This window comes from Synechococcus sp. PH41509 (assembly GCF_020514285.1).
Taxonomy (GTDB): Bacteria; Cyanobacteriota; Cyanobacteriia; order PCC-6307; family Cyanobiaceae; genus Parasynechococcus.
In genome coordinates, this window is sequence record NZ_VTLD01000005.1 from 1 (window position 1) to 54,736 (window position 54,736).

Annotated in this window: 61 protein-coding genes and 3 tRNA genes (1 of these 64 cut by a window edge); 34 read left to right on the top strand and 30 right to left on the bottom strand. The window is 60.3% G+C overall.

Going from position 1 to position 54,736, the window contains the following annotated elements; genetic code table 11:
- Positions 1–183: 183 nt before the first annotated feature.
- From FZZ88_RS02200 to aroC, 4 genes are read left to right on the top strand one after another with little or no spacing between them, the layout of a single operon-like run.
- Entirely contained in the window at positions 184–1,167 is a 984-nt protein-coding gene (locus FZZ88_RS02200) for a hypothetical protein (RefSeq protein ID WP_166015586.1), read from the top strand.
- Between the two features lie 43 nt (positions 1,168–1,210).
- Positions 1,211–1,969 (top strand): aspartyl/asparaginyl beta-hydroxylase domain-containing protein, encoded by a 759-nt coding sequence (locus FZZ88_RS02205; RefSeq protein ID WP_166015587.1) that lies wholly within the window; start codon positions 1,211–1,213, stop codon positions 1,967–1,969.
- The gene (locus FZZ88_RS02210) at positions 1,966–2,424 is read left to right on the top strand and encodes a cupin domain-containing protein (RefSeq protein WP_166015588.1); all 459 of its coding nucleotides are present in this window, start codon (positions 1,966–1,968) and stop codon (positions 2,422–2,424) included. The genes FZZ88_RS02205 and FZZ88_RS02210 overlap by 4 nt, the downstream gene beginning before the upstream one ends.
- Before the next feature lie 39 nt (positions 2,425–2,463).
- Positions 2,464–3,558 (top strand): chorismate synthase, encoded by a 1,095-nt coding sequence (aroC, locus tag FZZ88_RS02215; RefSeq protein ID WP_166015589.1) that lies wholly within the window; start codon positions 2,464–2,466, stop codon positions 3,556–3,558.
- A gap of 25 nt (positions 3,559–3,583) precedes the next feature.
- Here aroC and FZZ88_RS02220 read toward each other — a convergent pair whose 3' ends face one another.
- From FZZ88_RS02220 to FZZ88_RS02240, 5 genes are all read right to left on the bottom strand, one after another.
- Positions 3,584–4,051 (bottom strand): hypothetical protein, encoded by a 468-nt coding sequence (locus tag FZZ88_RS02220; protein WP_166015590.1) that lies wholly within the window; start codon positions 4,049–4,051, stop codon positions 3,584–3,586.
- A 62-nt stretch (positions 4,052–4,113) separates the two neighbouring features.
- Complete coding sequence (locus FZZ88_RS02225) at positions 4,114–4,815, bottom strand: bifunctional 4-hydroxy-2-oxoglutarate aldolase/2-dehydro-3-deoxy-phosphogluconate aldolase (RefSeq protein WP_166015591.1); 702 nt, start codon at positions 4,813–4,815, stop codon at positions 4,114–4,116.
- On the bottom strand, positions 4,787–6,637 hold the full coding sequence (ftsH, locus tag FZZ88_RS02230) for an ATP-dependent zinc metalloprotease FtsH (RefSeq protein WP_166015592.1): 1,851 nt from the start codon (positions 6,635–6,637) through the stop codon (positions 4,787–4,789). Before ftsH ends, FZZ88_RS02225 begins: the two co-directional genes overlap by 29 nt.
- A gap of 44 nt (positions 6,638–6,681) precedes the next feature.
- Entirely contained in the window at positions 6,682–7,854 is a 1,173-nt protein-coding gene (gene sat / locus FZZ88_RS02235) for a sulfate adenylyltransferase (RefSeq protein WP_166015593.1), read from the bottom strand.
- 107 nt (positions 7,855–7,961) lie between these two features.
- Positions 7,962–8,792: a photosystem II manganese-stabilizing polypeptide gene (locus tag FZZ88_RS02240; RefSeq protein WP_166015594.1), complete on the bottom strand. Its 831-nt coding sequence runs from the start codon at positions 8,790–8,792 to the stop codon at positions 7,962–7,964.
- Between the two features lie 156 nt (positions 8,793–8,948).
- Here FZZ88_RS02240 and FZZ88_RS02245 point away from each other — a divergent pair, with 156 nt between their 5' ends.
- Positions 8,949–9,218 (top strand): hypothetical protein, encoded by a 270-nt coding sequence (locus FZZ88_RS02245; RefSeq protein ID WP_206339007.1) that lies wholly within the window; start codon positions 8,949–8,951, stop codon positions 9,216–9,218.
- Here FZZ88_RS02245 and coaBC read toward each other — a convergent pair.
- Both coaBC and FZZ88_RS02255 read right to left on the bottom strand, forming a co-directional pair.
- Positions 9,191–10,477 carry a bifunctional phosphopantothenoylcysteine decarboxylase/phosphopantothenate--cysteine ligase CoaBC gene (coaBC, locus tag FZZ88_RS02250; protein ID WP_166015596.1) on the bottom strand — a complete coding sequence of 429 codons (1,287 nt, stop codon included), beginning with the start codon at positions 10,475–10,477 and terminating at the stop codon, positions 9,191–9,193. The two genes, FZZ88_RS02245 and coaBC, sit on opposite strands and share 28 nt — an antisense overlap.
- Positions 10,467–10,667: a DUF2555 domain-containing protein gene (locus tag FZZ88_RS02255; RefSeq protein ID WP_115024981.1), complete on the bottom strand. Its 201-nt coding sequence runs from the start codon at positions 10,665–10,667 to the stop codon at positions 10,467–10,469. Before FZZ88_RS02255 ends, coaBC begins: the two co-directional genes overlap by 11 nt.
- Positions 10,668–10,733: 66 nt before the next feature.
- Between FZZ88_RS02255 and FZZ88_RS02260 the strand changes: the two genes are divergently transcribed.
- The 4 genes from FZZ88_RS02260 (at position 10,734) to FZZ88_RS02275 (ending at position 13,338) form a co-directional block, all read left to right on the top strand.
- Positions 10,734–10,806: transfer RNA gene (locus FZZ88_RS02260), tRNA-Ala, on the top strand.
- A gap of 189 nt (positions 10,807–10,995) precedes the next feature.
- Positions 10,996–11,196 carry a hypothetical protein gene (locus FZZ88_RS02265; protein WP_115024980.1) on the top strand — a complete coding sequence of 67 codons (201 nt, stop codon included), beginning with the start codon at positions 10,996–10,998 and terminating at the stop codon, positions 11,194–11,196.
- 175 nt (positions 11,197–11,371) lie between these two features.
- On the top strand, positions 11,372–11,752 hold the full coding sequence (locus tag FZZ88_RS02270) for a DUF565 domain-containing protein (protein WP_166015598.1): 381 nt from the start codon (positions 11,372–11,374) through the stop codon (positions 11,750–11,752).
- 71 nt (positions 11,753–11,823) lie between these two features.
- On the top strand, positions 11,824–13,338 hold the full coding sequence (locus FZZ88_RS02275; protein ID WP_166015599.1) for an NAD(P)/FAD-dependent oxidoreductase: 1,515 nt from the start codon (positions 11,824–11,826) through the stop codon (positions 13,336–13,338).
- Here the strand turns inward: FZZ88_RS02275 and FZZ88_RS02280 are convergent.
- Positions 13,278–14,327, bottom strand: a complete 1,050-nt coding sequence (locus FZZ88_RS02280; RefSeq protein ID WP_166016427.1) for an aspartate carbamoyltransferase catalytic subunit — start codon at positions 14,325–14,327, stop codon at positions 13,278–13,280. The two genes, FZZ88_RS02275 and FZZ88_RS02280, sit on opposite strands and share 61 nt — an antisense overlap.
- Entirely contained in the window at positions 14,324–14,965 is a 642-nt protein-coding gene (locus FZZ88_RS02285) for a DNA-3-methyladenine glycosylase (protein ID WP_115024977.1), read from the bottom strand. The genes FZZ88_RS02280 and FZZ88_RS02285 overlap by 4 nt, the downstream gene beginning before the upstream one ends.
- Before the next feature lie 28 nt (positions 14,966–14,993).
- Between FZZ88_RS02285 and FZZ88_RS02290 the strand changes: the two genes are divergently transcribed.
- From FZZ88_RS02290 to gatC, 4 genes are read left to right on the top strand one after another with little or no spacing between them, the layout of a single operon-like run.
- On the top strand, positions 14,994–15,725 hold the full coding sequence (locus tag FZZ88_RS02290; RefSeq protein WP_166015600.1) for a queuosine precursor transporter: 732 nt from the start codon (positions 14,994–14,996) through the stop codon (positions 15,723–15,725).
- Positions 15,726–15,727: 2 nt separating this feature from the next.
- Positions 15,728–15,910 carry a hypothetical protein gene (locus FZZ88_RS02295; RefSeq protein WP_222929914.1) on the top strand — a complete coding sequence of 61 codons (183 nt, stop codon included), beginning with the start codon at positions 15,728–15,730 and terminating at the stop codon, positions 15,908–15,910.
- 43 nt (positions 15,911–15,953) lie between these two features.
- Positions 15,954–16,742 (top strand): creatininase family protein, encoded by a 789-nt coding sequence (locus FZZ88_RS02300; protein ID WP_115094327.1) that lies wholly within the window; start codon positions 15,954–15,956, stop codon positions 16,740–16,742.
- Positions 16,739–17,032, top strand: a complete 294-nt coding sequence (gene gatC / locus FZZ88_RS02305; protein WP_115094329.1) for an Asp-tRNA(Asn)/Glu-tRNA(Gln) amidotransferase subunit GatC — start codon at positions 16,739–16,741, stop codon at positions 17,030–17,032. Before FZZ88_RS02300 ends, gatC begins: the two co-directional genes overlap by 4 nt.
- A gap of 7 nt (positions 17,033–17,039) precedes the next feature.
- On the opposite strand, the gene crtR is transcribed toward gatC, so the two are convergent.
- Together crtR and FZZ88_RS02315 are read right to left on the bottom strand one after the other, a co-directional pair.
- Entirely contained in the window at positions 17,040–18,071 is a 1,032-nt protein-coding gene (gene crtR / locus FZZ88_RS02310; RefSeq protein ID WP_166016428.1) for a beta-carotene hydroxylase, read from the bottom strand.
- A gap of 53 nt (positions 18,072–18,124) precedes the next feature.
- A tRNA-Leu gene (locus tag FZZ88_RS02315) sits at positions 18,125–18,206 on the bottom strand.
- 54 nt (positions 18,207–18,260) lie between these two features.
- Here FZZ88_RS02315 and FZZ88_RS02320 point away from each other — a divergent pair.
- Positions 18,261–18,779, top strand: a complete 519-nt coding sequence (locus tag FZZ88_RS02320; protein ID WP_166015602.1) for a Ycf66 family protein — start codon at positions 18,261–18,263, stop codon at positions 18,777–18,779.
- Positions 18,780–18,806: 27 nt separating this feature from the next.
- Positions 18,807–21,731 (top strand): isoleucine--tRNA ligase, encoded by a 2,925-nt coding sequence (gene ileS / locus FZZ88_RS02325; protein ID WP_166015603.1) that lies wholly within the window; start codon positions 18,807–18,809, stop codon positions 21,729–21,731.
- On the opposite strand, the gene FZZ88_RS02330 is transcribed toward ileS, so the two are convergent.
- Together FZZ88_RS02330 and FZZ88_RS02335 are read right to left on the bottom strand one after the other, a co-directional pair.
- A complete protein-coding gene (locus tag FZZ88_RS02330; protein ID WP_166015604.1) occupies positions 21,716–22,009 on the bottom strand; it encodes a hypothetical protein in 294 nt (97 codons plus the stop codon). The genes ileS and FZZ88_RS02330 overlap by 16 nt on opposite strands.
- Positions 22,009–22,620: a DUF3177 family protein gene (locus FZZ88_RS02335; RefSeq protein ID WP_166015605.1), complete on the bottom strand. Its 612-nt coding sequence runs from the start codon at positions 22,618–22,620 to the stop codon at positions 22,009–22,011. Before FZZ88_RS02335 ends, FZZ88_RS02330 begins: the two co-directional genes overlap by 1 nt.
- 69 nt (positions 22,621–22,689) lie before the next feature.
- Between FZZ88_RS02335 and FZZ88_RS02340 the strand changes: the two genes are divergently transcribed.
- From FZZ88_RS02340 to FZZ88_RS02355, 4 genes are read left to right on the top strand one after another with little or no spacing between them, the layout of a single operon-like run.
- The gene (locus FZZ88_RS02340) at positions 22,690–23,985 is read left to right on the top strand and encodes an FIST N-terminal domain-containing protein (protein ID WP_166015606.1); all 1,296 of its coding nucleotides are present in this window, start codon (positions 22,690–22,692) and stop codon (positions 23,983–23,985) included.
- 24 nt (positions 23,986–24,009) lie between these two features.
- The gene (gene trmB / locus FZZ88_RS02345; protein WP_166015607.1) at positions 24,010–24,714 is read left to right on the top strand and encodes a tRNA (guanosine(46)-N7)-methyltransferase TrmB; all 705 of its coding nucleotides are present in this window, start codon (positions 24,010–24,012) and stop codon (positions 24,712–24,714) included.
- 8 nt (positions 24,715–24,722) lie between these two features.
- Positions 24,723–26,036: an IctB family putative bicarbonate transporter gene (locus tag FZZ88_RS02350; protein ID WP_166015608.1), complete on the top strand. Its 1,314-nt coding sequence runs from the start codon at positions 24,723–24,725 to the stop codon at positions 26,034–26,036.
- On the top strand, positions 26,033–26,986 hold the full coding sequence (locus FZZ88_RS02355) for a BadF/BadG/BcrA/BcrD ATPase family protein (RefSeq protein WP_166015609.1): 954 nt from the start codon (positions 26,033–26,035) through the stop codon (positions 26,984–26,986). Before FZZ88_RS02350 ends, FZZ88_RS02355 begins: the two co-directional genes overlap by 4 nt.
- On the opposite strand, the gene glmM is transcribed toward FZZ88_RS02355, so the two are convergent.
- Positions 26,973–28,364, bottom strand: coding sequence for a phosphoglucosamine mutase (glmM, locus tag FZZ88_RS02360; RefSeq protein ID WP_166015610.1), 1,392 nt, complete (start codon positions 28,362–28,364; stop codon positions 26,973–26,975). The two genes, FZZ88_RS02355 and glmM, sit on opposite strands and share 14 nt — an antisense overlap.
- Before the next feature lie 153 nt (positions 28,365–28,517).
- Between glmM and FZZ88_RS02365 the strand changes: the two genes are divergently transcribed.
- Complete coding sequence (locus FZZ88_RS02365) at positions 28,518–30,581, top strand: transglycosylase SLT domain-containing protein (protein WP_166015611.1); 2,064 nt, start codon at positions 28,518–28,520, stop codon at positions 30,579–30,581.
- Here FZZ88_RS02365 and FZZ88_RS02370 read toward each other — a convergent pair.
- Positions 30,480–30,983 carry a hypothetical protein gene (locus FZZ88_RS02370; protein ID WP_166015612.1) on the bottom strand — a complete coding sequence of 168 codons (504 nt, stop codon included), beginning with the start codon at positions 30,981–30,983 and terminating at the stop codon, positions 30,480–30,482. The two genes, FZZ88_RS02365 and FZZ88_RS02370, sit on opposite strands and share 102 nt — an antisense overlap.
- A 63-nt stretch (positions 30,984–31,046) precedes the next feature.
- Between FZZ88_RS02370 and FZZ88_RS02375 the strand changes: the two genes are divergently transcribed.
- Positions 31,047–31,622, top strand: a complete 576-nt coding sequence (locus FZZ88_RS02375; RefSeq protein WP_166015613.1) for a thioredoxin domain-containing protein — start codon at positions 31,047–31,049, stop codon at positions 31,620–31,622.
- A 44-nt stretch (positions 31,623–31,666) separates the two neighbouring features.
- Positions 31,667–32,389: an FAD-dependent thymidylate synthase gene (gene thyX, locus FZZ88_RS02380; RefSeq protein WP_166015614.1), complete on the top strand. Its 723-nt coding sequence runs from the start codon at positions 31,667–31,669 to the stop codon at positions 32,387–32,389.
- 11 nt (positions 32,390–32,400) lie between these two features.
- Here thyX and dcd read toward each other — a convergent pair whose 3' ends face one another.
- Positions 32,401–32,994, bottom strand: a complete 594-nt coding sequence (dcd, locus tag FZZ88_RS02385) for a dCTP deaminase (RefSeq protein WP_115024959.1) — start codon at positions 32,992–32,994, stop codon at positions 32,401–32,403.
- Complete coding sequence (locus FZZ88_RS02390) at positions 32,994–33,593, bottom strand: cob(I)yrinic acid a,c-diamide adenosyltransferase (RefSeq protein ID WP_166016429.1); 600 nt, start codon at positions 33,591–33,593, stop codon at positions 32,994–32,996. Before FZZ88_RS02390 ends, dcd begins: the two co-directional genes overlap by 1 nt.
- A gap of 144 nt (positions 33,594–33,737) precedes the next feature.
- Here FZZ88_RS02390 and rph point away from each other — a divergent pair, with 144 nt between their 5' ends.
- Genes rph through FZZ88_RS02410 form a run of 4 tightly spaced genes read left to right on the top strand, consistent with a single transcriptional unit; the run spans position 33,738 to position 36,872 of the window.
- Positions 33,738–34,481, top strand: coding sequence for a ribonuclease PH (rph, locus tag FZZ88_RS02395; RefSeq protein WP_166015615.1), 744 nt, complete (start codon positions 33,738–33,740; stop codon positions 34,479–34,481).
- A 58-nt stretch (positions 34,482–34,539) separates the two neighbouring features.
- Positions 34,540–35,256: a global nitrogen regulator NtcA gene (ntcA, locus tag FZZ88_RS02400; RefSeq protein ID WP_166015616.1), complete on the top strand. Its 717-nt coding sequence runs from the start codon at positions 34,540–34,542 to the stop codon at positions 35,254–35,256.
- Positions 35,257–35,283: 27 nt separating this feature from the next.
- Positions 35,284–36,435, top strand: a complete 1,152-nt coding sequence (locus tag FZZ88_RS02405; RefSeq protein WP_166015617.1) for a DUF3084 domain-containing protein — start codon at positions 35,284–35,286, stop codon at positions 36,433–36,435.
- Entirely contained in the window at positions 36,432–36,872 is a 441-nt protein-coding gene (locus tag FZZ88_RS02410) for a pre-16S rRNA-processing nuclease YqgF (protein ID WP_166015618.1), read from the top strand. Before FZZ88_RS02405 ends, FZZ88_RS02410 begins: the two co-directional genes overlap by 4 nt.
- Here the strand turns inward: FZZ88_RS02410 and FZZ88_RS02415 are convergent.
- From FZZ88_RS02415 to psbH, 4 genes are read right to left on the bottom strand one after another with little or no spacing between them, the layout of a single operon-like run.
- Entirely contained in the window at positions 36,856–37,113 is a 258-nt protein-coding gene (locus FZZ88_RS02415) for a DUF3146 family protein (RefSeq protein ID WP_115094359.1), read from the bottom strand. The two genes, FZZ88_RS02410 and FZZ88_RS02415, sit on opposite strands and share 17 nt — an antisense overlap.
- Positions 37,113–37,730, bottom strand: coding sequence for an aminoacyl-tRNA hydrolase (pth, locus tag FZZ88_RS02420; protein ID WP_166015619.1), 618 nt, complete (start codon positions 37,728–37,730; stop codon positions 37,113–37,115). The genes FZZ88_RS02415 and pth overlap by 1 nt, the downstream gene beginning before the upstream one ends.
- A 28-nt stretch (positions 37,731–37,758) precedes the next feature.
- Positions 37,759–37,989, bottom strand: coding sequence for a TatA/E family twin arginine-targeting protein translocase (locus FZZ88_RS02425; RefSeq protein ID WP_115024952.1), 231 nt, complete (start codon positions 37,987–37,989; stop codon positions 37,759–37,761).
- A gap of 9 nt (positions 37,990–37,998) precedes the next feature.
- On the bottom strand, positions 37,999–38,199 hold the full coding sequence (psbH, locus tag FZZ88_RS02430) for a photosystem II reaction center phosphoprotein PsbH (protein WP_006849996.1): 201 nt from the start codon (positions 38,197–38,199) through the stop codon (positions 37,999–38,001).
- Between the two features lie 84 nt (positions 38,200–38,283).
- Here psbH and psbN point away from each other — a divergent pair, with 84 nt between their 5' ends.
- A complete protein-coding gene (gene psbN / locus FZZ88_RS02435; RefSeq protein ID WP_011363291.1) occupies positions 38,284–38,424 on the top strand; it encodes a photosystem II reaction center protein PsbN in 141 nt (46 codons plus the stop codon).
- On the opposite strand, the gene FZZ88_RS02440 is transcribed toward psbN, so the two are convergent.
- The gene (locus FZZ88_RS02440) at positions 38,412–41,351 is read right to left on the bottom strand and encodes an alpha-mannosidase (protein WP_166015620.1); all 2,940 of its coding nucleotides are present in this window, start codon (positions 41,349–41,351) and stop codon (positions 38,412–38,414) included. The genes psbN and FZZ88_RS02440 overlap by 13 nt on opposite strands.
- A 64-nt stretch (positions 41,352–41,415) precedes the next feature.
- Between FZZ88_RS02440 and FZZ88_RS02445 the strand changes: the two genes are divergently transcribed.
- Both FZZ88_RS02445 and FZZ88_RS02450 read left to right on the top strand, forming a co-directional pair.
- Positions 41,416–41,535: a photosystem II reaction center protein I gene (locus tag FZZ88_RS02445; protein WP_006172424.1), complete on the top strand. Its 120-nt coding sequence runs from the start codon at positions 41,416–41,418 to the stop codon at positions 41,533–41,535.
- A gap of 74 nt (positions 41,536–41,609) precedes the next feature.
- Positions 41,610–44,525 carry a DUF3769 domain-containing protein gene (locus FZZ88_RS02450; protein WP_226423577.1) on the top strand — a complete coding sequence of 972 codons (2,916 nt, stop codon included), beginning with the start codon at positions 41,610–41,612 and terminating at the stop codon, positions 44,523–44,525.
- On the opposite strand, the gene FZZ88_RS02455 is transcribed toward FZZ88_RS02450, so the two are convergent.
- The 7 genes from FZZ88_RS02455 to FZZ88_RS02485 form a co-directional block, all read right to left on the bottom strand.
- The gene (locus tag FZZ88_RS02455; protein WP_166015621.1) at positions 44,526–44,960 is read right to left on the bottom strand and encodes a pentapeptide repeat-containing protein; all 435 of its coding nucleotides are present in this window, start codon (positions 44,958–44,960) and stop codon (positions 44,526–44,528) included.
- 51 nt (positions 44,961–45,011) lie between these two features.
- A complete protein-coding gene (locus FZZ88_RS02460; protein WP_115024950.1) occupies positions 45,012–45,626 on the bottom strand; it encodes a 3-isopropylmalate dehydratase small subunit 2 in 615 nt (204 codons plus the stop codon).
- Positions 45,626–47,044, bottom strand: coding sequence for a 3-isopropylmalate dehydratase large subunit (gene leuC / locus FZZ88_RS02465; RefSeq protein WP_166015622.1), 1,419 nt, complete (start codon positions 47,042–47,044; stop codon positions 45,626–45,628). The genes FZZ88_RS02460 and leuC overlap by 1 nt, the downstream gene beginning before the upstream one ends.
- A 26-nt stretch (positions 47,045–47,070) precedes the next feature.
- A complete protein-coding gene (locus tag FZZ88_RS02470) occupies positions 47,071–48,330 on the bottom strand; it encodes a competence/damage-inducible protein A (protein WP_166016431.1) in 1,260 nt (419 codons plus the stop codon).
- Positions 48,323–49,465 (bottom strand): glycosyltransferase family 4 protein, encoded by a 1,143-nt coding sequence (locus tag FZZ88_RS02475; RefSeq protein WP_115024947.1) that lies wholly within the window; start codon positions 49,463–49,465, stop codon positions 48,323–48,325. Before FZZ88_RS02475 ends, FZZ88_RS02470 begins: the two co-directional genes overlap by 8 nt.
- Before the next feature lie 115 nt (positions 49,466–49,580).
- The gene (gene glyA, locus FZZ88_RS02480) at positions 49,581–50,870 is read right to left on the bottom strand and encodes a serine hydroxymethyltransferase (RefSeq protein WP_166015623.1); all 1,290 of its coding nucleotides are present in this window, start codon (positions 50,868–50,870) and stop codon (positions 49,581–49,583) included.
- Positions 50,871–50,965: 95 nt separating this feature from the next.
- Positions 50,966–51,039, bottom strand: a tRNA-Arg gene (locus FZZ88_RS02485).
- Positions 51,040–51,127: 88 nt separating this feature from the next.
- Between FZZ88_RS02485 and FZZ88_RS02490 the strand changes: the two genes are divergently transcribed.
- From FZZ88_RS02490 to FZZ88_RS02500, 3 genes are read left to right on the top strand one after another with little or no spacing between them, the layout of a single operon-like run.
- On the top strand, positions 51,128–51,373 hold the full coding sequence (locus FZZ88_RS02490; protein ID WP_115024945.1) for a hypothetical protein: 246 nt from the start codon (positions 51,128–51,130) through the stop codon (positions 51,371–51,373).
- Positions 51,374–51,412: 39 nt separating this feature from the next.
- The gene (locus tag FZZ88_RS02495) at positions 51,413–51,703 is read left to right on the top strand and encodes a DUF3181 family protein (protein ID WP_166015624.1); all 291 of its coding nucleotides are present in this window, start codon (positions 51,413–51,415) and stop codon (positions 51,701–51,703) included.
- A 27-nt stretch (positions 51,704–51,730) separates the two neighbouring features.
- Positions 51,731–51,994: a cytochrome-c oxidase gene (locus FZZ88_RS02500; RefSeq protein WP_115024943.1), complete on the top strand. Its 264-nt coding sequence runs from the start codon at positions 51,731–51,733 to the stop codon at positions 51,992–51,994.
- Here the strand turns inward: FZZ88_RS02500 and murJ are convergent.
- Positions 51,981–53,588 (bottom strand): murein biosynthesis integral membrane protein MurJ, encoded by a 1,608-nt coding sequence (murJ, locus tag FZZ88_RS02505; protein ID WP_166015625.1) that lies wholly within the window; start codon positions 53,586–53,588, stop codon positions 51,981–51,983. The genes FZZ88_RS02500 and murJ overlap by 14 nt on opposite strands.
- A 68-nt stretch (positions 53,589–53,656) precedes the next feature.
- Between murJ and sfsA the strand changes: the two genes are divergently transcribed.
- Positions 53,657–54,421 (top strand): DNA/RNA nuclease SfsA, encoded by a 765-nt coding sequence (gene sfsA, locus FZZ88_RS02510; RefSeq protein ID WP_166015626.1) that lies wholly within the window; start codon positions 53,657–53,659, stop codon positions 54,419–54,421.
- 104 nt (positions 54,422–54,525) lie between these two features.
- Positions 54,526–54,736, top strand: the start of a protein-coding gene (locus tag FZZ88_RS02515; protein WP_166015627.1) for an ammonium transporter. It continues 1,262 nt past the right edge of the window; the window shows 211 of its 1,473 coding nt (coding positions 1–211); its start codon is at positions 54,526–54,528; the stop codon falls past the right edge of the window.

Below are 54,736 nucleotides of genomic sequence, written 5' to 3' on the forward strand. Positions count from 1 at the left end.
CTCCTGTGGCTCTGCAGGCTCCTGCCATCGGTTGATCTGGAATCAACCTGTTCCTTCTGGAACAGACCAAACGATTCAGATCAACTGAATCGGAAAGCCCTCGCCGCAAGGTGGGGGCTTTTTGTTGTGATGCTGCTCTTGCTCACCTTGATTCCGTAAGGTTCCGATCAATAGCGACCTGGCATGGACAACAAAGCCAGCAACGCAACCAGACAGGCCATCGCCGAGCAGGCTGAGACAGCGATCGCAGCTCAACAGTGGAGCCGTCTTCGCACGATCGGTAACCGCTTTGAGCGGGCCCGCTGCTACCGGGATTGCTGGTTCGCTCTGGCACGGGCATCTGAAGCAACCACCGATCACCAACTCCCGATTTGGCCAGGTCCAGACGAGAGCTGCGAGGGAGTTCTTGTGCTGCCAACGACCCGGGACCTGGGTGATGAGTTGCGGATCCTGAGATTTATCGGCGACTTGAAGGCCCACGTCGCCCAGGTCGTCGTCTTGGCGGATCCACGACTCCATCCACTCATCGAAAGGAGCTTCCCTGGCGTTGTCTGCTGCAGACCTGATGGAAGACTGAACCAAGTCGGGCTATCCCACATGGCAGCCCAAGAACGTCTTGCCTACTGGTTTGGAGCTGATGAACAACAGCTGCAGCATGGCTTCCGAACACTGAAGGCTCCCACAACCGCAGAGGAGGAACCCAAGGGCATCGGCATCAGCTGGTTTTCCAAATCAAGAAACAAGAAAGAGCGAATGCCCGCTATCGAAGACTGGGCTTCAGTTCTCCGGACCATTCGACAACCGATTCAGTCGCTTCAATACCTGGAGAAACCCGCTCGCATCAAAGCCTTACGGGAGCTGAGTGGACAACGCATTCGCTCATCACAATCCATCGACCAAATGGTTGATCTGGATGGATTCGCCAGACAAGTCGCCGGAGTACGCGGCGTATTGACCATCAGCAACACCACAGGGCATCTGGCTGGTGCCTTAGGCATTCCCTGCGCTGTCATTCTCGACAACGGCTCCATCACCAACTGGCCCGATCTCGGCGAAACCACCCCGCTCTATCCCTCCACGCGGCTGATCCGCCGCGGCAGCGATGACTGGGCCACAACCCTGCAGCGTGGCTGGCGCACGCTGAAGGCCTTGATCCCACCCAGGTAGGCATCAGCATGCAAAGCTCCTCGGTCAGGAGAAGCGGCAGAGCGTGAGCAGCCCAACGGCCAAGCGGAAACAACGCAATCCAATCCAACGCGTGATTCGCTGGGGTCCATGGCATTACCGGTTCTGGCGTGAGATCGCACGCTGGTGCTACGAACAATCCCTGCACAATCCAGCAGTGGTTGCAGCGGACGACGGCTTCCCAGCCCATCGGCAGCTGTTGGAGTCCTACAAGCAGATCCGTCAGGAAACTCTGGAGGTCGCCCTATCGGGGCGCCTACCGGCCAACCACGAAATCATGCAACAGCAGCGCACGCTTTATGAATTCGACCGCAAGGTCTGGGGAATGCTCCCCTTGCGGGGCTATGGCTACAACTACCCCGCCAATCAGGCGCTGATCCCTTCTCTGCGGAACTTTCTGCAGCACCACCCCGACGTCGTTTCAGCTGCCGTGAGCCTGTTCCCCCCGGGAAAGGTTCTGCGGCCTCACAAAGGGCCCTTCAAAGGGGTTTGGAGGTATCACCTGCCTTTGTATGTGGAGAATTTTGGTAACGGCCGAAGTTCCTGCGAGCTGATGATTGATGGCCAGAACTATTACCTGAAGGAAGGTGAGGGATTTCTCTGGGATGACACCTTCTTGCACTCAGCCATCAATCGCTCCAACCAGCCAAGGGTGGTGTTGCTGTTCGACGTCTTTCGCAAGGATCAACCGATTTGGCTGATCGGGATGAGCTGGATCTTCCTCTGGGTGGCTCAGATCTGGCAGCACGTCCAGAACATGCGCCAGCGCGCAGGTCTGCAATGAACCAAGTTGAGACCCTGATCCAACAGCTGCAGTTGATTCCCCATCCGGAGGGAGGTTGGTACCGCGAGTTGCATCGCAGCCCGGAGCAGGTTCAACGCCAAGACGGGGCCGAGCGATCGGCATTGACGGCAATTCTCTTTTTGCTGCCAGCCGGTGCCGTCAGTTGCTGGCATCGCGTGATCGGTGCCGACGAAGCCTGGACGCACATTGATGGAGCCACTCTGGAGCTCTTTCAGTGCCAGGCGAATGGCACAGCGCTGCAACATGACCCACTGAATGCATCAAACCCTGTTCAGGTGGTTCCAGCCAATGCCTGGCAGGCGGCGCGCAGTCTGGGTGAGTACACCCTGGTGAGCTGTTGTGTTGGGCCGGGATTTGACTTCTTGGATTTCGAGATGGCTCGGCAACAACCCGCGACAGACCGTCTGAAATTGCCCCATCCGGAGTTGATCTGAACCGATGGCTTCGTAGCCTCATCGCATCGATCAATGGCCATGGGCAGCAGCTTCGGCGACCTCTTCCGGATCAGCACCTTCGGTGAATCCCACGGGGGAGGAGTGGGCGTGATTGTGGAGGGCTGTCCACCACGGCTCAACCTCAGTGTCGCGTCAATTCAGGCTGACCTGGATCGACGGAAGCCTGGGCAAAGCCACATCACAACCCCGCGAAAAGAAGCGGACCAGGTCGAAGTCCTCAGTGGCCTGCTGGATGGAGAAACCACCCTGGGGACCCCGATCGCCATGGTCGTACGCAACAAGGACCAGCGGCCTGGGGATTACAAGGACATGGCGGTCGCCTTTCGGCCATCCCATGCTGATGCCACATATCAAGCCAAATACGGCATCCAGGCGCGCAGCGGTGGGGGTCGTGCGTCAGCGCGGGAAACCATCGGCCGCGTCGCTGCGGGTGCGATCGCAAAGCAGCTGCTGAAACAGGCCTCAGGAACTGAAATCCTGGCCTGGGTCAAGAGGATCCACAACATCGAAGCCTCCGGGATCGACCCACAGGAGGTTCAGCTGAGCGACGTGGAATCCAACATCGTGCGCTGTCCTGATCCAGCGGTGGCCGAACAGATGATTCAGCGGATTGAAGCCATCGGCCGCGAAGGGGATTCCTGCGGTGGGGTGATCGAATGCGTGGTGCGCCATCCCGCCATTGGTTTGGGAATGCCGGTGTTCGACAAACTTGAAGCCGACCTCGCCAAAGCGGTGATGTCGCTGCCCGCCACCAAAGGATTCGAAATTGGTTCCGGTTTCAATGGCACGTTGCTGAAGGGCAGCGAGCACAACGATGCCTTTCTACCGAGCGACGATGGTCGTCTGAAGACCGCAACCAACAACTCCGGTGGCATCCAAGGGGGAATCAGCAACGGCGAGCCAATTGTGATCCGGGTGGCCTTCAAGCCAACGGCGACGATCCGCAAAGAGCAGCAAACCATCGATTCCGATGGCAAGGCCACCACGCTTGCGGGGAAAGGACGGCACGACCCCTGTGTTCTGCCCCGGGCCGTGCCGATGGTGGAGGCCATGGTGGCACTCGTTTTAGCTGATCACCTGCTGAGGCAGCAGGGGCAATGCAGCCTTTGGTGAGCAGCTCACGTCAGCTCCAGTGAAGTCAGACGGAAGCCACAGCTGCACTGCCGTTAGAGCTAGCGACCGCTCCAACGCTTTTCGCCGTCGCCGCGCTGCGGGTCCGAGTGCGTCGAGCGGGCTTTTTGCTGGCCTGCGCCTTGGCTGAGGCAGGTTTTTTGGCAGCCATCGTTTTCTTCACCGTCCGGCGTGTCTTGGCTGTCGTGGCACGACTGCGATGGCTCAGCACGAGAGCCCATTCCTCATCACTGAGAGTGGAGGGTTTGCTGCCGTGGGCATAGGAGAGCTTGGCTGCCTTCTCGATGTCCTTGATCAAATTCGTCCAGGACGTGGCAAAGCGCTTGTCTGACTGCGATTTTGCACCACTTTCAACCAAGGTCTCCACAACCCCTGCAGCAGAAACCTTTTTGCGCCGGCGATTGAAGATCTCCTTCTGAAGCTGAGCGATCAGGGCATCGGCCTTGTCGCTGAGCTTGATCGTGAGCTGCGACATGACGCAGTTAGATAGCTATCTCATCTGTAGCATCTTGGACGCATGTCAACAAGTCGGTGGCGTCAAGGCTGAGTTGTCGATTGGCGCAACCAGCCGAGAAGCGCTTTGAAAGCAGGCGGCGAGCCCACAACCTTGCGCCCCAGGGCCACGGCACCATGACCAGCCTCAAGCCAGACAGGGATATCACCCACCTCAAGGCCACCCGCAGCGATCACGAAGGGCAAGGGGCCGAGAGGCGCATGCAATCGCCCCCAGTAGCCGGGCCCAAGATTGGCTGCGGGAAACAGCTTGACGACACGACATCCGAAGCGCAAGGCCTGATGCACTTCCGTAGGGCTAAAGACGCCAGGCACCAACAAAACTCCAACCTCCCTGGCTTGCTCCACTAGCTCTGGAGACCAGCAGGGAGCCATGGCATAGCTGAGGTTCAGGCATGACAGATCATTGAGCGCCTGAGGAGAGGTCACCGAAGCCGCTCCCAGATTCAAACCTGGGCATTGATCCTGAACCCGTTGCATGAACTCGCTCCAGCCTGGCTGATTCAGCCAGGCCACCTCGAGATGGCGCAGACCTGCAGCGTGAAGCTGCAGCACTTGATCCAACAGAGAAGAACCGGATGATGAAGGCCTCAGGTCGTCGGGCTCAGGGCGTACAACCAACAAAAGAGGCTGGTGCTGCAGGGATGCCACGAAGAGCTCCTGCCGCACCAGCCAAGGGTTGGATGACGAATCGAAATCAGACGTATTCGGCGACCCGGACGTCACGTTTGATCAGAAGCTCCTGAAGCTCTTCAGCATCAACAGTCTCCTGCTCAACGAGCATCTCCGCCAATTCATCAAGAACGACGCGGTTGTCGACGAGAACCTTGGTGGCGCGCTTGTAGGCCACATCCACCAGCTCAGAGACCTCCTTGTCGATCATCGCGGCGGTTTCCTCAGAGAAATCGCGCTCTGCCGCAATATCGCGGCCAAGGAACATGCCGCCCTGAGCACGACCCAGTGCGACTGGCCCCAACTCGTCGCTCATGCCAAAACGGGTGATCATCTGGCGTGCCGTCGAAGCAACCTGCTGCAGGTCGTTGGAGGCACCGGTGGTGACCTCGTCTTCGCCGTAGACGATTTCCTCGGCGACCCGACCACCGAGGGCAACAGCCATCTGGTTCTGGAGGTAAGCCCTCGAATACAAACCCGACTCCATCCGCTCCTCACTGGGGGTGAAGAACGTCAAACCACCAGCATTGCCACGGGGAATGATGGAAATCTTCTGAACAGGATCGTAATCAGGCATCAGGGCACCCACAAGAGCATGACCTGCCTCGTGATAGGCGACCAGACGGGCACGACGTTCGCTCATCACCCGATCCTTTTTCTCCGGACCAGCCATGACCCGTTCAATGGCATCGCTGATCTCGTCGTTGCTCACTTCCGTGAGTTCACGACGGGCCGCGAGGATGGCAGCTTCGTTCAGGAGATTGGCCAGATCAGCACCGGTGTAGCCGGGTGTCCGACGAGCAACCTTGTCGAGATCGACATCCTTGGCCAGAGTTTTGCCACGGGCATGAACCCCGAGGATCTGCAGGCGACCGGAATAGTCGGGGCGATCAACAGTGACCTGACGATCAAAACGACCGGGGCGCATCAGCGCTGCATCGAGCACGTCAGGGCGGTTCGTTGCCGCCACGATGATGATCCCGGTGTTGCCCTCAAAGCCATCCATCTCCGTGAGGAGTTGGTTCAACGTCTGCTCGCGTTCATCGTTGCCACCACCTAAGCCTGCGCCACGCTGTCGACCGACAGCATCGATCTCGTCGATGAAGACGATGCAAGGGGCATTTTTCTTGGCTTGCTCGAACAGGTCGCGAACACGGCTGGCACCGACGCCAACAAACATCTCAACGAATTCTGAGCCAGAGATGGAGAAGAAGGGCACACCAGCTTCACCCGCCACTGCTTTAGCGAGAAGTGTCTTACCCGTTCCGGGAGGGCCTACAAGGAGGACACCTTTCGGAATTTTGGCGCCGACGGCCGTAAAGCGGTCGGGGTTCTTAAGGAAATCGACGACCTCAGTGAGTTCAAGCTTGGCGCCTTCAATTCCAGCCACATCGGTGAAAGTCACCTGAGTGGAAGGCTCCATCTGGACCCGTGCCTTGCTCTTGCCGAACTGCATGGCGGGGTTTCCACCGCCGCCGCCTTGGGCACGCCGGAAGAGAAAGAAAAGACCGCCCAGCAGGAGGATCGGAAAGATCAGACTTCCAGCGGCCTGCTGCCAACCAGGGGTCTGGCGAGACGGTTGAACAGCGATATCAACGCTGTGTTCGGTCAGCAAACCGAGCAGCTCACGATCCGGAGCCAAATTGACCTGAGCACGTCGGCCGTCGTTTTCAACCACCTGCGCTGTGCCCTGGTCGGGTGCGATCAGCACACGGCTGATCTGGTCATCCTTCACCGCCTCAACGAACTCGCTGTAGCGCATGGTGTTCACCTGAGGCTGGCTGCCACCACCACCACCAATGAACGCTGGTGCAATCACAACGATCGCCAGGACCAGAAGGGCCCCGAGACCGATATTTCGCCAACGCTTGTTCACAGGCCGCCTCGTAGATGAAGGAATGTTACACGGGTTCTCCGTCTTCAGGAGGCGCGGAGCACCTCAACCACGCTCTTGAAAGCAAACCATTCGGGAATTTCCTCCCCGCCGCGCAGCATCTTGCGGAACTGGGTGCCACTGAGCTTCTTCACGTGCAGGCCACGGGCTTCGGCATGCTCCGCCGTCACATAACCCTCTTCCTGGGTGTAGACGAGGTTCAGCGAAGGAACCGTTTCCATCGTCAGCTCGGGCGCACACTCCTTGGCGAAGTTCTGAGCGTCATAGGGGCCGTAGAAGTCGTCACCGGTCAGAGACGATTTGCAGCCCGCCATATCGCGGCCAATGATGAAGTGAGTGCATCCGTAGTTGCGGCGGATGATCATGTGCTGAAGGGCCTCCCGCGGGCCTGCCATATGCATCGCGTAGGGCAGATAGGCCCAGCGAATGCTGTCGTTGTTGACTTCAGCAGCAAGACGCTCATAGGTCTGGAAGCGAACGGCACCGGGGATGTCGTCCTGCTGCGTGGGACCACAGGTCGGATGGACCAGCACCACAGCGTTGTCACTGACGTTCTGTGCGTGCAGGGCACGGGTGAAGAGTTCGTAGTGAGCGCGGTGAATGGGGTTACGGCACTGGAACGCCACCACGTCCTCACCTTCAGGCAAGCCTGCCCGCACTTCCGCAGGGGTTTTGCAGGGGAACACGCGTTCGGGCAGAGCGAGACCCTTGAGGCATCCACCCAGATAGAAGCGCTTGCGCTCCATGGTGATCATCCGCACCGCAGGGTGCTCGATGGAGGTGGTGCCGTAGCAACCCTTGGCTTCGGCCACTTTGTCGGGCTCCCACTTGTCCTCCACTTCGAGGACAGCCAGATCCTGGCCCTGGTATGTCAGGAGCAACTTGTCGCCGACCACGACGTCATCGCGGTCAGTGTCCATCACGATCGGCAGGCCGAACAGCTGACCTGCAGCAAGACGATGACCATTGACGACTGAGTTGTAGTCCTCCTGGTGCATAAACCCACGCAAGGGGGAGAAACCACCGACGCACAGCAACTCCACATCACAAGCGTTGCGATCGGAGCACTCGATCGTCTTGGTTGCGGAGGCTTTGGCCGCTGCACGATCGGCATCAGCCACCATCAGATCAACCAGAGTTCCGCCGTAGGGAGCGATCACACCGGATCGCTGGGCGGGAGCGGAAGCACTGGCGGTCATGACTTCAAACAAAGATCGGGCGATTCTCCCAGATCGCCGGGGTATTGCAACGGATCAAAAAAAAAGGGGCCTAAGCCCCCTTAAGAAACCTGTTGTGGTGGTTGCGATCAGGCCTCTTCAAGACGGCCATAAAGCTCGCCGGTGATTTTGATATCGACCACTTCACGACCACCCATATCGGAGTCGGAGGGTTGGATGGCGCTGAACACGCCAGCAAATTCACCTGTTTCAGGATCGACCTGGGTGATGGAGAGGCTCATCGTTCCAACGCCATCGATGTAGCGCTTGTTGTTGTCCTTCTCGAGTTTCTCGTCGTCGCCACCAAGGGCGACAAGTCCCTGGGCGTACTGAACACCAGTGGTGAGAGCACGACCCTTGGGATCGATGAAGTTGCTGGTGCGATAGCTCGGCGTGCGATAGGTGCCTTCGAAGTCTGTGCTGGTGGTCAGAGCAGCACCTTCAGCAGTGGCGTTGAGAGACTTACTGGAGAAGGTGAATGGGAACTCCTCACCACCGGGCACCAGAACAGTGATCGGCTGAAAGTCGATACCGCCCTTCTCCTGGAATTGGAGCCCTGCTTCTGTGACGGTGAGATCTCCGAAGACAGAGTCAAGACTGGAGGTGTAGCGGGTCAGGATCTTGCCCTCGACGAATTCAGCCTGCTGACGAATGTTCTTGGGCTCTTCCTTTGCGTAGACCTGAACAGGATGCATACAGATCTCGCGCAGCTCGTAGCTCCCACCAGCAGTCAAAGGAATCGAGCCACGAGCTGAGTCCCCGATGGTGGGGCAATCGTTGGCTTTGCCGGTGTTGTGGATGTCGTCGTAGGTGACATTGGAGGCACCACGCTGAACAGCTTGACTGTCGCCGCTACAGGCCGTGGTGAAAAACGCGAGGCAGAGCGCCAGCACGACGGCCAGCAGAGGACGAATGCGCATGGAAAAAGCCAGTCGGCTGAACGCTAATGGGGACGGAATGCCGTCGGAACAGGATCTTACAGGGCGAAAAATGGCGACAGGGCTAGCCTTTTGCAGCTCTAAACAACTTGTCGAAAGCGCGTGACTTCAAACGATCCAGCCTCGACCAAGGAAAGGATGGCTCCTTCGCTGGCCGCCCTGGGCGAGCTGGCAGAAGAGTTACGGGGAAATCCGGAAGCACTTCTCACCCTGCTGCGCGAGCTTGAAGCCCTGCATCGGGACGTTCAGGACGGACCATTCCGACAGAGCCTTCCCGAAAACCGCCAGAAATTGTTCACATTGCTGCAGGGCATGGAGAAAAACGGCGGCTGGCCTTACATCCCAAGGCTTCAGCTACGCACCTTCATCGATCTGCTCGGTCAGGAATCCACCAACGCCGCGGCCTGATCTCGAAGGTTGAACATGGCATCCAACAGCTGGTGGGAAAGCGTGAGCTTTGTCGTCACAGGCAAGTTCCGGTTCCAACCTTCCCCCAACAACCAACCTCCATTCGGTTGGTTACCAAAACCCTGACCATCACGGTCTACGGGATTCACCATCATCAGATCACAGCCCTTCTCCAGCCGCTTGCGCTCTGCCTTCTCCAACAGATGTTTGTCATCACCTGTTAGCGCTGAGAATCCGAGAACTAACTGTCCAGGGCGACGTTGGCGGGTCATATTTGACAGCAAATCAGGCACTTCGGTCCAACCTGACGACAAAACGTCCTGAAGCTGCTTTTTGGGCATTTTTTCCTCAGAGGCAGCCTCCCGCCGAAGGTCAGCGACAGCGGCAGCCATCACAAGCACATCAGACGTCGGCAATGCCAGTTGCAGTGCTGAGCTGAGCTCAGCCGCACTCTCGACCGGCGTGCATTGCAACCCCTCAAGCCAGGCATCGGGGAGATCCAACGGGCCATGCACCAACTGCACGGTTGCCCCTCTGAACCGTGCAGCTTGCGCCAGGAGCACTCCCATTCGACCGCTGCTGCGGTTGCTCAGAAAACGGGCCGCATCAATGGTCTCCTGAGTTGGTCCAGCCGAGACCAGAACAGACATCCCCGACCAATCACGGTTCGCGACAGGACCACCAGGACTTCGGCTGAACAATGATGCAGCCGCCAATTCAATTAAGAGCGGATCAGCCATTCGCCCATCACCGACGCGGTCGCAGGCCAGAAGACCGGACATCGGCAGCAGAGGGACTATTCCGGGGAAGTCTTGAATCTGCAGCCAGTTCCTTTGCACCGCAGGATGACGCCACATGGCGGTATTCATTGCGGGGGCCGCGATGACAGGACCTTCGGTTGCCAGCAAGACGCTGGCGAGCAGTCCATCCGCTGAACCCTGGCTCCAGCGCGCCATGCTGCTTGCACTCAGGGGCGCGACGATGGTCACCTCCGCCCACTCGGCCAATTCGATATGAAGCGGCCGGGTCGCCTTTGGGTTCCACTGGTCCGCTTCGAGGTAACAACGATGGCGGCTCAGGCTTGCCAGAGCAACTGGGCTCACCAAAGCAGCACCACTCGGGGTGACAAGGCAGCGAACTTCTGCGCCAGCCTTCACCAGCGCACTGACCAACAACGGCGTTTTCACCGCAGCAATACTGCCGCTGACGGCCACCAGCACACGCCGCCCGTAGAGCGAAGACGGCTTGTCAGTCCTCATCGAAGGGTTCCTGGTCCACCAGGTGGTGGTAAGGCAGGATCAGTTCGGGGCGGTGGATGGCCAGCGCACGAAGAAGGTGCCAGTCAGACAAGCTGTCGAATGGCGAGGGATAGTCGTCCTCTTCGAGGCGACGGGCAAGTTCTGCCGTCGACGTCTCGTCAAAAGCATCCAGCCGTTCCTGCGTGAGCATCAAGCAGTCATCAGACGCTATTGGTGACATTTTGACGCAGGCTGTGCCAGCTAGCGTTAGCCATCCGGGGAATTAGCTCAGTTGGTAGAGCGCTGCGATCGCACCGCAGAGGTCAGGGGTTCGAATCCCCTATTCTCCACTGCGGTTTTGCAGCGTCGCCTTCCACTGATCGGCCTGTTCGTCCTTGTGCTGTTGAGCACCGTGGCACGACCATCATCCCTCCTCACCTTCGCACTCCTTGCCGCTGCCGGTGCGATAAGTCGCGCCCCATCACGCCGGATGTGACCCTTTATGAGGTAAAAGGGTGTTAAGTAATCCCCTGTAGCCGATGTCGCAATCGAAGCGCGAGCAGGTCGTTAGCCATCTGCGCTACATCCGCCAGGAACTTCGCGAAATGCACCAGGGCGTGATGGAAGACGGTTTACTCCCCGAGGCTGGCGAGGTGCGGGGTGTGATGGCGCAAATGGAAGCGCTGCTGGAGCTCCTCGAAGGCAAAGCGTCCAGAAAAGCGAAAGCTGAGACTAAATAGCCTGCAGCGCAAGCACTTGCCAAAGCCTCCAACACTGGCTTTGCTTCGCCAGTCCCCATCACTTGGCCCGGGCTCGTCCCGGGTTTTTTATTGAAATCTGCTATCCGTAGTGTCTGATGCCTGCAGGCTGCCTAGGTGTGGTGTAGACAGGGTGCGGCAGGGGCATGGCCGGGTGATGGGGATCACTGGATTCAACCCTGCCTCTTCCCCTGAAATCAATGCCGTGCGACGGCTCCAATCCACCCGTCTGCAAACCAACGTTGGTGCAGCAATCCAGAGACTGGATCGCTGGTCACGCAATCCCTGGCGAAGATTGTCTTTATTGGCCCTTGCAGGCCTGATCGGATTTTTGATCGGTAGCGCGCTCACCTCCGTCGCCGGTGCTCTCGGTCAAATGGACCCAGTGGCTGCCCTTCTTGTGGTGCTGGGTGCTGAACTCACGATTCGACGACGACGCAGTTCAAAGCCCTCGCTGAAACTGCCGCAGCAACTGCTGGATCTTGGTCGCATTGGCTTTCTCTACGGTCTTTTTCTCGAAGGGTTCAAGCTGATCTGAAGCGGAACCGTTCAAAGCAGACAAAAGAGATTGCGGTTCATACCCTTCGGGAAGAATCCCCCGGGCTGCAGATGGCAAGCAACCATTACTTCCTGGAGCTTGAACCACCTGCCGAGCGCTTGCGTCATGCCCCTCATGTGGTCATCGTCGGCGGCGGCTTTGCCGGGGTGCATGCCTGCAAGGCCCTGGCCAATGCCGATGTGCGCATCACCTTGATTGACAAGCGCAACTTCAACCTGTTCCAGCCGCTGCTGTATCAGGTGGCAACAGGATTGGTCTCAAGAAGTGACGTGGCCACGCCCCTGCGCGAACTGGTCGGCAAGCAAGACAACGTTCAGGTACTGCTGGGTGAGGTCACCACGGTGAACCCAGAGGGCAAGCAGATCGTGTTCAACGGCAAGGCCTACAGCTATGACCATCTGATCCTGGCGACAGGATCGGGCAGCACCTACTTCGGCCATGAGGACTGGCGCACATTTGCGCCCCCAATGAAAATCCTCGAACACGCCGAAGAAATACGTCGCCGTCTGCTGATGGCGATGGAGCAGGCAGAACAGACACCGAATCCCAAGGCTCGCCAATTCCTGCAAACGGTGGTGATCGTTGGAGCTGGGCCCAGTGGCTGCGAAATGGCTGGTGCCGTTTCAGAGCTGATGCGGTGGGCCTTGAACGATGCGTTCAAGCAGCTGGATCCCCAGAAAACGAGGATTGTTTTGGTGGATCCCGGCGATAGGGTGCTGAAAGCGATGCCGGCTGAGCTCTCCGAGAGGGCCCTGAAAACCCTGGAGCGAGATGGCATCGAATACATGCCGGAGCGCCGCGTCCAAAGCATGCGGCCCGGAGAGGTTGTGATCGGTGGACCCAATGGAGACGTTCGGGTCCAAGCAGCCACGGTGATCTGGACCGCTGGCGTGAAGGCATCGCATCTGGGGCAGAAACTGACGAATGCAACCGGTTGCGAGGTCGATCGCGGTGGACGGGTCGTGGTCAACCCCGACTTCTCGATCCCCAGCCACCCTGAGATCCGGATCGCCGGCGATCTCTGCAGCTACAGCCACACCGTGAATGGCAAGCCGCTTCCAGGAATGGCGGCTCCCGCAAAACAGGCCGGCACGTTCATCGGCAAGGACATCGCCGCGATCGTGGCAGGACACGCCCGCCCCACGTTCCGCTACGTCGATTTCGGCAGCATGGCTGTGGTTCATGGCAGTGCCGTTGCCGATCTGCATGGCTTCAAATTTTCAGGACGGTTGGGCCTGCTGCTGTGGGCCATCGTTCACCTGGCCTTGATACCGAACCGAGAAAACCGAATCACCTTGAGCATCAAATGGCTGTATGCCCTGGCGACACGGCAACGCGCCTCCGTTCTGCTCACAGGCATGCCCAGCCAGCATCTGGCCCTTGATGCGGAGGATGCTCATTTCCCAATGGCCAGCGGAACGGGCCCGTCAATCGCCGAACCCGATGCCGCCCTCAAAGCAGCGATGGACTATTACGCCCATCAACTCACTGGCCTCCCTCAAACTCAGGAGCTGCTCGACACCAAAGAAGCCTCCGTCGCGGATTCGGAGGCAGCCATTAAATAGAGCAAGGCCATCCGAGTGGGCACGCCGTTCCTGACCTGCTCTTCGACAAGGCTGACGCGTGGGTCATCCAAGAGCGTCCCGGTCAATTCAACGCCGCGATTCACCGGACCGGGATGCAGAACTGGAACCTGCTGACCGCAGAGCTGGAGGCGCTCATGACTTAGTCCGAAGTCGCGGTGGTAGCGCTCCAGGCTCGTGAGCAACTGTTGGCCCATCCGTTCCTTCTGAAGCCGCAGGGTCATCACGGCATCTGCTCCTGGCAACGCATGCTCCAGGCGCCGCATCACGCTGACCTTGCCCCGCTGCGGCACCGGATCCTTGAGCAGACCTGGGGGAGGAGCATCAACGAAGGCCACAAAATCCTCTGGGACGAGGCTCGGCGGGCCACACAACACAACATCAGCTCCACAGGCCGTCAAAGCCCAGAGATTGGAACGGGCCACCCGCGAGTGAAGAATGTCGCCGACGATCACAATGCGGCGTCCCTGCAGCGCTTCCGGCATGGGGTGCTGAGGGGAGAAATGCCGAGCCAGGGTCAGCAGATCCAGCAGTCCCTGACTGGGATGGCTGTGGAGACCATCACCACCATTGAGCACGACGGTGCGTTCACCCATCTGCTGCAGGTCCAACGCCAGTTGCTGCGGCACACCGGTAGAGCGGTGACGCACCACCAACACGTCGGCACCCATGGCCACGTAAGTGCGCGCCGTGTCGAGAACACTTTCCCCTTTGCTCAGAGAGCTGCTGGAGGGTGAAAAGGTCATGACGTCTGCCGACAGACGTTTGGCCGCCAGCTCAAAACTGCTGCGGGTTCGGGTGCTGGGTTCAAAGAACAGCGTGGCGACCAAGCGGCCTTGCAGCGCAGGAAGTTTTCGGGCACCGGTGATCGGAAGCGAACGAAACCGCTGGGCCAGCTCAAGCACCGCAGCGAAGTCTTCTCGCGAGAACGACGCGAGATCAAGAACATGCCGATGCGGCCAGCCACTCATGACGGTTGCTCCAGCGATGGCGTCCAGCACTGTGCCTTGGGCGGCATGCGATCACCCCGGGCTCGCCTGCTGACACTGCGACTACTCCGCAGATACCAGCGCCACGGGGTTGCTGCGCCCTGGGAGATGCCGATCCGCGTTGTTGTCACAAGATCCTGGCTGGCAAACGTGTCTGACCTCAGGGCCATCCACACCTCATGTTCGCCCGTCACCGGACAACTGTCATCACTGCGATCAAGCCCAAAACGTCGCGCCAGCAAACCGGGGCCTGCCGCGATCCGCTCCGGTTCATCAGGAAGGGCCACCGCGCGCAGCAACACACCGTTGGCCCATCCCCCCCGATCGGTGACCACGTTCACGCAGTGGTGGATGCCGTAGCTGACATACACATAAAACCGCCCTGGCTCACCGAACAGGGTTTCGTTTTGAGGCGTCCTGCGCCGATAACCATGACAGGCGGGGTCGTCCTGGGAATACGCCTCTGTTTCGACAATCACGCCCCAGAGAAGGCGTCCATCGTCTTGGCGTTTCACCAACCGACAACCAACTAACTCAGGACCCACGATCTGAGCTGGTCGCGCAAAGAAACTGAGCGGAAGCGAAACGAAATCGATGACAGCCTGCCGGCTGGCGGCCACGCTGGTTCCAGCTTGAACTCTGCAGGCTTTGGACAGCAACCTCCAGGCACGGCGTGATGGGGTGTTTCTGTTGCTGGCAGGCCTGTTCCTGGGGACCCTGGGCATGCTCAACATCCTTGGGCTGACCCGATTCCTTCAACTTGGCAGCATTGGAGGCTGGCCGATCGTGGTCGCCGTTGGCGCACTGCCCTATCCGATCACCTTCCTCTGCACCGATCTGATCAGCGAAATCTGGGGTGAGCAGAAAGCCAATCAAGTGGTCTGGGTCGGGCTGCTGCTCAACGGCTGGGTGATGCTGATTCTCTGGCTGGGAGGGGTGCTGCCAGCCATGAGCGGAAGCGACGACAGCACCTTCCGCACCATTCAGCAACTCAGCTTCGGTTCAGTGGGCGCCTCAATGGTGGCCTATCTCACGGCGCAGTTCGTGGATGTGCGGCTCTTCCACTTCTGGAAACAGCGCACCAAAGGCAAAGCCCTCTGGCTGCGCAACAACGGTTCCACCTTGGTGAGTCAGCTGGTGGACACCAGTGCCGTGGTGCTGATCAGCCATTACGGCGCCCATGTGCTTCCTGTGCAACCGGAACGATCCGTGCTGCCGCAACTGATCAGCTTCATCGGCAGCGGCTACCTGTTCAAGGTGCTTGCGGCGCTGAGCGACACACTGCCGTTCATCTGGCTCACGGCATGGCTGAGGGAGTGGCTCGACATTCCCGGAGAAGGACGCGAACTCACAACAGAAACCAAGTCAGCGATGCATTAGCGGTGCATCCACGCCAAGCTGAGCTCAATTCAGGCCAGTTGATGGACGCAGCCACCTCCAGCTTCAACCTCGGCACTGTGCTTCTTGCCAGCATCGTGCTGTTCCCTTTGGCCTGCCTGTTTTTCGGGACACGCGGTGGCTACTACAACACCGACAAATACGACGGCAACGGAACCGCCCACTGATCGGCTGAGATTGAGCGATCATCAGGTCATTGGCTCAGCCTGAATGACCGCTGCAACTCCCGGTCCTGTCGACAGCACGGACACCATTCGTCTAGCCCTCCGCAGTTGGCCTGAAGTGGAGACCTACCTCCAAGACTGCAAAGGCGTGATCATTCCCCTTGGATCCACCGAGCAGCACGGTCCCACTGGAGCCATCGGCACCGACGCCCTCACCGCAGAAGCGGTCGCCCTCGAAGTTGGTCGTCGCACCGGCGTGTTGGTCACCCCAGCCCAGTCCTTCGGTATGGCAGAACACCACCTTGGCTTCGCTGGAACGATGAGCTTGCAGCCAGCCACCCTTCTGGCCGTTCTGCATGACCTGGTGTTGTCCCTGGGGCGACATGGCTTTGAAAGGGTGTTTGTGATTAATGGCCACGGCGGCAACATTGCGACAGCCAAAGCAGCTTTTGCCCAGGCCCACGGCACTGCCACAACACGAAATCTTCCGGTCGCCCCCCAACTGCGTTGTCGTCTGGCCAACTGGTTCATGGCCGGACCCGTGATGCGCCAGGCCCGCGATCTCTATGGCGACAAAGAAGGGCATCACGCCACACCGAGCGAAATCGCTGTCACCCTCGCTGTGGAGCCCAGTTTGCAGAGCAAGCAGCGTCCACTGCCCGACCCCGCCCCGGCAGGTCCGATTCACGGACCAGATGATTTCCGGCGCCGTCACCCCGATGGACGCATGGGGTCTCATCCCTCCTTGGCAACTGCCCAGCAGGGCGATGCCTTGCTGGAGACAGCCGCCACCGCGCTGAGCGAGGATCTGCGCACGTTCCTCGGCGAGTCATGAGCCAGATTTCCAGCGACGACGTCCGCAAGGTGGCCCATCTCGCCCGCCTTGATCTGCCCGAGGAGAAGATTGCGACCTACACCGATCAGCTCGAATCGATCCTCGAGTACGTCGGTCAGCTCCAAGAGGTGGACACCAAGGGCGTTCCGGAAACCACAAGAGCCGTTGAAGTGACCAATGTCACCCGGGCGGACGGAGTACAGCCAACACCCGTGCGGGAGGAGATTCTCAGTCAGGCACCCCAGAGGGAGGGGGACTTCTTCAGGGTTCCAAAGATCCTCGCCGACTGAATCAGACTTATCGGGACACCCAGCGTTTGGCTTCCGTTTTGATCGCAATGCGATCAACGAAGCCAAGCCAGTGACGTCGCAGCCCCCGTCCGGGCATAAACCGTGCAGCACGCCTCATTTTTCCGCTGCGACGCTTGTGACTTCGGACACCCACGAGGATGTCGTACAGGAAGTTGTAGCCATCCCTGCGGGTCTCAAAAATGCCCAATCGCTGGGGTGATCCTTTGGAATCGAGAAGAGGCTTGGTGGCCTCATAGGCCGGTTTGTACTCAAACCAGGGAATCGACGGCCAGAGGTGATGAACCAAGTGATAGTTCTGGCCCATGATCAGCCAGTTCATCAGCCTGCCGGGGTAGATCCGAGCATTCGTCCAGCGGTTGCGGGACGTGAACGGACGATGCGGGAGGTAGTCGAAGAAAAGACCCAGGGTCACCCCGACCATCAAGGCAGGCGCGAACCAGCAGTTGAAGATGAATGGCAGAAAGTCAAAGCGCGCCGCAGCAAGGACTATCACCACGAAAATGCTGCGTTCCAACCCCCACTGCATCAACTCCCAGCGCCGCCAGAGGCGTCGCTGAAAGAAAAACCACTCGTGGTAAAAAAATCTGGGTGCAATCAACCAGAGCGGTCCAAACGTACTGACGATGTGATCGGGATCGTTCTTCGGATCATTGACGTGGGCGTGATGCTCCAGGTGCACCCGAGTGAAAACGGGGAAACTGAACCCGAGTAGCAGCGCTGAGCCATGACCCATGGCTTGATTCACCCATCGATTGGGGTGGGCTGCGTTGTGGCAGGCGTCGTGTATCACCGTTCCTTCCAGGTGCAGCGCAAGAAACCCGGTGCAGAGAAGCACCTGCAAGGGCCAAGCCGCCACAAACCAACCCCAGATGGTTAAAGCGGCCAGCGCATAACCACCGAGGAACAGCCCAACGGTGGGATTCCAAAAGGCAGGCGGGTCAACGAATTCACGGGGTACCGAGCGGTAAGCCACTCCAACCGGACGAGGCTGCTGTTCTTGAACAGTGCTCTGATGCATCCGGAGGACAGGCAACAAGTCTGGAACGTTCCGAACCACCGTAGGGAAAGGAATGCCCACCGGGGGACTTGAACCCCCACGACCGAAGCCACTGGTACCTAAAACCAGCGCGTCTACCAATTCCGCCAGGTGGGCAATGCGCCAACTTTAGAGATCGCCCCAGAATGGTGGCAGTCCGCATCACCACGGATGCTTGCGACCCTAAGCGGCGATTTCTGCCTCCTGCTTGGCCTTGCGCTTCTGCTGCTTCCACTGTTGGCCGTTGAACTCAGTCGTCCGCGCGATGGTGTGTGGGGAGCGGTGGTGTTGCTACTGGGTCTCGTACTGGTCACCAGCAGTGACCGGCTGAGGGGAGCGCCGATGCTCGCGGTTCTCTGCGCCGGTTTATTGATCGCTCGCTTGGGCACTGAGGTCGGACAAACCCGTTGGAACACTCTCAGCGAAACAGAGCAGCAGCGTTTTCAATCGATCGACCACTGGCGCACCAGCGTTCGGCAGCTCCTCATCACCACAGGCCGCGTTGGGGAAGGCATCAGCGGCATCGCCAAACAACTCAAGCCGACTGGAAAGTCAGGGGTCACCGAGAAAAAATGGGTACGTCCCGAGTCCCCTGAAAACGCTGCCGCTAGCGATGACGCTGGTTCAGAAATGGCCAGCACCGAGCCTGTCCCACCCGCGGATGCCACATCACCAGAGGGCGAGGACTGATAATCCCGAGGCCAGAGCAGGGACCCCGTGAGCAAGGAGAAGCGCGACGCCGCCGCCGAGGGACGTCCCTCCTACAAAGACACGCTCAACCTGCTGCAGACGGGTTTCGGCATGCGCGCCAATGCAGTCCAACGCGAACCGGAACTGCAGTCATTCTGGAAGAACCAAGGAATCGACGGCGAGCTGGGACTCAAGAACAGCGGTCCAACATTCACTCTCCACGATGGCCCGCCCTACGCCAACGGCGCTCTTCATATGGGCCATGCCCTTAACAAGGTGCTGAAGGACGTCATCAACAAATATCAGGTGTTGAACGGGCGGCGGGTGCGTTACGTCCCTGGCTGGGACTGCCACGGTCTCCCGATCGAGCTCAAGGTGCTGCAGTCGATGGATCAGGAGCAGCGCAAGGCACTGACACCCATCAAGCTGCGCAAAAAGGCAGCCGCCTACGCCCGCAAGCAAGTTGATGGCCAGATGAAAGGCTTCCAGCGCTGGGGAATCTGGGCCGACTGGGACCAGCCTTATCTGACTCTGCAGAAGGAATACGAATCCGCCCAGATCCGGGTGTTTGGCGAAATGGTGCTCAAAGGGCACATTTATCGAGGGCTGAAGCCGGTGCACTGGAGCCCGAGCTCCCGTACAGCGTTGGCCGAGGCCGAACTGGAATATCCCGACGGCCACACCAGCCCCAGCGTCTATGCCGCCTTCCCTGCGGTGGAGCTGCCAGCGTCGCTTCGGGAAGCGCTCAGGGCTGATGGCATCGAGCTGCCAACCGATACAGAAGGTCTGGGCAAAGCCCTGCAGGTCGCCATCTGGACCACCACGCCCTGGACATTGCCGGCGAACCTGGCGGTGTCCGTGAACGAACGGCTCGACTACGCCCTTGCCGACGACGGCGCAGGCCGCCTGTTGCTGGTGGCGACTGATTTGATTGCCTCGCTGAGCTCAACCCTGGAACGCCCGCTGACCCGGCGCGCCACGGTCAAAGGCGCCCTGCTCGCTGGTATGACCTACCGCCACCCTCTTCTTGATCGCAGCAGTCCGGTGGTCATCGGCGGCGACTACATCACCACCGAATCGGGCACAGGCCTAGTGCACACCGCTCCTGGTCATGGCGTCGATGACTTCCACACCGGCCAGAAGAACGGCCTACCGGTGCTCTGCCCCGTGGACGAGGCCGGCAACCTCACCGAGGAGGCCGGGCCGTTCGCGGGACTGAACGTTCTCAAGGATGCCAACGCCGCGATCATCGAGGCGCTTGAGGCCGCAGGCGCCCTGCTCAAGCAGGAGGCCTACGGCCACCGCTACCCCTACGACTGGCGCACCAAGAAACCCACCATCTTCCGGGCCACTGAGCAGTGGTTCGCCTCCGTGGAAGGGTTCCGTCAACAGGCACTCGATGCGATCGCTGAGGTGGAGTGGACTCCCGCCTCAGGTCGCAACCGCATCGAATCGATGGTGAAAGAGCGGGGCGACTGGTGCATCTCACGGCAGCGCACCTGGGGCGTACCGATTCCCGTCTTCTATCACCGCAGCAACGGTGAGGTGCTGCTGAATGCCGACACCCTGGCTCACATCGAAGGACTGATCGCCGAACACGGTGCCGACGTCTGGTGGGAAAAGGACGAAGCTGATTTGCTGCCGGCCTCCTATGCCGACCAGGCCGATCAGTGGCGGAAGGGCACCGACACCATGGATGTGTGGTTTGACTCCGGCTCGAGCTGGGCCGCTGTCGCCAGTCAGCGCGACAACCTCAGCTATCCCGCCGACCTCTACCTGGAAGGATCCGACCAACACAGGGGCTGGTTCCAGAGCTCACTGCTCACCTCGGTCGCCGTCAATGGCCATGCGCCCTACAAGCGGGTGCTCACCCATGGCTTCGCCCTTGATGAGAAGGGCCGCAAGATGAGCAAATCCCTCGGCAATGTGGTCGACCCGATGGTGATCATCGAGGGAGGCAAGAACCAGAAGCAGGAACCGCCCTATGGAGCCGATGTTCTGCGGCTCTGGGTGAGCTCGGTGGATTACTCCGCCGATGTGCCGATCGGAGCCGGGATTTTGCGCCAGCTGGCGGATGTGTACCGCAAAGTGCGCAACACCAGCCGGTACCTGCTCGGCAACCTGCACGACTTCCATCCGGCAACCGACGCCATCCCCGTGGCGGAACTGCCGTTGCTGGACCGCTGGATGCTGCAGCGCACAGCCGAGGTGATGGATGACATCACAGAAGCCTTCGAAAACTTCGAATTCTTCCGTTTCTTCCAGCTGCTGCAGAACTTCTGCGTCACCGATCTGTCGAACTTCTACCTCGACATCGCCAAGGACAGGCTCTATGTGAGTGCCCCCCAGGACCGGCGCCGGCGCAGCTGCCAGACCGTGATGGCCCTGATCATCGAACGCCTGGCCGGGCTGATCGCTCCGGTGCTGTGCCATATGGCCGAAGACATCTGGCAAAACCTGCCCTACCCAGTCGAAGAGACCTCGGTCTTCCGCCGCGGCTGGCCCACTGTTCCAGCGGACTGGCGCGATAGCGCCCTCAGCGCTCCGGTTCAACAGCTCAGGGAGCTGCGCGCTGCCGTGAACAAAGTGTTGGAAGACTGCCGCGGCCGTCAGGAACTCGGCGCATCGCTTGAGGCATCCGTGCGGATTGATGCCCGCCGCCCGGCGCTCCAGGCCGCTCTCTCCTGGCTCAATGAGGAGGGAGATGCAGAGGTGGACGGCCTGCGGGACTGGCTGCTGGTCTCACAACTGCAGATCGGTGGCGAGCCCTGGGCCGAACTCCTGGCCAGCCAAGACGACGACCTCGCGTTGATCGAGGTGAGCCGAGCGCGGGGCATCAAATGCGAACGCTGCTGGCACTACGAAGGGGATGTGGGTCAACATCCAGACCACCCCCACATCTGCGGACGCTGTGTCGGCATCCTGGAACGCCGAACTCACCAATTGGTCTGAACCAAGAGGTCGTTCGGCGGCATCGGTCCAGCCAGCACAACCTCCTGGGTGGGCGATAAGGGCCCCTGAAGCAACTCGGCCTGATCCAGGCTTGTTCCCTCAGGGAGAACAGTGGCATCAGGGTCAAAGGCGGTTGGATGGGTTGTGCTGCTGCTGAATCCACGAAAAATCAGCAATTCAAAAGGCACATCCCCCACCTGCCCCCGAAGTCGGACAACCCGCTGGGGCTCAAGACGCGTTCGCTCCTCCAAAGCCTGAACCACCGCTTGATCCGTCATCAGAAATCGCCCGCCACACGCCCGTAGCGGGGCAGGCGTACCAACAACCACTGCAACAGCCCGGCCAGGTAGGCCACCAGGGCGACATATCCCACAAAGGCGGCAACGGCCTCAGTCCACTGACCACCGAATAAAAAATTGAACACCGTTGCCGCCAGGCCATGGATGCCCTGGGGAGCCTCAAGCCACGACAAGCAGGAGGGCAACGCCAGCTGCTGCATGCAACGCAAGCCTGTGATGCTCATCACCAGGCTGAGGAGTCCAAAACCACTGAACGCCCAACGCCAAACCTTCACAGCCAACGGCAGGGGACGCCAGGACGGTTGATCGGCCAGCTCTTCATTGATGTCAACCCAGAACCACAGGCTGATCACCATCAAGACTGGAGCGACAGCAGCAGTGGCGTAGCCCAGGGGTCGTTGATCCATGAGAAGCAGCAGGCTGATCGCCATCAGGCTGGCCACCTTCCAATAGATGCCCAGAAGCCGAAGCACCATCGGCTCGCGACGCCATGCCGACCACATCAACAAGACCAAAGGCACACCAACAGCAAAGGTGGCGGCCAAGCGATAGGTCAGCCACACCAGAGCGCGGTACGTGAGCTCGTTCACTGAGGACTGTCACAGTCTCGCCATTATCAACATTCCGAGCTGAGCTCCAGGGTTGATAGGGTCCGCTTCATGGCACCGTTTGCACCGTTCAGCTGGTTCCGATCCGGGGGCACTGAAGTCAGTTGCCGATCAGGACTTTCTGCCAAAGCGTCTCTGGACGAAGCGGTGCGTGACGTGGTCGAGCAACTGGGTCGACCCAGGGGCGAAGCCGATCTCGCACTCGTCTTCACCTCAACGAGTTACGCCACCGACTTACCTCGGCTACTGCCGATGCTGCGCTCCCAGATCAGCGCAAAGCATTGGATCGGATGCACAGGTGGAGGCGTGGTGGGCACCCGCGGGGACGGCAGTGCCTCGGAACTCGAGCAGACACCGGCCTTGAGCGTGACATTGCTCTCCCTGCCGGGGGCATCCATCACAACCCGCCACCTCAGCACAGAAAAACTGCCTGATCTTGATGGAGCGGCCCAGCGATGGCAGGACTGGGTCGGCATCACACCGGAGGATTCCCGGAGCCAGATCCTCCTGATCGACCCCACCAGCAGTGGCATCAACGATCTGATCAGCGGTCTGGACTATGCCTACCCGGGTGCCGAGAAGATTGGCGGGATCGCAGCGCCCCACAACAGTCCGCACGGATCACTGCTGCTGGATGACCGCATCGTCACAGGCGCAGTGGTCTGTTCGATCGGGGGGAGCTGGCGACTCGAAACAGTGGTGGCGCAAGGCTGTCGTCCCATTGGCCCGGTGTTCTCTATCGAGCAGGTGCAGCGCAACGTGCTGTTGGAACTGAATGATGGCGGCAACAAAGCCAGCCCCATCGCCTGCCTGCAGCGTGTCCTAGCCGACCTCAGCGAACAGGAGCGCGAGCTGGTGCGTCACTCACTATTCCTCGGCGTGGAACGCAGCAGCCTGCGACTGAATTCCGACGGAGCAACCTCAGAAGCAAGTGCATTCCTCATGCGCAACCTGATTGGTGTGGATCCCAGCAACGGCGCCGTGGCCGTTGCAGAGCGGGTGCGCGCCGGCCAAAACGTGCAATTCCATCTCCGTGAGGCCACCGCATCTCAGGACGAGGCCCTTGGGTTGCTGAAGACAGCCACGGCTGATCCAGGCGACACGGTCCACTTCGGGCTGCTGATGGCCTGCTTAGGACGAGGAAAGGGACTGTTCGGTCGTGCCGATGGCGACATCAGCCTGGCGCGCCAACTCATGCCGGAGCTTCCCGTGGCAGGAGCGTTCTGCAACGGTGAGATTGGGCCCATTGGCGGAACGACGCATTTGCACGGCTACACCGCCTGCTGGGGCTTGCTGCGTCAGGACCCCGACAGCTCTTCTGGCAGTGGCTCTGACAATCTCAGTTGAGCGAGATCGCACCGCCTCGAAACCTTGCGTCAGCACGTCAATCCCCTCAGTCGCTTCTTTCAGCTGCCGCTGCAACTTCCACAACCTGTGGAGCTATTCCGGGTTCCTGATCAACCGATCCACCTCGACATCGGTTGCGCCCGTGGGAGATGCCTGCTGGGTCTGGCCGAACGTGATCCCCACTGGAACCATCTCGGCGTTGAAATCCGCCGCCCCCTGGTGACTTCCGCCGATTGTGATGCGCTCGCCTCGGAGCACGGCAATGTCCGGATCCTGTTCTGCAACGCCAACATCAGTCTGGAAGGCTGGATGAAGGCCCTGGAGCAGGACCGTCTCCAACGGGTCTCGATCCAGTTTCCCGATCCCTGGTTCAAACGGCGGCACCGCAAGCGACGGGTCTTGCAACCGGCGCTGCTCCTCGCCATCGCGACGGCCCTCCAACCCGGCCGTGAACTGATTCTTCAGAGCGATGTTCTGGAAGTCATTGAGCCGATGGTGGCTCTCACGGAACTCAGCGCCTGTTTTGACCGGCCGGCCGAGGATCAGCGTCCCTGGCGCAGCGAGAACCCACTCCCGGTTCCCACGGAACGGGAGCGCTACGTGCTCGAACAGAGCCTCCCCGTCTACCGGGTGCTGTACCGCAGGAACCAGAGTCCGCTTCCTTCCGTGTCAGATCTGGAACAGCGTTGGCAGGAGATCGATAATCCGGCGGAAGCACTCACCACCTGACCCCCACGATGGCCTCTGCGGATGCAACCCAGGCGGCGAGAGGTGGTCCACTGTTGGCGCGCTGGCAGGGGCTGATGGCACCGGATCAGGCGGTGCTGAAACGCCTAGAGGGACTGGCGGGGCTCCTGCTGCTGGTGCTGCTGAGTGGTCTTCCCGTGTTCACACGCACGGGATTAGCCCTGGTGATTGCAGCCTGCGGCGCCCTATGGCTGCTCTGGTGCCTTTGCAGCCCGCCACGCCGCATCGGAACCATCTCGCTTTGGCTGATGCTCTTTCTCGCTATCGCGATTGTGGCGACGGGTTTTTCGCCTGTTCCAATCGCTGCCAGCAAAGGCCTGATCAAACTGCTCAGCTACCTGGGCGTCTATGCCTTGCTCTGCAAACTGCTGCTGAGCAATGAACGATGGTGGGACCGGCTGGTCGCCGGACTGCTGAGTGGCGGCCTGCTCAGCAGTGTTCTCGCCTTGCGTCAGCTCTATGCCTCCAGCGAGGAACTGGCGGGCTGGGCGGATCCGAATTCCATCAGCGCCGGCACCATTCGGATCTATGGCCCCCTGGGAAACCCCAATCTCCTGGCGGGGTATCTGCTGCCACTGATCCCCTTCGCGGCGATCGCTCTGGTGCGGTGGCATGGCGTAGGAGCCCAGCTGTTTGCTGGCACCACGTTGGTGCTCGCAGGAACAGCCACGCTGTTCACGTACAGCCGAGGGGGCTGGCTGGGAATGGTGGCTGCCATCGCCGTGCTGCTGCTGTTGCTGCTGCTGCGCTGGACCCGCCACTGGCCTCCGTTCTGGAGACGTCTCGTCCCACTAGCAGTCTTGGTTGTTGGGGCCGCTTGTCTTGTGGTGGCGGCCACCCAGATCGATCCCATCCGCACGCGCATCTCAAGCCTGCTGGCAGGACGAGGAGATAGCTCCAACAATTTCCGCATCAACGTCTGGATGGCGGCCATCCAGATGGTGCAAGACCGGCCCTGGCTCGGCATCGGCCCTGGCAATGCAGCCTTCAACAGCATTTATCCCCTGTATCAACAACCGAAGTTCAACGCCCTCAGTGCCTACTCCGTTCCCCTGGAAATTCTGGTGGAAACCGGCATCCCCGGGCTGCTGGCCTGCCTGGGATTGCTCGTCAGCAGCCTGCGGCAGGGCCTGCAACAGCTCAACACGAATGGGCCAGGCGCGTTGGCGGCCATCGCCAGCCTCGCCGCCGTCGCTGGCCTGCTGATGCAGGGCAGCACAGACACGATCTTCTTCCGCCCCGAAGTGCAACTGATCGGCTGGTTTGCCCTGGCCACCCTGGTGAGTCGACCCAGAAAATCATGACGCTGCTCGCAGGATTCGATGCCGGTCAGACACACACACGCTGCCGCCTCAGCCGCGTTAAGAACGGCTTGCTTCAGCCTGTTGGTGAGGGCGAGGGGCCCGGTGTCAGTCATTTGGATGCCCCTCTGGGTGAGCAACGTTTTCTTGAAGCGATCAGCACCAGCGCGCAGCACGCGCTCAAAAATCACCCCTGTGGCTTGATCCAGGCAGCCGTTGTCGGAGCCAGCGGCATCGAACACGGCACAGGGTTGCAGCAGCGCGCCGAAGCATTGGTGGGTCAAGCCCTGGCCATCGGTGATGGCTCAAGACTGGGCAAGGTGCTGGTCACCGGAGACGAACGCACGGCCTTGCGAGGTGCGATCCCTGAAGGTGCGGGAATCCTGGTGATCAGCGGCACAGGAATGATCGTGCTGGGCCGAGGCGAAGATGGCCGTGAACATCGCTGTGGCGGCTGGGGATGGCTGCTCGATGGAGCCGGCTCAGCCTTTGATCTCGGCCATCAAGGATTGCAACTGACCCTGCACATGGCCGATGGGCGCCACCCCGACCATCCCCTCCGCGAGCAGATCTGGAGTCAAATGGGATGCGATAGCCATGCAGCGGTGAAAGCCCGGGTGGTACAGACCGACTTCGGCACGGCGGACTTCGCAGCCCTGGCACCTCTGGTCGTGGACGCAGCAGCTCAAGGCTGCTCGGGAGCGGAGGAGATCGTGCAGCAATCAGCAGCAACCCTCTCCAACTGCATCGATACCGTGGCCCGGCGTCTATCGCTGCTCTCCCCCCTGGTGGTCTGCCATGGGGGAGCAATCACCCATCTAATGGGTTTCCGCACGGCCGTGCAGCAGACCATGCGTCAGTCGATTCCCGGTGCCCGCTGGGGTGAGGCCAAGGGTGATGCCTGTGATGGCGCTCTGCTGATGGCCAAGGACTTGACCGTCAGGCCACGTTGAGATGGGCTTCGGCAACAGCAGCAAGATGCCCTGTCCAGTGCTCAACAGCTTCTGACTGCTCGGCTTCCACCATCACCCTCAGCACCGGCTCCGTACCGCTGGCTCGCACCAGAATGCGACCGGTCTCTCCCATCGACTGCTCCGCCGTGGCAATGGCGTCGGTGAGGGCCGTGCAATCGCTCCAGTTCTTGCGTCGCGCACGATCCATCACCCGCACATTGACCAATTTCTGTGGGTAGGCCTGAAAACTGCGGTCCAACCAATCGCTGAGGCTGATGCCCTGGGCATGACACAGGGTGGCCAGCTGCACGGCGGTCAGAACACCATCGCCACATAGCCCGTGGGAGGCCGAAAGAATGTGACCGGATTGCTCGCCACCGAGAGCAGCGCCACTGGCCACCATCGCTGCATGCACATGCTGATCTCCCACCGGAGTGCGGTCCAAAGTGCCGCCCCGCTGCTGCCAGGCCCGCTCGAAGCCGAGGTTCGACATCACAGTCGCCACCAATCGCTGATCGGGCAGCGCCTGCTGGTCCTGCAGCACTGACCCCCAGAGGAAAAGCACGTGGTCTCCATCGATGATGGATCCGCGTCCATCAACTGCCAGCATCCGATCGGCATCACCGTCAAAAGCAAATCCCATCGCCGCACCGCGCTCGATCACAGCCCGCTGCAGAGGTTCCAAATGGGTGGATCCACAGCCAACGTTGATGCGGGAGCCATCGGGTTCACCGTGAAGCACGGTGAGATCAGCCCCCAAGGCACGAAACGCATCCTCTCCGCAGGCGGTCGCGGAGCCCCAGCAAAGGTCAAGAACAATGGGAACACCGTCAAGACGGCGTTCCGCCACCGATTGCTGTAAGACCTCCCGGTACCCATCCAGAAGGTCGGCGCTTGATCGCGCAACGCCGCAGCGAAAAGCACCATCGGCCATCGGGAGTTGCCCCTTCAGACCTGCTTCCACTTGAGCCTGACGCTGGGCGCTGAGCTTGGCACCATCGGCTCCAAAAACTTTGATTCCGTTGTCCGCAGGGGGGTTGTGGCTTGCGGACACCATCAAGCCACCGGCGGCACCGAGCTGGCGAATCAGCAGAGGAACCGCCGGTGTCGGACAAAGACCCAAAGTCCACACATCGCGGCCGGCCGCCGTCAAACCGGCTGTCAGGGCAGACACCACCATGCTGCCGCTAGTCCGGGAATCCATCCCGATCAGAACAGGGCCTTCCGCCTGCAGAACTCGACCAACCCAGTAGCCGACCTGAAGGCACAAGGCCGGCGTCAGAACGGTGCCAGCAAGCCCACGGATCCCATCGGTTCCAAAACCCGGCGCAGCTTCACCGAGAGCCGGGCCGATCGGGGAACACGCCTTTTGAACCATGGGTCTCAATCGTGGACAGCACCATACGAAGTGCTTTTAACGCCGCTTCCCAGGAACGTGACAGGTGCAGCTCTGCCCTCATCTGCCCTCAGTCGATGAAAGGGTCGCCATTCCCATCAAGATCATCAGAATGAGTTCTGATCAAGGTTGAGTGTGCTGGCAGGGCCGCGAATCGGAACGCTGCTGCTCCTCTCGGTTGCCAGTCTCAGCGGCTTTGCGGCATGGGGTGGGCAACAACTGCTCAAGAGGCAGCATCAGCCCCTAACACCTGAGCTCTCGCAAGCGCAGCTCTGGCAGCACTACCGCTGGTCTATCGATCCACAGACCCGTCGAGAAGCCGCCTTACTCATGGTGGCCAGAGATGAATCGAATCAACTCCTCAATGGCCAAGGTTGGGGACACGACCCGGTCGCTGCTGTGGTCCTCGAACGGGCAGCACTCACCGCCGCCGCCCAGGGCAAGACAGCAGTGGTTGAACAAACCTGGCAGCGCCTTCTTGATCGCTTTCCCGAAGAGCCCGGCTCCGCCTGGGCTCGCTTGGCTCTTGGCCAGAACAAACCCCTTTATCACCAGCAGCTGCTTCAGCAGCAACCCGCCCACCCAGCAGCGCTGACGTTGGCAGCGGGGGGTGGATCCGAACCGCTGCAGAACCATCAAGGAGCCCTGCACCTGGCCCGCTGGAATGTGCGTTGGCCTGGGGCCCTAGAACAGATGCGTGACGCCTGCCAAGCCACAGGGGCGCAGGCACCGCAGCCCGGGCAACGCCAAACCTTGGCGCAAGCAATGGCGAAACGAGGCCATGCGGAAACAGCGCTGGCCTGTCTCCAGGACGTCGATGCCGCCCCGGAAACCCAACTGGCCATCGGTCGTTCACGGCTGCTGAATGGCGACCCTGACGCGGGCACTACTCAACTGCTGACGCTGGCGCAGACCCATCCAAACCATCCCGCCAGCCTTGAAGCGGCGCAGATCTTGAGCGAACCGCTCTATCCCGAGCCTGGTGTACTGGATGCTCTACCGGCTGCCCTTGAGGAGCGCTCAGCCGCTGTTACCGCGGCCCGTGTGCGACTCGCCGGCGGCGATGGGGCGGATGCCGCCCTGAGCCGCTGGCCCAACGACCCCGAGATCTGGCAACTCCAATGGGACCTGGCCCGCGATGCTTTCCTTGCCGGGAATTGGGAGCGCACCCGCAACCTGTTGGACCGCCGCAGCGAGCAGGGCCCTCTGCCACCACCGTTGGAGGCACGCAGGCTGTTCTGGCTTGGGCTCAGCCACCAGGAACTTGGTGAAACGGAAAAGGCTGAGCGCACCTGGCGCAGCCTGATCAGGTCCTTCCCAGCGGGCTACTACCGATGGCTGGCCATGGATCGCCTTGGGATCTCAGGACCTCTGGATCTGCGCAAACAACACCCGCAGAAGGATCCACAGACCTGGCAACCCCTTAATAGTCAAGACGCCTTCGTGAACACCCTTTGGCGGCTCGGACAGGTGCATGCAGCCTGGGAGATCTGGCAGGCACAGCGTGATCCTGTGATCACGCTCCCACCCGAAGAACGTCTCGCCGAAGGCAGGCTGCGCCTTGCCGTCGGAGACACCTGGATGGGACTGGATCAGCTCTGGTGGCTCAGCCTCCGCTGGCGTGATCCCAGCTGCCAGCAACGGCACCTCCTCCACCGCAGCCAGTTCCCCCGCCTTTTCCACGCTGAGATGGAAGCAGCAGCGCAGGAGGAAGATCTTGAAGCCAATCTGCTGCGAGCGATCGCCAAACAGGAGTCACGCTTTGCACCTGGGGTCGTCTCCCCCGCAGGGGCCGTTGGCGTGATGCAACTGCTTCCATCCACAGCCACGGAGATGGCTGGCGAGCCAACCAGCACGCTGATGCTGCAGGATCCCGCCGACAACATCCAACTGGGAGCGCGATACCTCAACCAATTGCTGGAGCGGTGGGGGAACGACCCCTTTCGCAGTATTGCGAGCTACAACGCCGGGCCGGGCGCCGTCGCCTCATGGCCTCAGCCCACGGATTGGGAAGATGCTGCGCTCTGGGTGGAACGCATTCCATACCCAGAAACACGCTTCTACACCAAGAAAGTGCTCGACAACCTGATCGGCTACTCAGGTGGTGATCAACCCTCCTGCGAAGAGGTTGGCCGTTGGGTTTGGCAGAAGCGTGCCAGCGACGATGCCGCCGATCACGACAGCACTCATCAGGAATAGGCACGTCCTGGCACCTGGCAGGACGCCAATGCGAATCAGATCGAGCCGCGCCAACAGCAAGGCTGAAGCCAGGATCAGAACATCGGTCAGCACATTGAGCTTGAGCAGGTAGATGCCACTGGTAATCACCACCAGCAACGTGACCACCAACGTCATCACCCGGCTGGACGCCATAAGCGTCGACACCTGTCGCAACAGCAAATCCGGCATCGTGCAGAACACGACAACCACCTCGGCTTGAAGCAGCACGAGGCCCCAGAACCAGGCCGAACTCACCCCGTAGAGAGAGGTGAACGTGGGCTGAACAACCTGCCAATGGTTGCCGAGCACAACCGCAACGAGAAACAGCACCGTCAGCAAAGGCGCCCGAACCGGAAGGCTCAGCAGTCTCAGAATTGGCATGGGTGCAAGCTAGCCGCGGGCTTTCTGAGGAGCTGCCAGAGTGATTGAAGCGGTTGAGTCGTAATGACACGCACCCCAGAGTCTTCTCCCCTGGGCACGGCACAGCGGTGGGTGCTTGTGCTGGTCGCGGTTGCTCTCGCCCTGGGTCTGGTGATGTTGCGAGGCGGTATTCAGAGCGAAAGCCCGATGGAGCAGCTGGCGAGACGATCCCTCGACCCGCAGACTGCTTTGAGCAACGGACGTCCCACGCTGATCGAGTTCTACGCCGACTGGTGCCAGGTCTGCAGAGAAATGGCTCCCGCAATGCTGGAACTGGAGCAGAGTTCCCGAGAGCGACTCGATGTTGTTCTGGTGAACGTCGACAATCCCCGTTGGCAAGACCTGGTTGATCGCTACGACGTGAACGGCATTCCTCAGTTAAACCTGTTCAACGCCGAGGGTGAACCAAGGGGCCGATCCCTCGGCCTGCGCAGCTCAGAAGAACTGCAGATCTTGAGTGCTGCACTGCTTGAGAATCAGCCGTTGCCGGCCCTACCTGGCGTTGGGAGCATCAGCCGTCTGCCTGACCCCTCCTCCGCGGACAGCACATTGGCGGGAGTATCGAGCCAACCAACAGCCGGACCTCGCAGCCATGGTTGACACACCTCGCCATGATCACCACAACTCGTCACTCTGACGCTCCCATGGACCGCTTTCGGGTCGATCTGATCGCAGCCACGCCGAACCCGCAGCAATGCATCTATGCGGCCATGCATCAGGACTACAGCGAAGGTTTTGTGGCCGGTGATCGTGCCAGTTGGCCTGATGAACAACGGGCTGGGGAGATCTGCGTCAAACGTCTGCTATCCGGAGAGCGCGGCCATTACGGCCCCATGGAACATGCACAGATCGTGCTGAACGTGGGCTGGTTCCCTCATTCGGTGATGCAGCAGGCCCGCACCCATCGGGTCGGGGTGAGCTTTGATGTGCAATCGATGCGCTATACGGGCGATCGCATCTGCCAAGCAGCGGATGGGGCCCTAGAGCTTGAAGAGGTGTTTTATTTGCGGCCCGCCGGCGACTACAGCGACAGGCAGGGCAAGAAATATGCCTACACCGAAGAGCTGCGCAACCAGGATCTTGACCTGTGCCGAAGCGCTGCCGAGCGATACAGGGATCTTCTCCAAGCTGGCTTCTCTGAGGAGCACGCCCGCGGCATCCTTCCGTTCGACTATCGCCAGCACTTTGTGGTGAGCTTCAGTTTGCGCGCGTTTCTCCACTTCATGGATCTACGGGCCAAACTCGATGCACAACTCGAGATACGCCAGCTCTGCGATCTGATGTGGCCCCACATGGTGGATTGGGCTCCTGAGTTCGCCGCCTGGTACGAAAAAAGCAGGCTGCATCGAGCACGACTGGCCCCTTAAACCGGGGAGATCTAAACCTTGGCGAGCGTTACACGTTCGGGCTGGTGCTGGTATTTGCCCTGTCGATCGCTGTAGGTGGTCGCACAGGGATCACCCTCAAAAAACAAAAGCTGACAGATGCCTTCATCGGCATAGATCCGGCAGTCAGCACCTGAGCTATTGCTGAATTCAAGGGTGAGGTGCCCTTCCCAGCTGGCTTCCGCCGGGGTGGTATTCACAATGATTCCAAGGCGGGCATAGGTGCTCTTGCCCAAACAGATCACAGTGATATTGGGAGGAACACGAAGCTTTTCAAGCGCCACGCCAAGGCCATAGGAGTGGGCCGGAAGAATGAAATAGCGACCGTCCTCATCTTCATGGAGAGGAGTGGGCTCGAGATTGGCCGGATTGAACCGCTTGGGATTCATCACCGTGCCGGGAACGTGCCGGAAGATCAAAAATTCCTGAGGAGACAGGCGTAGGTCGTAGCCGTAGGAGGAGCAACCAAAGCTCAGCACCGGACGCAGCTTCTGCTCCGGATCCAGATGACGGACGAGGCCGCTCTGGAATGGCTCGATCATTCCCTGCCCAGCCTGTTCAGTGATCCAGCGATCGCACTTGAGCATCAGAAACCTCGGCGCAACTCCGTGACTTGATCTGCCATCTCCACCACGCCGGAGGGGATCGCAGGTCCTGTGATGATCACATCCATCGAGGCCGGCCGCTGCTCGAGAGCTTCAATCACGTCCGCTTCATCGAGATAACCGAAGGCCACAGCAAGGCCGATTTCATCCAGGACCAACTGGTCGAGATCTCCCTGAATCAAATGCTGACGACAGATGGACCAAACGGCAGCAACCGCCTCGGCACCGCCGGGGTGATTCGGCGAGGAGAGGCAGAGAGGCACCTCAGGCCGCAGCCAGACCAGTCCTCCACAAAGTTGGACGCGACCTGCGGGCCCCTGCTGCACGCCCCCTTTGAGGAACTGACTGATCAGAACACGACTGCCCAGACCAGCGGCACGCATCGCTTGACTCAGAACACTGGCGAAACTGCCGCGATAGGGCGCCGTGTGCACCTGCAGCTGCCCTTCGGGAGCCACCAGATACAGCGGTGGAGGATCTGCAACAGGTGGCAGGGACCTGAATCCGGCCCGCTGCAAAGCCTGCTGATCCCGATCCAGAGAGCTCTGGAACGCTTGGGGGTCGGCAAGGCTTGTGGTCATCACGGCAACATCCGTCCGGGTGATCCCGGCAAGACCTTGAATGTAGCGGCGAGATGACATTCCACAAGTGCATTGACACCACCCATGGTGTTTGGACGGGCGAGAACCAACCGCCTGCGAGGCTTGAAGAACTGCACACCACCGATGAGCCAACCCGCTGGAAGCCGCACCGATGGCCGTCGCCCTGAGCAGTTACGACCGTTCTCGGTGACCTGGAATCCCATGGGTTTTGCTTTGAGCTCCCTTGTGGTTCACACCGGCCGAACCGCTGTTCTGTGCAGCGTCTGCCTGGAGGACAACGTTCCCCGCTGGCGGAAGGGAGAAGGGTTGGGGTGGGTCAGCGCCGAATACCGGCTGCTGCCGGGATCCACGCCGCAGCGGCAATCACGGGAGCTCATGAAATTGTCGGGCCGCACGCAGGAGATTCAACGGTTGATCGGCCGAAGCCTTCGCGCTGTGATCGACATGAAGCGTCTTGGAGAGCGCACCTTGCTGATCGACTGCGATGTGATCCAGGCCGACGCCGGAACACGGACAGCATCCATCACCGGAGCTTGGCTCGGCCTTGAGCAAGCCTGCCTTTCACTCGTGGATGAGGGGATTCTGGAGCAATCGCCACTGGTCGACCAGTTGGCGGCCGTGTCCGTCGGCCTGGTGAATGGCCAGGCCTTGCTGGATCTGGACTACAGCGAAGACAGCAGAGCTGAGGTGGACCTGAATGTTGTGCAGGCTGGCGATGGTCGCCTTTTGGAGATCCAGGGAACTGCAGAGGGGGCGCCCTTCAGCCGCAGCCAGCTCAATGAATTACTGGATCTGGCTGAGCCTGGATTGACTTCGCTGATGCAGGCGCAACGCCAAGCCATGAACGAGCACACCAGAGTTACGTAATAACCGCTACACGGCGGCCACCGTTAGCTCCGTAGCTTCGCCTCACCAGGGGGTTGTCATGACCAGTAGCCGAGGTTTCAGCCGATACACCCCGCAGATGGTGGCCCCAACCCCAAGCACAGAACCGGCCAACCGCTCCCTCTTGGAAATCATCCGGGATCTGGACGGCGCAAGCAGCGAATTGGTGGACCGCAACAAGACCATCTTTTTCCCTGGAGATCCTGCTGAACGGGTCTATCTGATCCGCCGCGGAGCTGTCCGTCTCTCCCGCGTCTACGAGTCAGGAGAAGAGATCACAGTGGCCTTGCTCCGCGAAAACAGCCTCTTCGGGGTACTGTCGTTGCTGACCGGTCAACGATCTGATCGTTTTTACCACGCCGTAGCCTTCACCAGAGTCGAGATGGTGACGGCGCCAGCGACATCCGTGAAGGCGGCGATAGAGGCGGATACCAGCGTTGGCCTGCGCTTGCTGCAGGGCCTGTCCAGTCGGATTCTTCAAACCGAAACGATGATCGAAACGCTGACCCACAGGGACATGTCATCCCGACTGGTGAGCTTTCTGCTTGTGCTGTGCAGGGATTTCGGCGTAGCGGATGAACTGGGAATCACCATCGACCTGCGCCTGTCCCATCAGGCCATCGCCGAAGCGATTGGCTCAACGCGCGTGACAATCACACGTCTGCTGGGAGACTTGCGTCAATCCGGTCTGGTTCAGATTGACCGCAAAAAAATCACCGTTCTGGATCCAATCGCTCTGGCCAAACGATTCAGCTAGTCAACACCTCAACCCACAGGTGCAGCCATGAGTGGCTGGGCACTGATCCTGGTTCTGCTGGTGCTCGGAGGCGTTCTGTCGACCCTTGGTGACCGGCTGGGAAGTCGTGTCGGCAAGGCCCGCCTGAGTCTGTTCAAGATGCGGCCGCGACGGACCGCCGTTCTGATCACGGTGCTGACCGGCAGCCTGATCAGCGCACTGTCGCTCGGCCTGCTGCTGCTGGTGAGCCGCCAACTGCGAGTGGGCCTGTTTGAACTGGATGCTCTGCAAGACCGGCTCCAGGACAGTCGACGGCAACTCGATGCAGCCGAACGAGAAAGGGAAGAGACCCGAAAAGAAACCAACCGGATCGCCGCTGAGCTCAAGCAGTCGCAGCAACGGGCTGACATCCTGCGCCGCGAACTGGCTCCTCTGCAGAACGAACGCGCCCAACTCGAGGCAGAACGTGAGCGTCTGAGCCAGGACATCGCCTCCCGCGATGCAGATATCCAGCGCACGGAGGCCGAATTGAACAGCGTGCGGAGCCGCATCCGAGCTGGCGAGCAGGAACTCAAGGAACTCGAATTCAACCTGGTCGCCCTGAGGCGTGGATCAGTGGTGATCAGTAGCGGACAGACCTTGGCGAGAGCAACGGTTCGTCTCGATGCTCCGGATCAAGCAAAACAGGTTGTCGACCGGCTGCTTCAAGAGGCCAATATCAACGCCTACGGCAAGGTGAGGCCTGGGGAAGCACCCGAACGACAGTTGATCCGCGTTCCTCGAAGTGACGTGGAACGTCTGCAGAACATCATCCGCAAGCCTGACACTTGGGTGATCTCGCTGCGCTCCGCCACCAATGTGCTGCGTGGTGAAACGGCGGTGTACGCCTTCCCCGAAGTGCGTCCCAACCGCCCGGTGGTGCAAAGCGGTGACGTGCTGGCGACCACCACACTGCAAACGGATGAACGCACACCGGAGGGCATTCGAACGAGACTGAACCTTCTCTTGGCCTCGGCCTACGCCGAGGTGCAACGGCGAGGATCCCTTACGGAAGGACTGCAGTTCGATGGATCCGCACTCTCCCAACTGGCCCAGACATTGCTGGAGGGACCCAACCAAAGCATGGTCTTGAAGGTGATTGCCGCAGGGATCAGCGACAGCGCCGATCCTGTGGTGGTCACGGTTGAGGCATCCCCATGAAGCGAGTGGCCGTGCTCGACCCAGGCCGTTGCAAATGTGGCCTTGTGCTGGCCGATCTTCAGCGTGGTCTTGTCAGCGAGGGCCATGTTCTGAGCCCAGAGGCCGTGGAACCCTGGCTCGAGCAGTGGAATCAAGACCAACCTCTCGATCGCATCCTGATTGGCGACGGAACAGGAAGCCAAGCGTGGATCAAGCGGCTGGAACGCCTCGGCAGCCTCAGCGTGATTCCGGAGCAGGGAACCACCCTTCGGGCAAGACAGCGTTACTGGACGCTGTGGCCTGCACGGGGTTGGCGCCGAGTGCTGCCGAAAGGGCTGCGCATTCCACCGGTGGACCTGGATGCTGTTGCCGCCTTAGTCATGCTGGAAGAGCACTTGGGTTGCCGCCTGCAATGGCCAGAGCCTGCACCCACGTTCTTGCTCAAAACCTGGCCCTGACCATGAAGGTGTAGTCACCTCCTGGTTCGAGCTTGTAATCAGAACGCACCAGGAACCGCCGCAAGGCATCCTCGATCAGGGCACGTCCTAAGGACGGCTCCACCATCAACTCGCCGCGGTCAAACGCCCAGGAAAACTGCCACTCGAAGCCTCCGGCAGAGACCTCACCCTCCACACATTTTGCCTGAAAACATTGGCGAAGCACCCGGAGATGGGCTGTTGTCGCCGGAAGAGCCGGCATCAGTCGTCGGACTCCAGGTCGTAGCGAAACCCGTTGATCCAGGTCCCAGCACGCTCAAAACTCTGACGTTGAAGACGATGAATCCCTTCCAGGACAGCATCCAAGACAGCGCCGACACAGGGTTGCTCCAGCTTGCTAAAGGGACCAAGCACGTGAGACACCGTTCGGGCACGACGCTCGGCAGGGTTCTCAGCCGGAGCACCAATCCCGATCCGCAGCCTGGGGAACGCCTGGGTGCCGAGATGCTGAATGGTGCTACGCAGTCCGTTGTGACCACCAGCACTGCCTTGAGCACGCAGCCGCAAACGGCCAAGGGGGAGATCCATGTCGTCCACCAGCACCAGCAGTTGATGAGGCTCGAGGCCAAACCAATCGAGCGCAGCACGAATTGCACGACCGCTGTCGTTCATATAGGTCTGCGGCATGAGGAGGCGCAAACGCTGATCACCCACCCCTGTGTCGGCCGCCAAGCCATGCAATTTGGCTTGCTGCCTAAAGCTGAATCCGGAACGCTCCGCAAAAAGCTCCAAAGCCATGAAGCCGATGTTGTGGCGGGTGCCCGTGTATTTCGTGCCGGGGTTTCCGAGTCCCACGACAAGTTTGAGATCGGTGGTCATACCACTGCGGCGACTCAGTAGTGGCGACTCAGTCGCCTGGGGGGAGTTCTTCGACCGGTTTGGCAGCGTCCGCTGGCACCTCCGGATCTGCCATGGCTTTGTTGATCTCGCGTTCAAATTCCTTGGACGCAGATTGGAATCCCTTCAGGGTCTTCCCCAACGTGCGTCCAAGCTCTGGCAAGCGCTTCGGGCCGAAAACCAATAACGCAACGGCGCCGATAACCGCCATTTCGGGGAGACCGACGCCGAAGATATTCATGGATTGAGATCAGCCGAGGCCGTTCCAGTTCACGTTGATGCCCTCAAGGATGAGGGACTTGTTGTAAAGCTGAAGGATCACCAGCAGGAACACCAAGAAAAGCACCATGAAGATGCCCATCACGGGTGTGGTGCCCCATCCGGGAACCACCTTGCCGTACTCGGAGTTCAGAGGGCGGAGAAGGTCTCCCAGACGGGTGCGTTGGGCCATGACGACGCTAGGTCTCGGGTGGTTTGAAGTCCCGATACTGTAGGGGCCGACTCCGGTTAGGGGTCGATCCTGTCGAGAGATGTGATGGAAACTTCGTCCCCAGCCCTGTCTGTTGCCATCGGTGTGCTCGCCGTTTTGTTCGGACTCACCGGTTTTGGTGTGTACCAGGCCTTTGGTCCGCCATCAAAAGCTCTCGATGACCCGTTTGACGATCACGAGGACTGAGACAGCACCAGAGACACGAGCTCTCCGGGAGCGATCACCACTTCATCTGTTGCAGTTGAGTCGACCTGAGAGCGAACGCGCCAGCCTGAACCGGGGGCCCATCTACAGCGAGCAGATCCAGCGTTCATCAGCTTCAGCAAGCAGTCACTGCCATTCCGCTGAAGAGCAACCGGCGTGAGCTGATTCGGGAGCGATGGGAACCACTGACGCAGCTCAGCGGGCAGAGGTGCACAACAACCCGGCTCGCGAAATGCAATCGCAGCCTGCGGTACACCGGCATCACCCCAGGAGCCTGACAACGGCATGAGAGCAAGACGCTGGCGATGCCAGCCCTGATCAGCACTGGGATCAGGCCAGGTTGGACCGCGCAGCAGCGAAATGCCCAGTCGTGATGGAGACCAATCAACCCCCTGAGGACCATCCAGCAACACAGCCAACCCACCTCCAGGAGCCGCCGACTGAGAGGCGAACCAAGAGATCACAGGGACTTCCCAACGGGCTTTTTCCCGAGGTGTCATCGGCTCAGCGGGGCGTTCGATCACCCCTCCACTGGTGTCGGCACCGATCCGAACGGCGCGAGTCGCCAGCGGCAGGTCCAGGCGCAACAACTCGTGGGTCTGGCACCAGTCGATGCTGCAGATCAGCTCCAGCCAAGGCGTATCGGCCTTCAGCCGCAGGTCCAGGCGCATGGAACTGGCGCCAATTTTGCGCCTCAGCACCAAATGGGCGACCAGAGGACCCTTGTCGAGCCATTGCAACGATCCCGTTGAGTCAACACCCAGGGGATTGGAACGGTAACCAGCAGCCAGATCCCAGGCATCCCAAAATTCTCCGCGGTCTCGGTAGCGCTCGAGCTGCAGCGGCGCCGACAACTGCTCTCTTCCATCACGACCCCTTAAAGCAAGGAGTCCGGCTGCGGAGACCTCAAGTTCAACCAAATCATTACCCAGACGCCAGGCTCCCGACCCCAGCGACGCGATGACCACGGGGTGTCGGGGTTCAGCAGCACAGTGCTTCAACCCTGGTTCACGCCTGAGGGGCACAGAGCAACTGCCTTGCTGACGTGGCAACTGCACCCAGGTTCCACCAACCGCAGCAGCCTGCTGGGGCAGTGAAACGGCATCGACCGACCACGATCCAGCTGGAAGGCGAACCAGTGGTGACCAAGAGGCCAAAGGTTGCAGACCCCACCAACTCCAGTCCACCGCGGAGTCATTCGCACGGGGCAGCCTTGCCAGCCTCCGGTCACGTTCCTGGCGGGCCTGGCGCCGAGCCAAGCACCAGACCGGTTCCGCCTGCTCAAACACCTCCGGGATCGAAGTTCCCGGAAGGATGTCGTGAAACTGCTGGAACAACAGCGGACGCCAATCGCTGCTGCCGCTGTCCTGACCAGCGAGTGCCAACAGGGCCGAAGCAGCGTCGGCTTCCCGCAAAAGCCGCTCCAGCGTGCGGTTGTGACGCTTCTGATCTGGCCGGCTGGTGGCGCAGCCGCGGTGCAACTCCAGAAACAGCTCATCACGCCACACCGGCCAGGCCTGATCGCCCCGCTCCAGCTCCGTCAGGAACTCACGCACCGTGCCGGCATGGGTAGGCAACGCATTCGTTTGCCCCTCCCAGAGCTCGATCTGCTCCAGCAACTCGTCGGTAGGACCACCACCGTGATCTCCAACACCAGGGATCCAGAGCGCCGTTTTTAGCCCCGTGGCCTCATGCCATGCACGCTGCTCCACCAACATCTCCACGGGGTCAGCACGACGCCCGATCGGCGGCAGCATCAGGCTGCGCAGTTCGGATCGTCCCCGTCCACGCCAACGGAACACACGGTGCGGGAAGGGGTTCTCGGCATTCCAGGCCAGCTTGTGCGTACAGAACCAGCGCACACCGTTGGCTGCAGCCACCGCAGGCAACCCTGCCGCGAAGCCAAAGCTGTCTGGCAGCCAGGCCAATTCATGGGCCCATTCCGGGAAGCGGCGACGGCTGTCGTCCTGACCAAAAGCGAATTGATTCCACAGCGACGCCGTGCTGACCAGAACGCAGTCCGTCTCCACCCAGGGACCATTAATCGGCTCCCAGCGGCCGGCGCGGCTGGCCTCCTGGATCTCAGCAAACAGAGCAGGGCGATGCTGCTCCATCCAGGCGTAAAGCGCCGGCGTGGAATGGGCAAAGCGCAGCTCTGGCCAGCGCCGCATCAGAGCTAATGCCGATCGAAAGGTGCGTTCAGCGGCCTGCCAGGTATCGGCAACCGGCCAGAGCCAGGCCAGATCCAAATGGGCATGACCGAGCCAATGCATTGAACCTCCAGGGGTTGCCGCCTGGTGCAGGTGCGTCGCGACAGCGACCTGAGCCTCAACACCGCTGGGGTCCAGAACCGCCCAATGCGGCGGCAGATCACCATCCGCTGCCAGATGCAGTTCCAACGCCGAGGGGAGCAGCGTGCCCTCTGGATCCGCCCCCCCAGATTGCGGCTCGAGGTCCAGATGGCTGCTGATCAGAGCTCCATCGTCATGCAGTGGGCTGCGAAGCTCCAAAACAAGATGCAGCGCAGACCCCTGGCGGCATCGCTCGGGGAGAGGCCAGCGACAGGCGGTATCGAACAGATCCCCTTCATGGACCAGCACGTCGTCAACCCATAGCCGCATGTGCTCAGCCCACCAGCTCAGCACCAGCCGTGCGCGGCAAGACTCCCTGTTGCACCAGCCATCTGGCCAGGACAACCGCTGCTCAAGACGCAGCCATTGACGCCCCCTTGGCCAGATCAGCAGACCACGTTTGGCCCAGTCCGGGCGATGGGTCGATCCCCAGGTTTCATCAAGAAAAAAACCGGCCTTGGCAGACCCTGACCGTCGCCAATCAGCACGCAGATCACGACGCGACCGACTGCGAAACGTTTCAATCCACTCCGATCGAGCGACCTGTTCAGGGTTCATTCCCCAGCTAACGCTGTCATGCCCCATAAGATGATGCCCTTCTCACAGACGCCGGTCGGTCTCCATGCTCGCCCTCAAGATCTCCGTCTATTCGGTCGTCTTCTTTTTCATCGGCATTTTCGTGTTCGGGTTCCTTGCGAGTGATCCAAGCCGCACTCCCAGCCGCAAAGACCTCGAAGATTGAGTGACCCTCTTGAACAGACCGCGCAACGCACTGGTCTGATCAAGGCTGGATCCTGGGGCTGAGCTGGCAGGATCGTGGCCCGCAGCAGGATTGCCTTGGGGGCTCATCGCCTTCTCTTCGCACTGACTGGAACCCTGATTACAGGATCGGTCTCGGCATTGCCAGTTTCAGCCTCTTCGGCTGAACAGACCTCTTCGGCTGTTGCACCAGCACCTGCTCATCTGAAGATCCAGGCAGATCGTCAGTACAGCGATCGCAACACCAAGGCCACAATCGCCGAAGGCAACGTCAGCATTCAGCTTGGAAACGCTGAACTGCGCGCCGATCGGATTGAATTCGATGCTGGCTTCCGCACGCTCTATGCCCGCGGTGCCGTGCGTTTAAGACGCGGCAAGCAATATTTTCAAGCGTCAAGCTTCCGCTACAACCTCGTCCAAAACGAAGGTCAACTCAATGATGTCTACGGGGTCATCGACCTAGAGGAGCCCCTCTCCAATCCGTTTACAACCTCTCTCACAACATCCCCAGCAACTGAGAAACGGCCTGAGACACCATCTGAGTCGCCGTCAAAGACTTCCTTCACAGAAGACACCCCAGAGAACAACGAAGACATGCCTCCGGTGGCCTGTCCTCCTCTCCTCCCTCCGGTACCCGACTGGCATCCACAACCCTGGGCAGTCACGGCCTGGGGAGGCCAGATGATCGACTCCGCCTTCGGAGACACCTTCATGTTCAACGGTCGAATGCGACCGGAAGCCGTGCTGGGCTTAGGCGTGCAAAGGCGAATCATGCGCGCTGGACCACTGGCCATCGAACTTGAGGCTGACCTGTTCAGCCACATGGCCAAGCAGCAACAGGGCGGCGAATTCAACCAAAGCAACCCCTATGCCGACCTACCCCCACAAGGCTTCGGCGAAGGGGTCCTGGGGATCGGAGCGCGGGTCTGGGTTCAGCCGTGGCTGAGCCTCAGCTTCGTGGAAGGCATCAGTTACAACAGCGACGTCAGCCTTTACGAGAAAACGTTCCGCGAGAACTACACCCAACTGCTGAACTATCTCGGCTTCGAGGTCGAGGCCGCTGTCTCCTCCGACCTGTCACTCGTCGGCCGAATTCACCACCGCTCCGGTGCGTTCGGTACCTATGGAGGGGTCAGCGAAGGCAGCAATGCCTACTTGCTCGGCCTGCGCTACCGCTGGGGACGGGACACACCCCAGCCGGAGAGCGCCATGATGCCTCCCCTGCCGGAGTGTGCAGATCCGGATCGCGACCATCGCGTCAAGCCTTCCTCCCTCTCTGACCGCCTCGACTCCATTGCCCTCGGTGACGGCGGTTACCCCCAGCGCCATGTCTCCAGTGATGGCAAAACCGAACAGGAACCGATTCCCCCGGCCCAGCAGCAAGCCATGCGGACGGAGGCAATTGCCAAGATCGACCAGCGCGTCTCGGAGATCGACTTCCAGGGCAGCTTCAGCATCGAACGACGCAGCGGCATCCCAGTTCAACGCCAGAATTCCTCAATTAGGGATGAAAACCGCTTTGGTGTGGTCAAAGTTCCTCAACTCAAGCGTCTGGGAAGCACAAATCTCCTTAATGGCACGATCAGCCGCTGGAGAATCCAGGCTTCGAAGGTCTTGATCACGGCGGATGGCTGGCAAGCCGACCGCATGGGATTCAGCAACGATCCGTTCACCCCGGCTCAAACCAGGATCGATGCAGAGGATGTGATTGCCAGGGAACAAGCCAATGGTGATGTGCTGATCTCGGCGCGTCGCAACCGCCTGATCGTCGAAGAGCGACTGCCCATCCCTGTGACACGTCGACAGCTCATCCAGAAGGAGGAGGAAGTTGAGAACCGTCTGGTTGTTGGCATCGACAACAAAGACCGCGGCGGCCTTTTTGTGGGACGCAACCTCAAGCCTCTAACCATCGGTACCAGCACGGAGCTATCCCTTCAGCCGCAGTTCATGCTCCAGCGCGCCATGGATGGCGATTTCAACAGCGCCGGTGATTTGTTTGGCTTAGACGCCAAACTTCGTGGCCGGTACGGGGATTACAGACTGAGCGCCGACGCCGACATGAGCAGCTTTGATCCCGATGACATCCTCAGCGCAAGTCGCTTCTGGGGAAGCTTCGGCAGAGATATCGACCTGGGCAGCTTGGGCGTACTGGAAACCAAACTTTTCGGGGCTTACCGCTATCGCACCTGGAATGGCTCCCTGGGTGAGACCGACATCAATGCGGCCTATGGCGTCTACGCCCAGACCCGGGGCAGCTGGTCGACAGGGGACATGGATCACAACTATCTGATTCGAGGTGCCATCGGTGACTACGACGCCGATCGCTTCAACAGCAACCGCCCCTTACGTACTGGGCGTGGCAGCTTGTATGCCTCAATCACCAGCCAGATTCCCCTGTTGAAAGGGAACACAGCGGAGCTAATTCCAACGGCGGCCTATCGCTATTCCCCCGTTGCAATTGTTCCCGGGTTAAGTCTGAACACCAACGTCAACACTTCGGTGGCTGTTTATGGCGATGGACGTCACCAAGAGACTCTGAGCCTCAGCGGAGGGCCCACCATCACCCTGGGCACCTTCAGCAAGCCTTTCCTCGATTTCACACAGATCTCGATCGTGGGCAGCGGCTCCCTGAAAAACGGCAACAGCCCCTTCGCCTTTGATCGGAATGTCGATCTCGCCACCCTTGGGATCGGGCTCACCCAGCAGATCGTGGGGCCGGTCGTGCTGAGTACAGGCGTCAGTTACAACGTCGACCCCGGTTCGGAGTACTACGGCAAAACGGTCAACTCGAACGTCGAACTGCGCTGGCAACGTCGCAGTTACGACGTCGGGATCTACTTCAATCCCTACGAAGGTATTGGTGGCGTCCGCTTCCGTCTCAACGACTTTGGCTTTAAAGGCACAGGAGTGCCGTTTGTGCCTTACACCCCGACGAACTGGATGGAGACGAGCAACTCGGATCGACCCTTCTGATCAGTCACCGCCGCCGATGATCAGATCACTTCCGAGCAGTGAAGCACCGGCATAACGCATGCCGGTGGTCCGAACGTTTGGCGCATAGGCATTGATCACCTGAGCGTCCCGCAGATCGGCATTGCGCAGATCCACACCAGACAGCTCTGCATTGGTGAGGTTGGCTCCCCGAAGGTCAGCTTCTTGCAGCAGGGCCCCCGTCAGATCAGCACCTTCAAGATTCGCCTCCCTGAGATCGGCTCCGCGGAAATCGCTTCCCCGAAAATCAGCGCCGATGAGGTGAGCCTGACGGAAATCCGCATGGCGTAGGTCACAACCAGGACAGCTGCGATCCAAGGGATCGTGGGGCTGGACCTGAAGCGGCATGGCACCTGCGGGACCGACACCGACAAGAACCAACAACGGCAACAACAACCGCGACAACGAATGAGCCATCAACACGCAACCTCCTGTCTCTTTCATAGACACAGGAGTCGCGCTTGACCGTCAATTGGCGGCGAATTGGTTGATGTACGGCAGTGATTGCATCAACGCTGCGACCTGAGGGCCATGGTCCAGAAGCTGGGACGTGGCATCCCAGCGACCGCTGCGCAGCATGTCCAATGGGCCGGCATCGATCGACACAGGCCAGCTGGACTCCGCCGACGTCAATTGCAAACCAGCAAGATCCAGCTGCCACGAGCCACCTGGTTCACGAGACACCTGCGCCTGAATCGCCTTGATCTCATCCGGCGCAGCCGTTGCACAGGGAATGCCCAGAGCGAGGCAGTTGCCATAGAAAATCTCGGCAAAACTGACACCGACCACTGCACGGATTCCCCAGCGCATCAACGCCTGGGGTGCATGCTCACGGCTGGAACCGCAGCCGAAATTGCCATTCACCACCAGGATCGAGGCACCCTGATAACGGACCTGATCAAAGGGATGCTCGCCGGAGAGTTCCAGACGGTCATCTGCAAACACCTGGTCGCCCAGCGCCTCGAAACTGACGCATTTAAGAAACCGTGCCGGAATAATCCGATCCGTATCGATGTCTTCGCCTGGAACGGCAATGGCCGTTCCACTCACATGCTGAACAGGACCAGTCGGGAAGAGAGCCATCACGATGCGGACGGAGAAATCAAAGTACGGACATCAGTCACACGACCATTCACGGCAGCAGCGGCCACCATCGCTGGACTCATCAACAACGTCCGCCCACTGGCCGATCCCTGCCGACCCTTGAAATTTCGATTGCTGGAGCTGGCGCTGATCTGGCGTCCCTCCAATCGGTCCGGATTCATGGCCAGACACATCGAACAACCAGGCTCCCGCCACTCGAAGCCTGCGGCACGGAACACCGCATCCAGCCCTTCCGCTTCAGCGGCTTTTGCCACCTGCTCCGAGCCGGGAACCACAAACGCCTTGATGCCCTCAGCCACCTGGCGCCCACGGGCCACATCGGCAGCGGCACGGAGATCGCTGAGACGACCATTGGTGCAGCTGCCGATGAAACAGACATCCACAGGGACTCCAGCAATGGCCGTTCCTGGCTGGAGATCCATATAGCGGTAGGCCTCCTCCGCGATCGGACGCTCCCCTGAATCCAGCTGATCGAGGCTGGGAACCGTTTCATCGATCCCCAATCCCTGGCCGGGAGTGATGCCCCAGGTCACCGTGGGTGGAATCGCAGCCGCATCGAAGACCACCTCATCGTCGACCGTTGCATCGGGGTCGGTGGACAGGGAGCTCCACCAGGAGACAGCGCGGGTCCAGGCATCACCCTCCGGGGCATGGGGACGACCTTTCAGATAGTCAAAGGTGATCTGGTCAGGATTGACGTAACCGCAACGGGCTCCACCCTCGATCGCCATGTTGCAGAGGGTCATCCGCTCTTCCATGGACAGCGCCTCGATCGCAGGCCCTGCGAACTCATAGGCGTAACCAACGCCGCCTTTCACGCCAAGGCGGCGAATCACATGAAGGATCAGATCCTTGGCAGACACCCCCTCCGACAGGAGGCCATTCACCTGAATTCGGCGCACCTTGAGCTTGTTCATGGCCAGGCTCTGGCTGGCAAGCACATCGCGGACCTGACTGGTCCCGATTCCGAAGGCGATCGCCCCGAAGGCGCCATGGGTGGAGGTGTGGGAGTCACCGCAAGCCACCGTCATCCCCGGCTGGGTCAGACCGAGCTCCGGGGCAATCACATGAACGATGCCCTGCCTTCCGCTGCCGATGTTGTTGAGAGGAATGCCGTACTCCTGACAGTTCCACTCCAAGGTGCTGAGCATCTCCTCCGCCAACGGGTCGGCGAACGGACGTTGCTGGGAGGTGGTTGGCACAATGTGATCCACCGTGGCCACCGTGCGCTCGGGACAACGCACCGTCAGGCCCTTGTCCTTCAGAGCCGAGAACGCCTGGGGACTAGTGACCTCATGGATGAGATGAAGACCGACAAACAATTGGGTGGATCCGCCGGGAAGCTCCGCCACCCGATGCAGATCCCACACCTTGTCGTAGAGGGTGCCGGAACTCAACTGTTCAGCCGCAAGAACCGTCGACCCTAAACCTGAGCGAGCAAGCGCAGACGAAGACGGTCTAAGCCGCGGATCACGCTCAACCTCTGAATAGCCGCCCGGCCACGGCGCTCACCGAAGCGGTGCACCCAAGCCTCACAACCATGGGAGCCGGCCAAGGCAAGGTGCACCAAGCCCACAGGCTTCTCGGCGCTTCCACCTCCAGGCCCGGCAATTCCACTCACCGCAATCGCCCAGTCACAATTCAGGCGCTCCCTGGCTCCCCGGGCCATCGCTTCGACCACTGGCTGCGAGACAGCACCGTGGGTCATGAGCAGATCCGTCGACACCCCAAGCAGGCCCTGTTTCACCGCGTTGCTATAGGCGATGACGCCACCCTGAAAAACCGATGAGGAGCCTGCAACAGCTGTGAGAGCCGCCGCCAGTGCGCCTCCGGTGCATGATTCAGCCACCGCCAGAGACTGATCCTGTTGCTTGAGAAGGCTGATCACCACCGACGCCAGGCTGTCCTCATCCACGCCGTAGCAGTGGTCCCCTGTGCGACGGCGCAGCTCCGCTTCAAGCGGCACCAGCATCTGAGCGGCAGCATCGGCACTCGGTGCACAAGCTGTGAGCCGTAATTTCACGTCTCCGAGGGAGGCGTAGGGAGCCACCGTTGGGTTGGTGGAGGCCAACAGATCCGCAACACGCTCGGCCAGATCGGATTCACCAATGCCGCTGAAGCGAAGTTGACGGCTAACAAATATCCCGGTGACACCACCATGCGCTTGGAGCCACGGGACGGCCGTCTCCGCCCACATTGCCTGCATCTCCGAGGGCACCCCTGGAAAGGTGAGGATGGTGAAATCCGGTCGCGGCGACCAGATCATCCCGGGAGCCGAGCCCTTTGGATTGGGAAGAACCTCAGCCCCGCGGGGGAGAAAAGCCTGGCTGCGATTGCTGGGAGCCACCGGCCGGCCTCCCGCTGATAACTTGCGCTGGATCTCCAGCCAGAGCTCTGGACGTTCCTCCAGAGGAGTCTCGAAGGCAGCAGCAAGGGCATCTGTGGTGAGGTCATCCGGCGTGGGGCCCAAACCGCCTGTCGTCACCAGAACCCTGCAACGCTGCGACGCCTCACGCACGGCGGAAACCAAGCGGTCTTTGTTGTCGCCGACGACAGTCTGGCGGTAATGCGGCAACCCCAAACCAGCCAACTGTTCAGCGATCCATCGGGCATTGCCATTGAGGATGTCGCCCAACAGCAACTCCGTGCCCACACACAGAACTTCAACGCCCGATTCAGCCACGCGGCTTCCCAAGGGCAGCAGGGTCTACGGGTGTGGCACGCGGCGTGGTGCTCATCAGGGCCCGCTCGTGTTGCAGCTGGCGCCGACTAATCACGACCGTGGCCACCAGGATGGCTGTGGCAAGAGCCAGCCAGAGGAAGCGCATCTCAGCGTTGGCCACTACCAGGGCAAGGGCTGCGAGCCACTGGGTGAAGACGTAGATCAACAGAACCGTGCGCCGATGACTGAACCCGGCACGAAGCAAACGGTGATGGAGGTGACGGCGGTCGGGATAGAAGGGAGAGCGGCCTTCCCGCAGCCGGCCCATGATGACGGCTGACATGTCGGCCAGCGGCAGCGAGAGAATCAGGAGCGGCAGCAGCAAGCTGACGGTTGTGAGCCCCTTGGCGGGTCCCACGATGCTGACGGCAGCGAGGGTGAACCCGAGGAAGTAGGAACCCCCATCGCCCATGAAAATCCGGGCTGGGTTGAAGTTATGTCGCAAGAAACCAAGGCAGCAGCCAGCCAGTGCAGCGGCCAGGAATCCAGCGGCCACCTGATGGAGCGAAAAGCTGACGGACACCAGTCCGACAGCGGCAATGCCAGCAACCCCAGCGGCGAGGCCATCAAGGCCATCCAACCAGTTGATGGCATTTGTGATCCCCACCAGCCAAACAACGGTCGCCAGAAGGCTGAGGCCGTCAGGCAAGGCAATCGGACCCGCGGAAGCGGTGAGCCAGGGAAGATCGATTGCTCCAATCCGAACGCCCTGGCTCCAAACCGCACAAGCCACGGCGACCTGCCCAGCCAGCCGAGGCCACGGGGAAAGAGCGAAGAGGTCATCCGCCAAGCCGATCAGAAAAAAGCAGAGCGAACCGGCCAGGGTGCTCCAAATCAGTTGATCCCTTGCCGGAGCAAGCAGTCCGAAGCCCCCCATCGACCAGACTGCCGCTAAGGCCAGACAAAAACCCAGCACCATGGCAACTCCCCCAAGTCTCACCATGGGGGTGATGTGCTGCTTGCGCTCATCGGGCTGATCGGTCCACCCGAAGCGAAGACCCAGCCTTCGCACCCGGGGCACCAGCACCGTGGTGATCACCGCGGCCAGAAGGAAACTGACCGAGGCAACCGCAATAGGGCTGGCCAAGAGATTCACGAAAGCTCCGAGGAAGAGACGGTCCCCCGGTCAGAAGGAGTAATTCCAATCCTAAAGAGCTTGCAACCCGCACACCAGAACCCACCCAAGCTGCTTCGAGCGGAAGGGCCGAACCTCACGCCAGAACAGGCTGCTTGCTATCGGCGTAGAGCGGGAAGCGCTCACAGAGAGCAGCCACACGGTCCAGGCAACGCTGGCGAATCGCGTCATCCTCGGGATTCAGAAGACGGTCGGCAATCACATCAGCGACCTCGCGGAAGGCTTGAACATCGAAACCGCGCGTGGTCAGTGCAGCAGTTCCCAGCCGGAGGCCACTGGTGACGAAGGGTGATTCAGGGTCGAAGGGAACTGTGTTCTTGTTGGCCGTGATGTGCACATCACTCACCAGCAGATCAGCCACTTTTCCTGTCATCGAAATGCACCGCAGATCAAGCAGCACCACATGATTATCGGTGCCACCACTGACGACATCGACGCCGCGGGCAATCAGCTGTTCGGCGAGGGCCGCCGAATTGGCGACCACCTGCTGGCTGTAAGCCTTGAACGAAGGCTGCAACGCTTCACCAAAAGCCACTGCCTTGGCAGCGATCACGTGCTCTAAAGGTCCGCCCTGACTGCCCGGGAAAACGGCCTTGTCGAATTTTTTGGCGAAATCAGCATCGCGGCACAAAATCAAACCACCACGGGGGCCGCGAAGGGTTTTGTGGGTGGTGGTGGTCACCACATCGCAGTGAGGCACGGGACTGGGATGCACGCCAGCAGCCACGAGGCCGGCGATGTGGGCCATATCGGCCAGCAAATACGCACCCACTTCATCAGCGATGGCACGGAAGGCAGCGAAGTCAATCGTTCGCGGATAAGCGGAATAGCCACAAACAATCAGCTTGGGCTTGTGCTCCAGAGCAAGCTGCCGAATCGCCTCCATATCCAGGCGTTGGGTCTCCTTATCGACGCCGTATTGAACGACGTTGAACCACTTGCCACTGACGTTGACCGGAGAGCCATGGGTCAGATGACCTCCATGGGACAGGTCGAGCCCCATGATCGTGTCCCCGGGCTGCAGCAGGGCCAGAAAAACGGCGAAGTTGGCTTGGGCACCGCTGTGGGGCTGCACATTGGCCCATGCAGCCCCGAACAACTGCTTGGATCGCTCGATGGCCAACTCCTCAATGGCATCAACGTGCTCACAACCGCCGTAATACCGCTTGCTGGGCAGACCCTCGGCGTACTTGTTGGTCAGAACGGAACCCTGAGCCTGCATCACCGCGCGGGACGCGAAGTTCTCCGATGCGATCAGCTCAAGGTGGGTTTCCTGACGCTGCTGTTCCTGGTTGATGAACGCAGCAATATCCGGATCCGATTGAGCCAGATCAGCGTCGATGGCGCGTCCAGAAGCCTGGCCCATGAAATGTTCAGTAAAGCTTTGACCAATCGTAAGAAACCACAGCGATCAGGCTGAGCGATCAACCAAAAAAAAACTGCCCATGTGGGCAGTTAAAACGCGCCTGGAGAGATTCGAACTCCCGACCCTCTGATCCGTAGTCAGATGCTCTAATCCGCTGAGCTACAAGCGCTGGCGTGGACCCATCAGACCCCATCGAGGGTCCGCTCGTCAACCGGGCCCCGGCCGCGCCAGGATTCAGGTGTTTCTGTGCCCGAGCAATGCCGATCCGCTGGTATGGCCCCGCTAACCCTGAGGATCCGACTTACCGGCATTTCGAGCGCATCGTGAACCTATGCCTTCACGGCGGCATCTTCGCCGCGGTGAACAGCGGCAGTTGGTTCCTGCAGGAGATGCGCCATCCCTTTCCTCCGGGGAGTTTGACCTGGGTCACCGGACTCTGGGCAACCTTGTGGCTGGGCCAGTTGATATGGGTAATTCTTCAGCGACCCAAGCCAGAGGAATAACGCCAGCATGGAGGCATCCCCCTCGCTCCTCCTGGGCTGATGTCCCTTTCCGCAAGCGATCTGCAGGACCTTCAAAGGGCTTTAGCTGATCGCCTTTACGTTCAAATCAGCGGCTGGCATCTTTACCTCGGCGATGCCGAGCTGGCCTCCGCCCTCGCGATCGAATGCAGTGCTCGCGTTAATCAAGGAGCTGAAGTCGCTGCTCGGCAGGCGCTCGACGCCGTGAAGGTTCCGCTGGCAGGAGGCGCTAGTCAGCTCCCACTCGCCAAACTCATTCCCCCCAGCCAGCTCCGTGATCTCGAAGAGATCCTTGAGCCTTACTGCGGATAAGGTTGCAGTCCATCCGCCGCGGTTGGTGTGCTGATCATTGAAGTCACCAACTCGAGAGACGTCGTTCGCCAGCGCATCGGCCGACTGGGTGAACGGCTGATTGGACGGGTGGTCGATGCAGAGGCCCAGGTCGAAAAGGCCCTGATTCAGGAACTGGAAACCGCCTTCAAGGAGTTCGGGATCGAAGCACGGATCGTTTCTGTTCAAGGACCACAGCTCGTGGGTCGCGAACAGTTGGAACTTCCTATACAGGTGCGTGAAGAGCGTGATATTCGTCTTAGCGAGACCTGAATCGACCCAACAAAAGCTGCGTGATCTCACGCACCTCCGCCACCTTGAATTGAGCACCGATCAAGGCAAACAGCAGCAGACCCAGCAGGCCAGGTGCAGACACCTTCAGAAGCAGGCCCACGACTCCTGAAGGCCAGCTCACCACGGCCAACAGAATCCCGGCGGCGCCTGCGGCCAGCACACCAGCGATGGCCAGCCGCAAAAGATCAAGCCCCCAGCGCCGCAATGGGAGGCCTGAGATCCGTTGCTGCAAAGCAACCAACAAGGCAAGACAGGTGAGCAGGTTGATAGCGACCGTGGCGAGCACTAACCCGGGCGCTCCGAAATTGAACGGCGACTGATTCCCCCAAGGGGTCGGGCCACCCACCAACAGCCAATCAAAAACCACGTTCAGACCGATCCCCGCCAGCGAGAGCCGAAAGGGCGTCGTCCCATCGCCAAGGGCATAAAAGACACGCACCAGCACATCCCGACCGAGGTAGGCCGGCATGCCAAGGCCGTAGGCCATCAGCAAACCCGTCACCAGCTGAGCCGCTGTCGCATCGAAGGCTCCACGCTCGTAGACCAGGGCGACGATGGGACCACCCAAGGCGATGAACAGACCGCCGAGAGGAATCATCGATGCGGTGGAAAGCATGAGCCCCTGCCGGATCCGTTCGATCAGCTGCGGTCGGTCGGCCGGCGCCGTGAGCCTGGCGAAGGTGGGCAGTAAGGGCACCAGGAGTGCATTCGAGATCAGGCCCAGCGGCGTTTGCACCAGCAAATTGGCGTACCCCAGACCCGCCGCCGCACCGACGATTCCAGAGGCGAAAAACAGATCCGTGAACACATTGATCTGAAGCATGCCGGACGACAGCGTCGCGGGCCCCATCACACGCCAGACCTCACGCACGCCGGGATGCCGCCAGTCCCAGACCAATTGGAACCGAGCCAACCCCTGCTGGATCAAAGCCGGCAGCTGGATCAACCACTGCAATAAAGCCCCCACCAACGTGGCGAATGCCAACACCACACCTCCGGTCATGGCGGCGGACGGCAAGGCAATGTCAGCACCGAGCTGCCACCACAGAAGTCCCACACCCAGGATCAAGGCCCCGCTGGACATCAGCGGTGAAATCGCCGGAATCCAGAATTCATCTGCGGCGTTGAGGGATCCGAAGCCGAGCCCAATCAGTCCAGCCAACAGCGCCATCGGTGCCATGACCTGCAGCTGAACCCTGGCGATGTCGTGAAGATCGGGTGCCAGACCCGGCCCCACCAGGGTGATCAGGGGATCCGCCGCCAGCACCAGAACGATCGTGACCAGCAAAAGCAGAGCGCTGACGCTGGTGTTGAGAGCAGCAAGGATGTGAGCCCCTTCAGCCCGGGGGCGCCGGCTGAGAACACTCACCATGGCGCTGTGGAAAGGGCCGTTGATCCCCCCGAGGAGGATCAGAAGAAATCCAGGCAGCACATAGGCGTAGTTGTATGCGTCATAGGCAGCACCAACCCCAAAGGCCGCTGCGATCGCCAGCTGCCGGATGAGGCCACCCACCTTGCTCAGCAGGGTGCCAAGGGTCACCACCAGTGCGATCCCCTTGAGTGAACGCGCCATTCCGCCCCCAGCACTGGGCGCATTGTGAATGCACCGCACGAGACCATGGGCAGATCTCGGCTGCTGCCATGACTGGCCTTCCCTCTCCGGGCGATGCCCTGCTGCGTTTTGAACCCCTGACGGAGGGCGTGCTGCTGAAGCGCTACAAACGCTTTCTCGCCGATGTGGAACTGAGCAGTGGTGAGACCGTCACGGCCCATTGCGCCAACACCGGTCCAATGAAGGGGGTCTTGATCCCTGGCCAACGGGTGCGACTCCGCCACGCACCCTCTCCGAAACGCAAGCTGGCCTGGACCTGGGAACAAGCCGAAGTTCCAGGTGCAGAGGGAAAACCCTGCTGGGTCGGCATTAATACCTCCCTCCCCAACCGCTTGATTCGGGCCACGATCGAAGCGGGTTGTCTGGACACTCACCTCGGTGCGATTGCGGGAATCCGTGGAGAGGTGGCCTACGGAACAAACAAGCGCAGCCGGATTGACCTCCTGCTAACCCCGGCAGAACAGAACCCCGATCAACGACTGATTTACCTCGAGGTGAAGAACACAACCTGGACCGACGGCAGAACCGCACTATTCCCTGACACGGTGACCGAGCGGGGCCAAAAGCATCTGATCGAGCTCATGGGTGTGCTCCCGGAAGCTCGGGCGGTGCTCGTGCCCTGCCTCAGCCGCCCAGATGTGAACGACTTTGCCCCCGGGGACAGTGCCGATCCGCGCTACGGAGAACTGTTTCGCCAATCCACCGGCAGCGGCGTGGAAGTTCTGCCGTGCTGTTTCAGCTTTGCCGCCGACGCGGTGCATTGGCAGGGAGTGCGCCCGTTTAGACCAGTTTGATTTTTGGTAGCAGATCGAACATAGAAGGGGGCTTCCCCCAGGCAGCTTGGTTTGGTTCGTCTGGGAACATTCCAGACGTGTCTCGCAGCTCTGCACCCTCGTTCATGACAACTGCATTCCACGCGCCTCCAGAACGGCGGCGCAAAACACTCCAAGAGGCAAGCCTCCTGGAAGGCCCGATGCTTCTTCTCAAGAGCATCCGTGGCTTCAGCTCCAACCGCGCCATGACCTGGCTCGCCTGTGCGCCCTTGGCGCTTATGGGTCTGGGCATCTTCACGCTGTCTGCCAAAGCCGAAGAGCTACCTGAACTCTCCG

Excerpts from the sequence above, each read along its gene's own strand:
- FZZ88_RS02200 (WP_166015586.1), top strand. The coding sequence starts at position 184 with ATGGACAACAAAGCCAGCAACGCAACCAGACAGGCCATCGCCGAGCAG.
- FZZ88_RS02210 (WP_166015588.1), top strand. The coding sequence starts at position 1,966 with ATGAACCAAGTTGAGACCCTGATCCAACAGCTGCAGTTGATTCCCCAT.
- aroC (WP_166015589.1), top strand. The coding sequence starts at position 2,464 with ATGGGCAGCAGCTTCGGCGACCTCTTCCGGATCAGCACCTTCGGTGAA.
- FZZ88_RS02220 (WP_166015590.1), bottom strand. The coding sequence starts at position 4,051 with ATGTCGCAGCTCACGATCAAGCTCAGCGACAAGGCCGATGCCCTGATC.
- sat (WP_166015593.1), bottom strand. The coding sequence starts at position 7,854 with ATGACCGCCAGTGCTTCCGCTCCCGCCCAGCGATCCGGTGTGATCGCT.
- FZZ88_RS02240 (WP_166015594.1), bottom strand. The coding sequence starts at position 8,792 with ATGCGCATTCGTCCTCTGCTGGCCGTCGTGCTGGCGCTCTGCCTCGCG.
- FZZ88_RS02245 (WP_206339007.1), top strand. The coding sequence starts at position 8,949 with ATGGCTCCTTCGCTGGCCGCCCTGGGCGAGCTGGCAGAAGAGTTACGG.
- coaBC (WP_166015596.1), bottom strand. The coding sequence starts at position 10,477 with ATGAGGACTGACAAGCCGTCTTCGCTCTACGGGCGGCGTGTGCTGGTG.
- FZZ88_RS02255 (WP_115024981.1), bottom strand. The coding sequence starts at position 10,667 with ATGCTCACGCAGGAACGGCTGGATGCTTTTGACGAGACGTCGACGGCA.
- FZZ88_RS02265 (WP_115024980.1), top strand. The coding sequence starts at position 10,996 with ATGTCGCAATCGAAGCGCGAGCAGGTCGTTAGCCATCTGCGCTACATC.
- FZZ88_RS02270 (WP_166015598.1), top strand. The coding sequence starts at position 11,372 with ATGGGGATCACTGGATTCAACCCTGCCTCTTCCCCTGAAATCAATGCC.
- FZZ88_RS02275 (WP_166015599.1), top strand. The coding sequence starts at position 11,824 with ATGGCAAGCAACCATTACTTCCTGGAGCTTGAACCACCTGCCGAGCGC.
- FZZ88_RS02280 (WP_166016427.1), bottom strand. The coding sequence starts at position 14,327 with ATGAGTGGCTGGCCGCATCGGCATGTTCTTGATCTCGCGTCGTTCTCG.
- FZZ88_RS02300 (WP_115094327.1), top strand. The coding sequence starts at position 15,954 with ATGACCGCTGCAACTCCCGGTCCTGTCGACAGCACGGACACCATTCGT.
- gatC (WP_115094329.1), top strand. The coding sequence starts at position 16,739 with ATGAGCCAGATTTCCAGCGACGACGTCCGCAAGGTGGCCCATCTCGCC.
- crtR (WP_166016428.1), bottom strand. The coding sequence starts at position 18,071 with ATGCATCAGAGCACTGTTCAAGAACAGCAGCCTCGTCCGGTTGGAGTG.
- FZZ88_RS02320 (WP_166015602.1), top strand. The coding sequence starts at position 18,261 with ATGCTTGCGACCCTAAGCGGCGATTTCTGCCTCCTGCTTGGCCTTGCG.
- FZZ88_RS02330 (WP_166015604.1), bottom strand. The coding sequence starts at position 22,009 with ATGACGGATCAAGCGGTGGTTCAGGCTTTGGAGGAGCGAACGCGTCTT.
- FZZ88_RS02340 (WP_166015606.1), top strand. The coding sequence starts at position 22,690 with ATGGCACCGTTTGCACCGTTCAGCTGGTTCCGATCCGGGGGCACTGAA.
- FZZ88_RS02350 (WP_166015608.1), top strand. The coding sequence starts at position 24,723 with ATGGCCTCTGCGGATGCAACCCAGGCGGCGAGAGGTGGTCCACTGTTG.
- FZZ88_RS02355 (WP_166015609.1), top strand. The coding sequence starts at position 26,033 with ATGACGCTGCTCGCAGGATTCGATGCCGGTCAGACACACACACGCTGC.
- glmM (WP_166015610.1), bottom strand. The coding sequence starts at position 28,364 with ATGGTTCAAAAGGCGTGTTCCCCGATCGGCCCGGCTCTCGGTGAAGCT.
- FZZ88_RS02370 (WP_166015612.1), bottom strand. The coding sequence starts at position 30,983 with ATGCCAATTCTGAGACTGCTGAGCCTTCCGGTTCGGGCGCCTTTGCTG.
- FZZ88_RS02375 (WP_166015613.1), top strand. The coding sequence starts at position 31,047 with ATGACACGCACCCCAGAGTCTTCTCCCCTGGGCACGGCACAGCGGTGG.
- thyX (WP_166015614.1), top strand. The coding sequence starts at position 31,667 with ATGGACCGCTTTCGGGTCGATCTGATCGCAGCCACGCCGAACCCGCAG.
- dcd (WP_115024959.1), bottom strand. The coding sequence starts at position 32,994 with ATGCTCAAGTGCGATCGCTGGATCACTGAACAGGCTGGGCAGGGAATG.
- FZZ88_RS02390 (WP_166016429.1), bottom strand. The coding sequence starts at position 33,593 with ATGACCACAAGCCTTGCCGACCCCCAAGCGTTCCAGAGCTCTCTGGAT.
- rph (WP_166015615.1), top strand. The coding sequence starts at position 33,738 with ATGAGCCAACCCGCTGGAAGCCGCACCGATGGCCGTCGCCCTGAGCAG.
- ntcA (WP_166015616.1), top strand. The coding sequence starts at position 34,540 with ATGACCAGTAGCCGAGGTTTCAGCCGATACACCCCGCAGATGGTGGCC.
- FZZ88_RS02405 (WP_166015617.1), top strand. The coding sequence starts at position 35,284 with ATGAGTGGCTGGGCACTGATCCTGGTTCTGCTGGTGCTCGGAGGCGTT.
- FZZ88_RS02410 (WP_166015618.1), top strand. The coding sequence starts at position 36,432 with ATGAAGCGAGTGGCCGTGCTCGACCCAGGCCGTTGCAAATGTGGCCTT.
- FZZ88_RS02415 (WP_115094359.1), bottom strand. The coding sequence starts at position 37,113 with ATGCCGGCTCTTCCGGCGACAACAGCCCATCTCCGGGTGCTTCGCCAA.
- pth (WP_166015619.1), bottom strand. The coding sequence starts at position 37,730 with ATGACCACCGATCTCAAACTTGTCGTGGGACTCGGAAACCCCGGCACG.
- FZZ88_RS02425 (WP_115024952.1), bottom strand. The coding sequence starts at position 37,989 with ATGAATATCTTCGGCGTCGGTCTCCCCGAAATGGCGGTTATCGGCGCC.
- psbH (WP_006849996.1), bottom strand. The coding sequence starts at position 38,199 with ATGGCCCAACGCACCCGTCTGGGAGACCTTCTCCGCCCTCTGAACTCC.
- psbN (WP_011363291.1), top strand. The coding sequence starts at position 38,284 with ATGGAAACTTCGTCCCCAGCCCTGTCTGTTGCCATCGGTGTGCTCGCC.
- FZZ88_RS02440 (WP_166015620.1), bottom strand. The coding sequence starts at position 41,351 with ATGAACCCTGAACAGGTCGCTCGATCGGAGTGGATTGAAACGTTTCGC.
- FZZ88_RS02445 (WP_006172424.1), top strand. The coding sequence starts at position 41,416 with ATGCTCGCCCTCAAGATCTCCGTCTATTCGGTCGTCTTCTTTTTCATC.
- FZZ88_RS02455 (WP_166015621.1), bottom strand. The coding sequence starts at position 44,960 with ATGGCTCATTCGTTGTCGCGGTTGTTGTTGCCGTTGTTGGTTCTTGTC.
- FZZ88_RS02460 (WP_115024950.1), bottom strand. The coding sequence starts at position 45,626 with ATGGCTCTCTTCCCGACTGGTCCTGTTCAGCATGTGAGTGGAACGGCC.
- glyA (WP_166015623.1), bottom strand. The coding sequence starts at position 50,870 with ATGGGCCAGGCTTCTGGACGCGCCATCGACGCTGATCTGGCTCAATCG.
- FZZ88_RS02490 (WP_115024945.1), top strand. The coding sequence starts at position 51,128 with ATGCCGATCCGCTGGTATGGCCCCGCTAACCCTGAGGATCCGACTTAC.
- FZZ88_RS02495 (WP_166015624.1), top strand. The coding sequence starts at position 51,413 with ATGTCCCTTTCCGCAAGCGATCTGCAGGACCTTCAAAGGGCTTTAGCT.
- murJ (WP_166015625.1), bottom strand. The coding sequence starts at position 53,588 with ATGGCGCGTTCACTCAAGGGGATCGCACTGGTGGTGACCCTTGGCACC.
- sfsA (WP_166015626.1), top strand. The coding sequence starts at position 53,657 with ATGACTGGCCTTCCCTCTCCGGGCGATGCCCTGCTGCGTTTTGAACCC.